This is a genomic window from Microcystis sp. T1-4 (assembly GCF_000297435.1).
GTDB lineage: Bacteria > Cyanobacteriota > Cyanobacteriia > Cyanobacteriales > Microcystaceae > Microcystis.
The window spans coordinates 1-54,760 of the sequence record NZ_CAIP01000146.1 but is presented as its reverse complement, the minus strand read 5'-3'; the positions used below and the strand labels follow the sequence as shown (position 1 = coordinate 54,760).

Here is a 54,760-nt window from a genome sequence, read left to right as displayed (position 1 = left end):
GTCAAGCGCTCATCAATCTTATCGATCTTTCCCTCAATCCTTGTGAGGACAGCTTCTAGGGAATAAGTAACAGTTTCGTTAGACATTGGGTAAACTCCTATACTGCATCCAGTTGGATATAATTTTATCTTAAAGTCTAGGCTGTAAAAACATTTTCCTTCAAGTCTCACTGGCAAGCTGACAAAACCGTTTAGTTTCTCTCCAGTTGCGAAAGCGAGGAAGAGAGGCTATCCAGTCTCTACCCTATAGTTAACTTCACTTTTGTCCAAGGGAGACAGTGTTAGGTGAAAACTTTGCTACTTTCTTGTCACTGATTACCCGTTACTGTTCATTCTCTACGAAAAAACCCTAACCCCTAACACCGATAACCCTAACTGCCAATTTTTTCGGGAACTTCCTAACATCCCATTCATCTTAAAACCCAGATTCCGCCTGGAAAAAGGAGGAAATCCAGAGGAGTTTCCGGCTTTTTTCCTAGCCCTCTCGGTTTTCTTTTGGTTTGACACTCCCATCGCACTCATGCGAGGGATTCTTCGTTCACGGGGAGATGCCTTGCAAAAGCAGTGCCTTTACTTGGTCTTACTCTCCCTCCAGAAGCAGTAGCGGTATGCCCTACCGCCAAAATTCGTAAACCTTCATCCCGAATATTCTTAGCGGCATTGATATCTCTATCGTGGGTTTCTCCACACTTAGGACATTGCCAACTACGAATATCTAAACTCAAACTATCAACAGGATTTAAACAGTTACTACAAGTCTTAGAGCTAGGAAAGAATCTATCTACTTCTATATAGATTTTTCCTTCCCATTCAGCCTTGTATTTTAACATAGTACAGAATTGACCCCAACTAGCATCACTAATTGATTTTGCTAGTTTAGGGTTTTTGACCATGTTTCTGACTGCCAGATTTTCTACCACTATGACTTGGTTTTCGTCAACTAATTTACGACTTAGTTTGTGGAGGAAGTCTTCACGACAACGAACGATTTTAGAGTGAACTTTAGCCACTTTAACTCTAGCTTTATTTCGGTTGTTAGAGCCTTTTTGCTTGCGGCTTAGTTTCTTTTGTCTCCTCGCTAATCTTTGTTCGTACTTACGATAGTATTGAGGATTCCCATGTTGAGTCCCATCTGATGTAATAGCAAAATGGGTTAGTCCAACATCTATCCCGATAGCTTTTCCTTCTGATGATTTTTGGGGTAAATCCTGACCATCATCATAAAGACAAGATGCGAAATATTCTCCTGATGGATTAACTGAAACCGTAACAGACTTTAAGTCTCCCTCTGGTTGCCGTGAAACTTGGCAATAGACTTCACCAATTTTAGGCAATACCAGAACATCATTTTTTAACTTACAGTGTTGAGGAAATCTAATCGACTGCCTATTTTGCTTTTTCTTGAAGTTAGGATATTTAGCTCTACCTTCAAAGAAATTAAGGAAAGCACTAGAAAGATTTAAAGCGGCTTGCTGTAATACCTGCGATGGTACTTCGCTTAACCACTCATGCTCTTTTTTTAGGGAAGGCAGCAGCTTAATTATTTCGTCTCTGCTTAATCCTTTTCCAGTTTGCTTGTAAGTTTCAGATGTCAAGTTTAGGGCGTAATTGTAAAACCATCTAGCACAGCCAAACGACTTGGCAAGCAAAACTGATTGCTCGCTTGTCGGTTGCCCTAAGCCAGATATGTCACCATTCTGGCTCGGCTTCAAAACGGTGCGTGAGACTTTCACCTCACACCGCTCCTCTCTCCAATGGCTCTTTGTCATGAGTACCAGTTTTATCTAATGCAGTTTTAGAATCGTGGCAATGTCGATGGAGTAACTGTTTATTATCTCGATTGTTTTTACCCCCTTTTGATTTAGGGATAATGTGGTCGGTTTCGAGTATGTCTCCATCTTGGAAATATAGTCCACAATATGCACAACGTCCTTGCTGTCTTTTGAGTAGAACAGCTTTTTCTGGTGGCATTTCTGGGTGTTTACCCATTCGACTACTCCAGTATATTAAATCCCCATCATAGGGACTTTTATCCCCTTTCACCTTGACGTATCTTACGATTTTTGTATCTAGGTGTCTTGCCAGTTTGAAGGGGTTTTTACCTCCTCTTGTGCTGAATACCCAATTATCTTTTCCCTCAGTATGCCAATATTTACGCATTATCCAAGTTTTGTTTTTCATTGGGTGTCGTCTGTATGCCCATCTCTTGAGTTTTTCAAAGAAGTAGTAATCACAATCTGTGAATGTTTTTGAGCTTACTACTGATGAATAGTAATTGCTCCATCCTCTAATGATTGGATTGAGTCGTTTGATTAAGGCATCCTGTGGGGATGACTTCTGACTATTTACTACTTCTCCCAATTTCTTTAGATGGGACTTGACTTTTTCAGCACTAGGCTTGATTAGGGTTTTAAAACCTAGTTTGACTCCTTTACTACTTTTTGCCCCGTGATGTTTTCCGACTTGGTATTGCCTGATGTTGAATCCGAGAAAATCAAATCCAACGTAATCATCATAAGTTTCAAGAGTATGGGATATTCTTGTTTTACTAGGCTTCAGTTCTAGCCCCATTTCTGCTAACCATTGTTTAATGATTTCTTGACATTCCTTTATTACCTTTAAATCTTCGTGCAGGATAACAAAATCATCTGCATATCTGATTAGGGTTAAGGCTTGTTCATTTTTGGATTTATTGCCTTTCAGAGTTCTTGCATATTGCTTAACTCTTTCTTCCATGCCGTGTAAGGCTATGTTAGCTAGTAAAGGGGAGATTACACCTCCCTGTGGTGTGCCTTCATTGGTAGGGAATAGGTTTTTTCCATCCATGACTCCACTCTTTAGCCATGCTTTGATTTGTTGTCTTAGCTTGGGGTAAGTTTGAAGTTTTGTCAGTAGTTTCTGGTGGTTTATTTTATCAAAGCATTTACTTATGTCCGCATCTAGCACATATTTGGGCTTTTTGTTGATGCTTATGTAGATTGCTCCGATTGCGTCATGGGCTGAACGTGCTGGTCTAAATCCATAACTGTTAGGTTCAAATTTTGCTTCCCATTCGGGTTCTAATGCCAGTTTTACTAAGGCTTGTAATGCCCGTTCGTACATGGTGGGAATCCCTAGAGGTCGCTTTTCATCCGTATTGGGTTTTGGTATCCATACTCTACGAGTTGGTTTTGATTTATTGCCAGGTTTTAGATTATTGACAAGTGCCATTCTTTGTTTGGGTGTTAAGGATTTTATCCTATCTACCCCTGCGGTTTTCTTGCCTTGATTATCTTGGCTAACCCGTCTGACGGCTATCAGTTTGGCGTACCAGCTTTTTAGGAGTAGCCTTTGTAATTTGTGGACTAATTTGACATCACCCCGTTGACTGGCTTTGAATATTCTTTTTGATAACTTAAAAACACATCTTTCAGCTTTTCGCCAGTTGATGTCCTTCCATTCATACATCGGTTTTGTTGCCGTGTTCATAACTTTTTCATTACTACTTAAGACCATTCATTCCATTGAACAGTGTGTACGTCAGCATATCCTTATCTATTACAGATAGGCGTTGGCTTCTTACACAATCCTTTCCTATATGAGTCTTACGCTGGTTACTACTTAGATTTCGACCTATCTAAGAGATTCATAAGGATTACTTCGTTCCCAACAACCGTATTCCTAACTTTAGTGTCTTCCTCTATACCGAAGCTGTGTAGATGATTCTGGTTGAACTCTATCTTTTCCCAGTACGTTAGCTTGTTAACATTTTGTTGCCAGCCAATAATCTGTGTAGGCTAGGTTTCAGTGACGATACTTCTGACGGAAGTTCTTATTCATACACATAGTTAGATGCTAGACAGGTTTTGATGTCAGACTCATCTTTACTGCCATTTAACCCCGCTTTTCCCATTTTGATGACCGTTCTCCACAGGAAGGGGTTATGCTGTCACTCCATCATCTGGAGGAAAGGACTTTCACCTTCACGGTTATTGAGTTATCAAGGTTCTCAACCTTGTCCTACCCACGTCTGTTAGACTTTTGGTAGGAACGAGTCGCACGATAGATTCTGTACTTAAACGCTTTTAATATCTTGTTTACCAAACTAAATTTACTATGGTAAGCTATGCAAGGCTAAATTGTCAAGGATTTAATCGTGCTTCGCTGTTTTATATTGGTCGGGGTTTCATCCTGTCAGTACGAGGGTCTTCACCCCGACATCTGTGATAAATTGGGTTATGTGTGCAAAGGAGTGAGCGAGTGGTGTTTAGCATCGAACCAAAAATTATCAATCCGCCCAAAAACCGTCATGATTATCAATTGTCGGAAGCAATTCGCTATCGTGCTTGGGTAGAGATTGATCGCTCGGCATTACAACAAAACGTGCGAAAAGTCAAGGCCTTATTAGCCCCAAAAACGGAATTAATGGCGGTAATTAAAGCCGATGCTTACGGACACGGGGCAGTTAAGGTGGCTAACAGCGTTTTAGAAGCTGGAGCGCAATCTTTAGCCATCGCGACTATCGGGGAAGGTATCGAACTACGGGAAGCGGGAATCGTTGCCCCAATTATGATTTTAGGGGCAGTCAATACCCCAGAAGAAGTGGCAGCCTTAGCCCATTGGCAATTGCAACCCACCCTGGTGCAAATCGAACAGGTACAAATTTTTGCCAGCGTGATGAGACGCTTAGAGCAGCGGCTGCCGGTTCATATCAAACTAGATACGGGAATGTCTCGCTTAGGCACACCATGGCACAACGGCACCAAATTCGTCGAACAGGTTTTAGAGGCTCCTAACCTGAAAATTGCCAGTATATACTCGCATTTTGCCACGGCTGACGATCCCAATCCCGAGATCATGCAGTTACAACGGCAAAGATTCCAACAAGCGATCGCCGAGTTAAGATCAAAAGGTTATCATCCTCCCTGTCTGCATTTAGCCAACTCTGCCGCTACCCTAAGCGATCGATCTCTGCACTACGATCGAGTTAGAGTCGGATTAGCTCTCTACGGTCTTTATCCCGCCGATCATCTCACCGATAAAGTCCCTTTGCAACCCGTCCTACAAGTAAAAGCGCGCATTGCTCAAGTCAAAACCATTGCCGCCGGCTCCGGAGTGAGTTATGGTCATCAGTACATAGCGGCAAAAGACACCCGTATTGCTGTGGTCGGTATCGGTTACGCCGATGGAATTCCCCGCAATCTCTCCAATCGTTTAAAAGTATCCCTGAGAGGACGTTTAGTACCCCAAATCGGCGCGATAACCATGGATCAGTTAATGATTGACGTGAGCGAGATTCCAGAGGTAAAAACAGGGGAAATCGTCACACTTATCGGTAAAGACGGACCACAGTGCATTACCGCCGACGATTGGGCGCGGGATTTAGGTACAATATCCTGGGAAATTCTCTGCGGGTTTAAGCATCGTTTGCCGCGAATTATTATTAGCAACGGCTAATTATGGCGGCGATCTTAAAAAATGTCAATTGGCGGCAATTCTTACTGTTGACTGGTAAGATGTGTAATTAATTTTGCTTAGGTGCTTACCGTTGCTGAGTGCGATCGCTAATTGCTAGGCTAGATTAGGGGATGAATTCTCCGGTGCTTTAGGTTAAAATAAACAGGGTTAATCGACGGCAAATGATTAGTTTTACCCTAGAGGCAGCGATGACTATAAGCAACGATTTACCCCTACCCCCCGGCAGTTTCGGATTACCCCTATTAGGAGAAACAATCGCTTTTTTGACCGATGGGGATTTTGCCAGTAAACGTCATAATAAATATGGTCAACTTTTCCGCACTCATATTTTTGGCAGTCCCACGATTATTTTATCCGGTGCCGAAGCTAACCGGTTTCTCCTCAGCAACGAGAATAAATACTTTGCGGCAACTTGGCCTAAAAGTACCAAAACTCTCCTAGGTAGCGCATCTTTAGCGGTGCATACGGGAGATGTTCACGCTTCCCGTCGTCGCTTAATCTATCAAGCTTTTCAACCCCGGTCCCTAGCAAGTTATATCCCTACGGTAGAAACAATTACCGCTCGCTATTTAGAGCGTTGGCAAACCGCAAAAACCCTGTCATGGTATCATGAATTAAGAAACTATACCCTCGATATTGCCTGTAAATTATTTGTCGGTCTTGACCAGGGTTCTGCTACCAAATTAGGAGAAGCTTTTGATACTTGGTGCGCGGGACTATTTACCCTTCCTCTTCCCCTTCCCTGGACAGCTTTCGGCAAAGCATTACGCTGTCGAGAAGAATTACTAGAAGCCATAGAAACTATCATTTTAGAAAGACAAAAAAATGATGACCCTGGCCAGGATGCTCTTGCTATCCTTTTACAAGCTAAAGACGAAAACGGTGAAAGTTTATCCTTAGCGGAATTAAAGGATCAAGTGCTATTATTACTCTTTGCTGGTCATGAAACTTTAACCTCTGCTATCGCCACTTTCTGCCTACAAATGGCACTGCATCCCGATATTTTTCAGCTTGTCCTTGAGGAAATAACTAATTTTGATCTATCCACTCCTTTAAGCGTCGATACCCTCAAACAGATGACCTATTTAGATCGCGTTTTAAAGGAAGCTTTACGTTTTACTCCACCCGTGGGAGGAGGATTCCGTCGGGTAATAGAAGACTGTCAATTTAACGGTTATCATTTGCCGAAAGGATGGGTAGTGCAGTATCAAATCACCAATACCCATAAAGATAATAATATTTATTCCCATCCTGAAACCTTCGATCCCGATCGCTTTTTAGCCGAGGAAAAACCCTACGGATATATCCCCTTTGGTGCGGGATTGCGCGAATGTATCGGCAAGGAATTCGCTCGTTTAGAGATGAAAATTTTAGCCGTCCGTTTAGTAGAAAAATACGATTGGCAATTACTCCCCAATCAAGATCTGACCCTCACCTCTATCCCCACTCCCCACCCCCGGGACGGTTTACAAGTCACCTTTAAACCCCGTTAACCGGCTAGGATAAAAAAACTTTAAAAACAGTTTAGCGTTTTTCTCGTAGCCGTGAAATTTATTTCACGGCATTTATTGACCGAACAGAGGTTAATCGGCAGCGGGTAAAGCTTTCGGTAATTCTCCATTTTGCTGATGATTTGGTGTATCGAATTCGAGAACTAGGTAACGAATCAAACGCGCTAGGGATTTTTGCAGTAAACCTTCAGCAATTTTTTGTCCCATCTGTTGGGTTTCCGGTTTAGCGATTAGTTTAGTCATCACTGGCACCATAGCCATGGCATCGAATCCTTTTGTTTCCTGTAAAATACTAAAGATGTTGCGAAGATGCTCAAAAGTCTTGGCATCACCTAATAATTCTGGGGGAGTTTCTTGCACCGCTAAACCCACCTGTTCCCGGAAATTAACCGTGAGATTAAACCAAGTTCGACGACCGAAGTTATCGAGCGCATTGACTAACTCATTAACTAATTTTTCGCGGATAAATATACCCCTGTCTGAAAGGAGAAAATCTAACGCTTGATCGGTGACTTTCTCGAAGTTAAAATCATTAGAATCTTTAGCATTACGCAAGAGATTTTCTAAACGATTCCAGCGAAAAGTACCATCTTTAAATAATAAATCCCGCAGGGAATCTCGCAACTCCGTGGAAGGATCGGTGAGCAGACGTTTAGCAATGTAAGGATAGGCTTTACTCAGTACCTTAAAATTAGGATCGATGCCAATCGCTATTCCCTCTAAAGTCACCATTGAGCGAATAATCAGGGCATAATAGGCAGGAACTCGAAAGGGAAACTCATACATCATCGCCGACATTTTATCGGTGATACTTTTAAAGTTTAATTCTGCCACACTCGCCCCTAAAGCATTACCGAAAACTTCCGAAAAAGCGGGAACAATTGGCTCTAAATTGGTAGTTGGTGACAGGAAGTCTAACTTAACGTAATCCTTGGCCAAAGACTCAAAATCCCGGTTGACTAAATGCACCACCGCTTCGATTAAACCGTAGCGTTGATAGGGTTCAATATTGCTCATCATGCCGAAATCAAGATAAGCTAATTTACCGTCGGGAGTCGCTAATAAATTACCCGGATGGGGATCTGCATGGAAAAATCCGTGTTCAAGTAATTGACGCAAAGAACACTGCACCCCCACATTAACTAAGTGGGTGGCATCAATACCCTGAGCTTGAATTTCTTTGATATTAGTTAATTTTGTGCCGTCCACCCACTCCATGGTTAAAACCCGTCTCCCGGTATATTTCCAGTAGATTTTGGGGATGTAAATTTCGGCAATGTGACCATAAAGTTGAGCGAATTTTTCGGCGTTTTGTCCTTCGTGAAGATAATTAATTTCTTCAAAAATACGAGCGGCTAATTCGTCGGTAATTGCCACTAAATCGGAGCGAAGTCTTTTAATATTACCTTTCACCCAAGTCGCCAAACTACGCATGATATACACATCTAAAGTTATACAGCGAATCAAATCGGGACGCTGTACTTTAACGGCGACTTTCTCTCCGGTTTTTAATTTACCTTTATAAACTTGTCCTAGGGAAGCGGCCGCTATGGGATTGGGGGATAATTCTGCATAAATTTCTTCGGGAGAATAACCTAATTCTTCTTCGATAAAACGATAGGCAATTTCGTTAGGAAAAGAGGGGATTTGATCCTGGAGAGTGGTTAATTCTTCTAAATATAAAGGCGGTACTAAATCAGGCCGGGTAGAGAGAGCTTGACCGATCTTAATATAGGTGGGTCCCAATTTGGTCAACATTTCCCGCAATTGTACGGCCCGTCTAATTTCATTTTTTGGCGATTTTCCCCGCAGTTTATCCCACCAGATACCGATGACAAAAGATAAAACCGGCAGGGCAATTTCGATTAATCTCCCCACAACTTCTAGAGGTCGCCGACGGTAATAGTCGTTAATAACTTGGGGATTGTAGCGCCAACTCTCGGCTACGTTGTCATCCATGGGGCCGGTATCTTCCCGATGTTCTTCGGGAATATGGACCGGCTGCACTTCAACAGTAATCGCTTCTGGGGTTTGCGTCTCCGGGGAGATCATCTGTTCGGACATAGTTCGGTGACAAGGCAGGGTGATTTGTAAACTATTGTAACAAGTATCGGCTTTCTGCCCGATCTTGTTTCTGTCTCCCTAGTTCTCTGCTCCGGTTCGCCGTCAACTTTCCTGGGGGGTTATCGGTGTTTTTGACGATTTTGAGGCTGATACTGCCCTGATTATCCCGAATGTGATTGTCAAAAAATAGCGCGGTAATTTGGCTGATTTCTAGGACTTTGTTCAATAAACTAGGGCCGACTGACCGATAACTAAATTCACCGCTAATCATCCAAGGTTAAATTGGCTAAGTTAATCATTTTTATCGCCCCTCAAAGTATTCTACGATAGCTCTCGCTATCGATTCTGCACCATCTTTAGGCAGTTTAACCTTTAATCTTGGCGGTTGGGGAGCTTGGCGTAAAAAGTCCCAATTACCTTGAAAAAATTCTTCACTGCTAATAATTTGATGATAACTATAATCTTGGATTCCAGCCAATAAAATCGCTGATTCGGCGAAACCTTCTCGCGTCAGAGAAACAATCGGAACCTCTAATTTTAAAGCTTCGGCAAAGGTACTATATCCCGGTTTGGAAATAATTTGATCGCACAGGGGCATAAAATCCACAGGACGATAGCTCCGATCTGGTTTATCCTGTAAGCGGACTAAATTGGGCAATTCGGGGGCGTTTTTTTCAAAAGTGATAAATTGCCAATCGGGAAAACTGGCGAGGTTATCATAGGGAATTGCTTCTAATCCTAACCCCCCAAAACTCAATAAAATAGTTTTTTCTTTAGGGGCATTTAGCTTAAATTCCTGTCGTAATTGTTCTTCACTGTAGCGGGGTGTACCCCCGGTTAAACCTGCCTCGGTAACACGGGGAAATGCTGTCATTGCTTCTGCTAAAGGCAGTTTAAATAAGCGATCGCATTGATTATAACAACGACTGATCCAATCACTAATACTGGCAAATTCTTCACCCCAATCACGATAGATAAAATCCCAACCAAAGTTACCAATCATCCAACAAGGAAGCCCCGCGCTTTTGGCAATTGGTGCCGCTAAAGGTGGTAAATCAGCCACAACTAAACCCACACGATTAGTTTTAATAAAATTAACTTCACTGGCAATAACTGCCCTAGATTGAGCAATTATTTGTTCTAATTTTTCCTTAGTAGCTAATTTATCCATCGTTAAACTATCCGATTGGATTACTCCCACATCAAACCCCCGATGTCTTTGAATATATTCTCCGGATATATAGGAATCTAATAACCAGCGCGGAGCAGTGGTGACTAATATCGGCAAAATTTCGGGATTAAGTTCAATAATATTAGCTACTACCGAAGCACTGCGGACGGCATGGCCAAAACCATGATTAGTAACGGCAAAATAAACAACAGGACGAGACATAAATATCAAGTAGGGTGAGAATAATAAGCAAGAAATTTTGTTTTTCAGACTGTAGATAATAATTACCCCTGATTTTAGGGAGGCAAATGAGGCAGTATATAAATACTAGCAAAAGCATAATATTCCGCTCCCGATTGACAAGCTTCTTGCAGTAAAGATAAAGCCTCCGAGTCTCCTTGTTTTGCGAAACGTAATAATGCTAACAACCTTTTAATATATTGACTACGATAGTTAATTAATTCTTTTCGTCCACGCATACCATTGAGATCGAACAAATCTTCAACAATTTGACCACGTCGATCCCGACCATAAACACTGGCCAATTTTGCCATTTCATCCCAAACAAATTCAAGATGTGTATTCGGATCGGTTACTCCATCCGTGGGGTCTATTAACAGAGGATTTCCTGTGATATCATCGAGAGGAAAATTTGTGCCTTTGTGATTGGCATCATTACATTTATCACAAGAAAGCAGTAAATTCTCCCAAGTAAAAGTCAGATCAGGATACTGGCTTTTTGGATAAAAATGTTCGATCGCTCCGTAAGTTACCACTATAATCTTACTTTCACAGTAAGCGCATTTCCCATTAAACATTTTAACTAATGCGTCTTTAACTTGCGGATGACTGTATTTATTTTGTGCTTGGTTAATTTGAGCTTTAGTTGCCTTGTTGTTTGATTTTATTGATTCTAAAGCCTCTAGCCAACGAGCGACATTTTTAGCTAATACGGGTGGCTCTGATATTCTGGTGACAGCAATCAAGATAAACGCTCCTCTAGTAAGGCATCAATTCGGGATTCTAAACTATTAGGTTGACTGATTTCGCCAAAGGGTTTAACTTCTCCAACAAATAATGACAGTTGTTCATATTCTTGCTTTTCTGCTGCCGCCAGATTTTTCTTTTTACGATTTAGTTGGTGGTAACGCTTAATTTTATTTTCTGTATCAGTGGGATAGGTTGATTTCAGACCAAAAGCAGAACTTGTTAAAGTACGATCAACATTAGCCGCTAATTCTTTATAATGAATTTCTACAATCTCTAATTCACACGCTACCAGATCGATTCGTAGGGTTAAAGAATTTGGCCCCGCACCGGCAGCGATTAAAGGACTATGAGTAGCGACAAAGAATTGAAGCTTGGGAAAAACTTCCTGTAACCATCCAGCAATTTCCCTTTGCCAAGAAGGATGTAAATGAATATCTAACTCATCGATTAAGACGACTCCAGAAGCCTCTGTGGGGTTATCTAGATCGGGGAAGGATTGTAATAATCGCCAAATTAAATCCCCAGCTAAAGCAATCATACTCCGAAAACCATCGGATAAACTAATGGTTGGAACTTTTTGGCCGTTAACTAGAAACTGAATCAAGCCATCGGCAGTTACTTCAGCAATTTCTACATTACCAGGTAACAGTTTAGTAATTGCTTCTTCACCGATTTTTTTCATTTGTTTGGCTTGAATATCTGTGGGATTTTTGGCTATTCGATAATCTAAATACACCATCCATCTCTCAAAAGAACTTAAAGATGTATCCTCATTAAATTGGCTGAAAAAGTTGCTAGAGCGTTTCGGAGGTTCAAGACTAGGAATAATCACTTGACTCACTCGTGTCAAACGACGGAAAGCTCCATAACCGACGGCAAACCAACCATGATTATCGGAGGCAAAAGCATTGGCTCGCAACCAACTCAAAATTTTAGTATTTTCTTCGATTAATGCTGGTTCTGTATAGGTTTGTTTGTCCTTACTGCCTCCTAACTCTAACCTTTCCTTGCCTGTAACAAAATAGGAATAAGCAAAAGTTTTTCGAGTTTTATCCGTACCAAATTTTCCCGCATCCCCATCTTCTTGATGAAGCACTGCGGTTAATTTACCCGGTGTCTTGGGATTACATATCCAACCAGTCGGACGTGGTAATAATTCTTTCGCTGCTTCTGGTCCGGCGAGCAGCAAAGCTAAAGCCTGTAAAATCGTGCTTTTTCCTACTCCATTTTCTCCCAATAAAGTGATCCAACGACAAGGTTTAGCATCCTGACGACGTTTATTATCGGGATTACTAATAAATTTAATCTCTTGATTCTGGAAGCATTTAATGTTTTCGAGTTTTATACTTTCAACCCACATGGACATTCCCCCAGAGAATAACAGCGATCGATAAAATTCTAGCTTATTTGGCCACATCTAGCCCTTTTTGGCCTTCATCTCTAAATCCAGTCAAAAACCCTCTCTTCGCAGAGAGGGTGAATTAGATTTAGGAATTTTCTTCTAATCCAAAGACGCGATTAAAAGCTTTCAAGACTTTATAACCAGAATCGATCGATTCTAGCGGATCTTTCCGCAAACGGTGACGTAAACAGAGAACAATTACCCGACGGATATCATCTACCGTCACAGTTGTCCGTCCTTCCAAAGCGGCCAGAGCTTTAGCGGCGCGATTGGTAACGATATCGCCGCGCAATCCGTCCACGTCTAACTCGGAACAAACCTCGGAAATTTTCACCCGCAGATCATAATCAAGCTCCACAGAAGGCAAAAGATTCTGGGCCTCCACTAGCTTTCTTTGCAGTTCTTCCTGTTCTAAGTTGTATTTCTCTAAAAACGAGAGGGGATTGCCATCAAATTCCGCACGCTGTTCCACGATTTTGACCCGTAGAGGTGGTTCTTTGACGGTGTGAATCTCGGCGTGCATTCCGAAGCGATCGAGCAGTTGTGGGCGCAATTCTCCCTCTTCTGGGTTGCCCGATCCCACCAAAACAAACCGGGCCGGGTGACGGATGGAAATTCCTTCCCGTTCCACCGTATTCCAACCACTAGCGGCCGAATCCAATAGCACATCGACGAGGTGATCGTCAAGTAAATTGACTTCATCCACATAGAGAATGCCGCGGTTAGCTTTGGCCAGCAATCCTGGTTCAAAAGCTTTTACCCCTTCTGACAGGGCTTTTTCGATGTCAATCGTGCCACAGACCCGATCCTCCGTCGCACCGAGGGGCAGATCTACCATAGTGACTTTTTTCTTGGCAATGGTCAAGGGGATGGCCTCGTCCACCCTTTGCCGCACCTCATCGCTCATTAAATCGGGATCATTGGGGTCAGAATTAAAGGGATCGTTAGCAACTACGTCAATTTCTGGTAAAAGGTCGGCTAAAGCCCTAATCGTGGTCGATTTTCCCGTACCTCGATCCCCCATAATCATCACCCCGCCAATTTTGGGGTCGATGACGTTGAGCATTAGGGCCAATTTCATTTCTTCCTGGCCGACAATAGCGGTGAAGGGAAAAACCACGCGGCGAGTTTTCGGAGGAGCTTGGGGAGTCACGGTCATAGGTGGATTCAAAAGTCAATAGTTTTTGCGTTAAGAATTATATCTAGTGGGGATTCTAGTCGTCAGCTTTCAGCAAAGCTTTATTGTAAGTCTTTTTTTCTGCTTTTTAAGATCCAGCACCAGAGGGGATGACCTGGCCCTTTGTCCCGGATTTTCTGCACCCGTTGTTCTAAGCGCAGTTTTTCTCTGGGGGAAAGTCCTAAAATAATGTTGCGACTTTGCCAGACTAGCACTGCTCCTGTCATGGCAACACAAAAGGCTAGACCGATAGAGGGCCAGTAATTGAAAGCTAAAGCGTATCTTAGGGCTGTCCAAGTAAAATACTGCCGTATTAAGGCTATATCATCGCGTAAAACCCATAAACTAGCCGAACCAATCCCTAACCAACAACCCAACACGAACAACCAACGACCCCATACCGTCAGTCGATGTAATCTTTTGACCTGTTGCTGTAGTTCAAAATCGGCCATTTTAGTTATCAGTGAGCAGTAATCAGTGGAGGTGTGGGGTGTGGGGTGTGGGGTGTGGGGTGTAGGGTGTAGGGTGTGGGGTGTAGGGTGTGGGGTGATGGGGTGATGGGGAGAATCAATAAAGGTAGTCTATTGACAACTGCTCACTGATTACCACTGTCCACTGAAAACTCAAATCTGATAACTGATAACTGATAACTGATAACTGATAACTGAATTATCCCTTGACAATTGCCCCAAAATCTGCTAGGACTCGGGCGTGATTTCGCAGTAAACCCAACAGATTTAAACGATTGCGACGGACAGATTCTTTTTCTGCCATGACTAACACACTATTTTCGCCATCAAAAAAGTCAGCCACCACGGGAGAAATTGCCGTTAAAGCGGTGACAAGACGCTGATAATCTCTTTGCTCTCTGGCACTGATAGTTTCGGGAATTAGGGCAATTAAAGCGTCATAAAATGCCTGTTCCGAGGATTGTTCAAATAACTCCGTATTGATGATTGCCTTGGCTTCTAGGGTAGTTGTATCTAAATCTCCTTTTTGTGCTAAACGGGTGGAGCGATTGACGGTTTCATAGATGTTGGCTAACTGACCATCCTGACGAATTTGGCATAAAAAGCGGGCGCGTTCACGGGTATCTAATAAATTTTCTAAAGCGCGAGACTTATACTCCAGATCGTTTTCCCCCAAAACTGCATTAACGAGATCGTAATCTATCCTCAAATCATCAATTAGGAGAGTTTGCAGACGTTGTAAAAAGAAATCTTTAATCAGATTGGCTGGGTTGGGTTTATCGGGATGACTGGTGACAAAATCCTCAGCTATTTGCTCAATTAATGCCAAAAGATTGATATTAAAATCGGCCGACCAGATAATACTAATTATTGCATTGGCAGCCCGACGGAGAGCGAAGGGATCTGAGGAACCAGTGGGCAGCATTCCCAGTCCAAAAATACCGACCAAAGTATCCAATCTGTCGGCAAGTCCCACCACTTGACCGGTGATTGTTTCCGGGAGTAAATCCCCAGCATTGCGAGGCAGATAATGTTCAAAAATGCCCCGGGCAACTACGGCCGATTCACCACTAATTAAAGCATATTTTTCGGCCATTACTCCCTGTAATTCTGGAAATTCATAGACCATTTGGGTAACTAAATCCGCTTTACAAAGCATGGCAGTGGATTCTATATCACTGCGACTTTGTTCATCGAGATTTAACTGTTCGACGATCATCTGGGCAATTTCCATAATCCGATCGACTTTATCGCGCATGGTTCCCAATTCTTCTTGAAAAGTGACGGTTTCCAGTTGGGGAAGGAAACTATCTAAGGGTTCATCACAATCGGCAGTATAGAAAAATCTGGCATCAGCTAACCGTGCGCGGATAACCCTTTCATTTCCTGCGGAGATAATCTCAGATTTTTGGGGATCGCCATTGGAAATAGTGATAAAATAGGGTGACAAACCCTGGGGAGTTTTCACTGGGAAATAACGCTGATGTGTCACCATCACGGTAATAATTACTTCTGGGGGTAATTCCAGAAATTCATCGTCAAATTTACCGACAATGGCCGTGGGATATTCGACTAAGTTAGTCACTTCTGCTAATAAATCTGCGGGAATTTCTGCCACTCCCTGGAGTTTTTTGGCCAGGGTGGTAATCTGATCAGTAATTATCTGTTGACGCACTTGCGGATCCGCTTCCACAAAAATTGATCGCAAACTGGTTAAATATGCTTGGGGGTGACTAATGGCTAAGGATTGCGGGTGTAGAATGCGATGACCAAAAGTTAAGCGATCGCTGGTTAAAGTGGTGGAGCCATTAATTAATTCTAGGGGTAAAACTTCCCCATCCACTAAAGTTAATAACCAACGAATTGGCCGGGGAAATCTTAAATCGCCATCTCCCCAACGCATAAAACGTCTTCCTTCTAAACGGGTAATCCATTGGGGAATTAATTCAGTTAAAATCTCGGCTGTTGGACGACCCGGAATCGTTTTTTCAACATAGACAAATTGTCCTTTGTCCGTGGCACGAATGGAGAAAGCAGCGGTGCTAACTCCCTGTTTTCGAGCAAAACCCTCACCTGCGGCGGTAATTTGGCCATTTTTGTAGGCGGCACTAACTGGCGGTCCTTTGATCTCCTCGCTGCGCGCTTCTTGCTCCCTCGGTAATCCTGTGATTAACACGGCCAAACGGCGCGGGGTTGCGTAAACTTGAATAGCAGTCGCGTCCAGAGATTCCGTCTCTAAACTCTTGCTAACTCTTTCCTGCAATTGTGCGATCGCGCTATCGACAAAATCTGCGGGTAGTTCTTCTGTACCGACTTCCAGTAAAAAATCCATCTGATTGATTGGCCGTGTTTATGCTTCACCAATCATCTAGGCTATCACAGAAGCCGTGTCCTTAGTTTTTGACTGGTGTTGTTCGACTTTTTGGGTTAGGGTGAAAGAGGCAGCAAATTGGAATCAGCGACGATGGGAAAGATTAATTTATTAGTCAGTGCCACCTCTGAGGATTGGATAGAACAGGCAATTAATAATTTAGAGATTATTCTGCTCGATCATTCCCATTGTGAGCGAAAAGCGGCAGGAGTGGCCTTAAATCTCATGTTTCGTTATCCTTCCTACGCTTCCCTCGTGCGGAAATTAACAGCGATCGCACAAGAGGAATTAGAACATTTTGAACAGGTCAATCAATGGTTAGATAAATGGGGAATTCCCCTCGCTCCCTTAAATTCTCCCCCCTATGGTGCTAAATTAAAGGCCCAGATTCGTCACCAAGAACCCGATCGCCTTTTGGATTCTCTGTTAATATCAGCTTTAATTGAGGCGCGTTCCCACGAAAGATTGGGTTTATTGGCAGAATATTGTCCCGATCCTCAATTAGGTCAATTTTATCGCGGTTTAATGGCTTCCGAAGCCCGTCATTATGGTATTTATTGGCTATTAGCAGCGGATTATTTTGAACGGACAGTGATCGAGGAACGCTTAGAAACCCTAGCGGCGATCGAAAGTGAGATTTTAGCCAATCTGCACCCGGAACCTCGTATTCATAGTTGATTGCACTAATAGAGACAATGGCTGCAGCTCACATTTGCAGAAATACGGACAATTAGCAATTATCAGTGACTCTTAAATTATTACAAATATATCAGCAGCTGCCTGTAAGCATCCCACCAAAAAACTAATGCGCGAGGGGTTTGGGGACGGCGCTTGCGTCCCCAACGGGGGGTTTGGGGGGTAGAACCCCCCAAAAGCTTGGATTGAGTGATCAAATCGGAAGTAATGACCAATTTTAGAAGATAGTTTCCCCGTAAAAATCCCAACTTAGTAGATTTACAAAAATCAGATGCACCCAGGGACAAACCCTATCTATAGCGTTTCTGATTCACAAGAGGTACATTCCTGATCCTGAACAGCTTAATCAGCAAAGGTTTAAGTGTGCCGCACAGATGCGAGAACCGCTATAAATTACTCATTGAACTCAATTTCTCTCTTAGAAAAGGGTAAATCTTGATTGATTGCCTCAATTTCTTCCTGTTCCATTTGATTAATTTCCTGGATATAATTGCGGAGAATTTGAGTCATTTTCCCATGATAAAAACGGTGTAAACTGTGATTAGCAGTAGCGGGAAAACCCCGTCTTTTTTTATGTTGTCCTCCCGCACCGGGGTCAAACATGGTAATACCTTGACTAATTGCCCAATCGATCGGTTGATAGTAACAAGCTTCAAAATGTAAACAGTCGTACTCTTGAAAACTGCCCCAGTAACGACCATAAAGATTAGTATCTTTGCGAATACAAAAAGATAAACCCACCGGTTTAGTATCCTTTTCATTTTGGTAGGCAGTAATCAAAACCACTCGCTGACGATAATTCGGATATAATTGTTCAAAAAATTTCTGTGTCAGATATTTACTTCCCCAGTAAAATTTATCACAGGTACTGCTATAAAACCGATAAATTAACGGGAATAAATGATGGGGAATTTCTTCGGCGGCCAGAGTTTTAATAATTAACCCCGCATTAGTCACCGCTTTCCGTTCCCGTTTAATATTGCGCCGTTGATTAGCATTAAAAACCGTCAGATAATCTTCAAAACTTTGAAAACCCTTGTTATTCCAAATATAACTATGATGTAACCAGGGAGTAAAGCCAAAATTTTCCATTAAAATTCGCCATTGGGGATCGACAAAAAGAAAATGACAACCCGACAGATTATTTTGATCACAAAAATGATCAATCGCCCCTATCATTAAAGCAGTAATCTCTGGTTCATTTTCCCCCGGAGCAATTAAAAAACGATAACCCACTGCTGGAGTAAAAGGGGTCATTCCTAACAGTTTTGGATAGTATCTAATCCCCAAACGATGGGAAAGATCGGCCCATTGGTGGTCAAAGACAAATTCACCGTAACTATGACTTTTAATATACAAAGGAGCGGCGGCAATTAACTCAGTACCGCGCCAAACTGTGAGATGAGCAGGTTGCCACCCCGTGCGTCCTGTGGCGCTGCCGGAAGTTTCGATATTATGTAACCATTCCCACTCTAGAAAGGGAGTAGTTAGGGGTTGAGCGAGAGCATCCCATTTTTGTTGGGGAATCTCACTCATTTTATCAATCCAAGCCACAGAGTATTGGGGTTTAAGCTGTTCTACCATGGGACAAGATAAGTCAACCTTTTTATTTAAGGTAATCTAGTTTTGAGATTTATGGGACTGCCGTTCCAGGGAATAATGTAGGAAAATTTCTGCTTCCACGGTTTCCACGCTCAAAAGTTGTAATTTTCTGGCAGAATCAGCCAGAAATCCAGTTCCTCCCAGGGGAGTTGCCGCTTTATTGCCTCCTAACAGCAACGGACAAATAGTTAGATAGATTTCATCGATTAAATCTTCAGCTAAAAGAGAGGCAATTAATTCACCTCCTCCCAGAATCGCCAGCTTTTTGATACCTAGGGCGGTAAATTGTCTAAAAATAGCCTTCCAATCGCCGCAGACTAAGACAATCTCAAATAAACCCCGATTTTCCCATGCCGCCACTTTTTCCGCTGCCGTGATTAACCAGCGCGGGAAAGGCTGCTGAAAAAATTTCATCCGGGGATCAAGCTGGCCTGAATAAGAACAAACGATCTGTATCGGTTGCGGGGATAATCCCCGTTGTTGACGGTATGCGAGAAAATCGGGATGACGGATAGGAAGACTGGTGTGATAAGCGCGTAGGGTGTTAGCACCGAATAAAGCGGCATCCATGCGCGATAAATGTTGTTCTAGACGCATTTTATCGGTAGCAGAGGCAAATCTGGCCGCTGACTGGTAGGCGTCGGCAATTTTACCATCGGCACTCATGGCTAAAATAACGGTGGTGTGAGGACGATTCATGGCAAATGCTCGGGGATATCACCCGGTCCGATTGGTGAATAGGCTAGTATAGTCTGGAGTTTGATAGCAAGAATCAAACCAATTTCTGCCTATGTCTATCGGTCAATCCTCTTTTCGTCGTATTCTGCTCTCTCGCTTACTCCTAATCAGTGTACCTGTACTACTGATGGGAGTTTATATCACCTATCGTAAAGCGAGATCGGCTTTTTTGGAAACGGCCCGTCAAAATCTCACCGAAAGTGCTATCAGAAAAGCAGATAATATTAATCAATCAATTCAATTTTTGCAGGCTAATCTGATCACTGCGGGGGAAAGTCTGGTTTTAAAACAGGGAACCTTAGCCGAAAAAGAAGCTTTTTTACAACAATTCACGGCGCAGCTTCCCCATGAGATTAACTGTGTGGAATTAATTGATATTAAAACCAAGAAACCTTTATTAAATCGAGCCTGTAAACCAGAAATTATCAAGGTTTTGCCTCTGGAAAGATGTCCAGAAAAACGGACTAGCTTTGCCAGAAATATCGAAAATATCTTAGTTAGAAGTTTACCCCGAGAACTTTTGACCAAATCTCCCGATAATAATCGTCAATTAGAGTTAGTTTTTGCCGTTCCCATCTACGATAATCAAGGACAATTACAATCTAGTCTAATTCTGCAAGCTTCTCTACTTTACAGTGAGAAGGTTTTACCCGGTTCTTTGTCAGGTTATCCCGTGGTTATTTCTGAAAATGGCATTATTCTCGCTCATCCCTATTTTGATCGCATTGGTAGCCATATCAGTCAAGAAGCTGATGCTGAACGCCTCAAGATAATCATCAGTAATGCTGTTAAAGGTCGGCAGAGATTTCTCCATTTATTTTCTTTCGAGAAAGATGGCCAAGAATTAGTCGCTGGTTATAGTTCTCTCCCCAGTCCAGTTACGGGAGAATCATCCCAAAAATGGGTAGTTCTAGCCATTAGTTCCCTCTCCCAAGCTCTAGTTCCTCTACAACAAATTTGGGAGGCAATTTTTTATCTGATTTCTGGTTTACTATTAGCTTATTTAGTAGCTATTGCACTGATCGCTAGGGATTTGGCCATACCTTTAGAAAAACTGCGAGATTATGCCTTAAATATTCAGCAAATTCCTTCCCAAAAGATTAGACCAGAAAACTTTAATATTCGAGAAATTAATCAGTTAGCCTCGGCCTTAGAGGAAATGCTCGAACGCTTACGCCTTTGGGGAGAAGAAATAGTTAAGAGTCGGCAAGAAGCGGAAAATGCTAATCAATTAAAAAACCAATTTTTGGCCAATACTTCCCACGAATTACGCACCCCTCTCAATGGTATTATTGGCTCAATTCGTTGTGTTATGGATGGATTTTGTAATAGTGAGGAGGAGGAAAAAGAATATCTGCAACAAGCGGATAATGCCGCCATACATCTTTTGGAAATTATTGATGATATTCTCAGTATTGCTAAAATAGAATCGGGCAAAGTTTCCGTTAATCCTGAACCAGTAGATTTACACCAAATTATCAATGAAGTTATTAATTTACAAACAGCATCGCTACAACGTAAGTGCTTAAAATTAAATTTGCTTTTCTGTCCAGAAAATCCGATAGTCTATGCTGATCCCACTAAATTAAAACAGGTAATTTTGAATGTTATTTCTAACTCAATTAAATTTACCGAGACGGGAACTATTTCTCTGATAACTCACCTAGAACATCCACAGGCTATTATTACTATAATCGATACAGGAATCGGTATAGACCCCCAGCAACAATCAAAATTATTCCGTCCTTTTGTGATGATTGATGGTTCCACAACTAGAAAATTTAGCGGTACGGGTTTGGGATTAGCTATTTCTAAGAATTTGATGAAAATGATGGGGGGAGATATTACTATCTCTAGTCAAGGTCAAGGTTTAGGAACAACTGTGGAAATTATTCTTCCCCTAGGGGGGGAAAAAAAGCTTGATTCTACCCCAGAGGAAAACTCATCTTTGCCGATTCTTCCCTTGTCTTAAAACCCAAAAATATCTCTATTTAACTTCTGTAATTTCCAGTGAATTTAGTTTATAATTCCTCTAAACTTTCTACAGGTAAATTAACCACCTGATAAGCACCAAAAACCTCGATCGCATCGGTATAATTGGTTAATTCTTCTAAAGTTTCTGCGATTAAATGCTGTTGCTCTGGATTAATTTCTAGATCAATAAAAAATATGTATTCCCCTAAAGATCGTTTCGTTGGTCGCGATTCGATCCGAGATAAATTAAGCTGACGTTTGGCAAAAACTTCTAAGGGTTTGACTAAAGCACCGGGTTGATCTAAAACTTGAAAAGCGAGGGACATTCGCTCCCCTTGGGGATGGGAAGTTAAAGCCATTACCCAAAAACGGGTACAATTATCGGGATAATCATTAATTGGTTGTATTAATATTGGCACATGATAGAGTTTGGCCGCCCGGGGAGAAGCAATCGCAGCCGAATTAGTCTCTCGATCGAGAATTTGAATCGCTTCTGTGGTAGAATTAGTAGGAATAATCGGCACGGTAGGCAAATTATTTTCTAGCCATTTTTGACATTGGGCTAAAGCTTGGGGATGGGAATAAACGGTTTTAATTTCTGTTAGCGATTGACTGGGAGATAGCAGTGCATGGGAAATCGGTAAAACTAATTCTTGTTGAATCTGTAACCCGGGTAATTGCCATAAAGCATCAAGCGTCATTACCACACTTCCCTCGGTGGAATTTTCCACCGGGACTACTGCTAAATCGGCCTGATTTTGGACAACCGATCGCAGGGCCAGGGCAATGCTAGGATAGGGTATTAATTGACGAGGCTGGGGTGGTAAACTGTTAGCAAATGCTAAAGCGGCTGTTTCTGAATAGGTTCCCACCGGCCCCAGATAAGCGATCTTTACAGTCATTGAAATTATCCCCGCAAGCAATTTTTTCTAGCTATTACAGCCTTTTTCATAAATATCAAGTATAACCTAATTTGGTATTGACTCCTATTCTGCTATAATCATCTCAAGTCAGCTTCACTTTCTTTGATGGTCAATTGACTGATTTTTTGGCGAGTTTCCTCGATGGTTAACCCTTGGGCTAAATCCCCCAATCCCTTGAGCAGATCATTAGTTAAGGAAAGAGATATTTGGCTATCCTGGCCCGATAAATAGACAACCTTGGCTAATTCGGCCAGTTTAACTTTTTTGCTGGTGCGATTTTGGTAACTGACCGAAAACCCGTTAATCTCTGCAGCTTCTTGCTCAATCATTGCCGACTTTAAACGTTCCTTGAGATGTTCCATCTCTGTGTCTAAAATCTTCCATTGCTGGTAAATTTCCCAATAACGATTAGTTAATCTTTCCAGATTCTCACCAGCGGGATCGGGAGTAATTAAATGGGAAAGCTGCAAAAGACGATGATGGATTTGGGCCGTATATACAGGGTCTTTTTGTGCATATTCTAGCTGGGCCGCAGTTAAAGGTCTTTTGCCCCAATTCCCCCCCTGTTCAGTCTTATCAATAGGGGGAAAATGACAAAGACATTCAGCCAGGGTTTTCAGTTGATAATTGGGTAAGGGAGCAATATAGTAGGGAACCTTTTTAGCTAACTCTAGGGTACAGGTAATTTTTTTAACTTGTCCCTTACCGCCCAAAAATTTACAATCATAACTAGCATTGTGAAAAACCTTTTCTATCCGGTCAACCAGCATGATTTTAGTGATAAAATAGTTAGTAAGATCGGGTCGATCGAGAACATCCAAAATTGTCACCCGCTCACCCGTTAAGTCCGTGGAATCGGCAAGAATTTGAATCAGAGACAAACGGGGGGTCTTGCTATCGTAATCGGCTACTTCCGTATCTAACCAAAGAATGGGAAAATGGCAAAAGTGATCGATCGCATTCCTAATAGCGTCGGATTCCGTTAAATAAGGCATGGTTGCAGAGGTGGAAAAATGTATCAAAAAATCTTGATAGCAATAGATTTATCAGAGATGGGGGAGAGTGTCTTTAAGGAGGCTGTATCCTTAGCCAGTAAGTACGAAGCTAACCTCCTACTACTGCACGTCCTTTCCCCTGAAGAAGATTATAGCCCTTTACCGATTCCGCCCAATTTAGCCGATATTTACCCCGCCCAGGGTAATGATCTCACTCTCGATTTTTGGCGGCAACAATGGGAAGAATTCGAGCAGAAAGGGGTAGAAATGTTGCAAAAAAGAGCTAATCAGGCGGGAGAAATGGGTGTAAAGGGAGAATACCAGCAAATTTACGGTCATGCCGCCAAAACTATCTGTAAAGTGGCGCGAGAGGAAAATATTGATTTAATTGTCATCGGTCGGCGTGGGCGATCGGGTCTAGGAGAGTTATTCTTAGGTAGTGTGAGTAATTATGTTCTCCATCATGCCCCCTGTTCCGTCTTAATTGTTCAACATCCTCAGGACTAAAAATTGCTGATTAGCTATTCCCCCCTAAAATCCCCAAACGATTAAAAGGAAAAAAGCGAAAAACCGCCCTACCAATCACGTTATTTTCCGGTAAAAACCCCCAGATATGGGAGTCATTGCTATTATTGCGATTATCTCCCATGACAAATAAGTTATTTTCCGGCACGAGCAAAGGCATGAAATTATATTGGGGGGGTTCGAGAATATAATCCTCTGCCAAGGGTTGATTATTCAGGTAAATTTTGCCCTCCTTAACAGCAATCACATCCCCTGCGGTGGCAATCACCCTTTTAATAAAAGCTTGGTTCTTTTGATATCCCTGTAATTGTAATTGTGCTGGCGGTTCAAAGACGACGATATCCCCCCGTCGAGGAGGATGGAAATCGTAGGAAAGTTTTTCCACCACTAAGCGATCGCCCTGTTCTAAAGTGGGTAACATAGAATCAGAGGGGATAAAACGAGGTTCCGCCACAAAAGTGCGGATTAGTAGGGCTAAAACTAAAGCTATAGCGATAATTTGCAGATTTTCTCGAATAGAAGCCCAAAAACTTTTAGATTTGTCTTTATTAATTTCTTGCTCTTGCATTATTGCCCAGATGATGGTTGGTGTAACTTAGCTTTCGCTTGCTGCCAAAAAACGGTTAATTCCTCTAGTGTATAGTCATGAAGAGGCTTTTCCGCCACGGATTCCACCAGGGAAAAACGTTGAATAAAACGCAGATTAGTCTCTTGTAAAGCGATGCTGGGGTCTAAATTATACCAGCGAGCAAGATTGACAATAGTAAAGAGTAAATCGCCTAATTCGGCCTGTTGATGCTCTTTATCGACCGATTCTAGGGACTCTTGCCATTCTGCCAACTCTTCGCCGAATTTTTCCCACACTCCTGCGATATTTTCCCAGTCAAAACCGACCCGCGCCGCTTGCCGAGAAATTTTCATCGCTCCCATCAAGGGTGGCAAAGTTTGGGCATAACGGGTTAATTTGCCGCTAACAGTCGGGTCATTTTTTTCCTCAGCCTTGATTTTCTCCCAATTTTGACGCACCTGTTCGGGATTTTCTAGGGATAGCTCCCCGAAAACGTGGGGATGACGACGAATTAATTTATCGGTGATGCCTCTAGCCACTTCTTCTAGGCTAAAATTACCCTCATCGCTGGCAATTTGGGCTTGTAAAACCACCTGTAGCAGTAAATCGCCTAATTCCTCGGCAATGGCAGTTTTATCACCGCTTTTAATCGCCGCTACCACCTCATAAGCTTCTTCGATAACGTAGGGAATTAGGGTTTCCGGGGTTTGGGCTAAATCCCAAGGACAGCCGCTTTCTGGGTCTCGTAAACGGGCAACAACGCTGATTAAATGGTTTAATGCCGCTAAGATGGCCTTGTAGCTGGGATTGTCGGTTTCTGGAGGGCTAGACATCGATTTTTTCTGGTTTTCTCGCCCATTATACCGGTTAGTTATCAGTGATCAGTTATCAGTGATCAGTTATCAGTTATCAGTGATCAGTGATCAGTTATCAGTTATCAGTTATCAAAAGCTCTCATCTCCCTGTCTTCTAATATTCAGTTACAGCCTTTCTGATAATAGATGAAGTTTAACCTAATTTGAGCGAAGACCGACTCCCCATTATTCAGATAACTGCTTGGCTCTCTTATTCTTTGTGTGATCTCGCGTAGCGAGCGCGTTGCGACCAGTTTAACTTATATAGTAGTGATCGATCTCTGTGTCCTTTGTGTCTCTGTGGTTCCCCTTCCACTCACTTGCCCGCAAAAATGTATCTTAGAATACATTTTACCCACAAAATCGGGGAGAGCCACTGCTTTAGCTCAATAATGATGAAAAAACCCGGTAAAACCGGGTTGCACTAGCTTGGATTGTGTATAGTCAACCAATCAAGCAGTTGAAAACTTAAATAAATCTAAATAGAAAAAAGGTAAGCAATTCCACTGTAAGAAAATCAGATTTAATGAACCACCCCGCAAGTTAGGGGACAAGAAGCATAAACAGCTTGGTGAGAGGTTTTTACCTCACCGTGTAACCAGTGCAACCAGCTAACTTCATGGGGATGAACACCTTTTGCTGCTAATAAAGCGGCACTAATTAGGATAGCCAAAATATTGATACCAATAATCATTCCCGCCACTAAAAGCACGGAACTAATCGGTAAAACCGACTCTAAGATAATCGCAGACAATGCTCCCACTGTCATCATTAATACTACCAAAGGAAATCCCACTACTAATAAACAGACAGTGAGGACGAAACTCCAGAGAAGAAAGCTTTTTAGCATAGCTAAAGAAACGTGGCCCCAGTTATTTCTTGCGGTTAATTGCATCTTCCTGACCTCTTACAAACTTGGTGGTCTAACTTTTCTGCACGTCGGCTCAAAGTCGATAAAAACCAGTATAGGAAAAACACCGAAGAAAATGAGCTATTCGCAATATAAATTTACAATCATCGCCGATCATCTATGTTATATGTATCGAACTATTACAAGAATCGGCCAGAGGTATCGAAAACTTTACAATCAGTTTCCCTTGATCCCCAATCCAGTTTCCTACTGAAATCCTTGATCCCCGTCGATAATCCTTTCTTGTCTCCCTGTCCTCAGATTTTTCAGCGTCTCCTTGTAACAAATATTTACAATTACTTCTAGAATTCTCAGAAAATAGGTGGACGGGAGTGGAAATTATGAATTATGAATTATGAATTATAAATTAGGCTCTTCGTTACTTGGTATGGTTCGATAGGGGAGCATAAATCGACTAAATCCTTATCTGGCAAGAGACTTAATTGATTAGTTCGCTCTAGATCAAAAACAATTGACAAAAATCGCCAAATGTCTTTCTCTATAAGAGTTTCATTCCTTATAATCCTGTACGTTGCATAAGACAAACCGAAGAACCATAAATTACGAATTGGCAGGTGGGGAGAGGGGAGAGCGGAGAACAAATAAAAATAATCTCCTGAATAAGCTAAGACGCATTTTAACGGCCTATCCTGAGATTAGCTGAATCTCCCCCAATCCCTTTCCTGTTGCAAGAGTGCAAGAGTGCCTCATCTCAACCAGCAATTTAGATGCGGGGGCAGCTTATGAGCGGCTTTTCTTTGTCATAGAATTGACATCTGGCTGTTATAGTCCTGACAAATCAGAGTTATATGCTAGAGTTAATCCAGCAAAGGAATAAATTATTTCCCCTAGCCCAGCTTTCCTCAAGCTTCCCACACAGGGTCTAGGGGGAGTTTATTTTTCTGCCATGGAGGAAAACCGCTACCCGGCCGGAAAAGAAAATTTTTCTATAACTTGAGTAGCCTTGACAACAGGGAAGACAGTCAGGCAGACTGACCTAAACAGGTTTTTGGGGCGAAAATATAGTTTCTTGCCCTTCTGTCCCCCTAAACACTGTCTTAGCTCTGATGGCGAGCATAATCATCCTGAAAACGGACTATATCATCCTCTCCTAAATATTCCCCATTTTGCACTTCAATTAACACCAATTTGATCACCCCGGGGTTTTCCAGACGGTGAGCGGTACACTGCGGCACATAGGTGGACTGATTAGCACCGAGAATTTCCTCGTTATCTCCACAGGTGACTTTTGCCGTCCCCGAAACCACAATCCAGTGTTCACTGCGATGGTAGTGCATCTGTAAACTGAGACGATGACCCGGATTTACTTCAATCCGCTTGATTTTATAACCGGGACCTTCTTCTAGGGTGGTGAAAGAACCCCAAGGCCTAAATTCTGTTGCTGCCGATTCTACGGTCGAAATAAGCTGAAATGGTGCCACATCTTGGGATGCGATCATTATATTATGTCTCCATTGCTAGGTCTGATCTTAGTCCAAGATAGCAGCAAAAACCCTAGATGGCATCTAAATCAGTGATCAGTAAACAGTAAATAGTGGTCACTGATTTACTCTTCGTCGGTGTTGAGAATACGGGGAACGCGGAAATAATCCCCTTCTGGGGCCGGCGATTCTTGCACTAAGACCTCGTGATCGGGATAAAGTCTATTACTATCGGCGCGAGTGATATTTTGAATTTCGATCGCTCGCGTGGTGGGTGGCACATTTTCCGTGTCTAATTCGCTTAACTGCTCGAAATAATCCAGTATTCCGCTTAATTGCGCCGCAAATTGTTCTTCTTCGCCGCTATCAATCTCTAAACGGGCTAAATGGGCGATTTTTTCAACTGTTGCTCGATCGATCATGGGGGAAATGGGGTAATGATGAATTATGAATGATCAATTGGGGGGTGAGGGAGTGGAAATTATGAATTATCAATTATGAATTATCAATTGGGGAGAATAAATAAAAGCAATTTCCTGACTCCTGACTCCTGAATCCTGTCTCCTCAATTTAGAAGAACACATCAATTTCCGATCGCCCGGTGATCTTCAGCCAGTTTTGGGCTTCAATGTAGTTATTGGGGGCTAATCGGATGGCTTGTTTCCAGTATTCTGCCGCTTTGTCGTAGAGTGCTTCTGCTTCCGCTTGTCGGCCGTCTTCTCTGGCTTTTTCCCCTTGAAAATGGTAAATAACAGCGATATTATTCAAGGCGGAGGGCATTCTAGGATTAAGTTGGATAGCTTCTTCGTAGTATTCCAGAGCCTTTTCATGCTCGCCGTTACTAGCGTGGATAATGCCGATGTTGTAGAGGATATAACTGCGATCGTTAGGATCCTCTTCTAAGGTTAACGCTTCATAGTAGTTATCTAGAGCTTCGGCGTATTCGCCGTCAGCTTGGGCAGACATCCCATCACGGTAATAAACAAAGGCTTCCTTGGCTTTTTTATTGGCGGGCAGTATCTTTAAAATGATATCCGCCATGACGGTAAAAGATTTATCAATAAAGTTATCGTTACGTTGGGTGCGCGGCATAGTTAGGACAAGTAGGCGATCAAAATGACTATTTACCTTTATAGCACTCGCCAGAAACTCTAGGGCTGTTTTTCTAATTTTTCTCGACCATGGGTGCCATGTAGAGGTCCTCGGCTGGGCTGGGGGCGAACGTTATTTTCCAGCAAAAAAATTCCCCTAGCAAGGGGCAACTATGGGGCTTACTAATTTTTATCCTTTGCGTCCCGATTGGAAAAATGTCAAATCTGCTAGGGACGAGCGACAGTTCCTAGAACTTTCCTGACACCCTTGTTGCTCCAACCACCATTGACGCAACTTTACCTAAGATTTAGACTTCTCCCTGTTGGTTGCCCTAAGTGAGTAGATTGGTTACCCGATGTTATCCCATAACCCCACCTACCATCCAAAAATTAAATTCTTTTCCTCAGACCAACAGCCGCTAAACCGAAGGCTAACAGAGCCAGGGTGGTGGAAGGTTCGGGGATTGATGTAAATTGAATCTCATTGAAGCCGAGACGATAGTTAGTAGGAGCAGTCGCGCCATGGTTAGTCATGTTGATAAATCTAACATTAGTCGCATAGACTGGGCTAAAACTGACCTGTTGCGCGGACACAACACCTGTAGCCGGGCCTTTGCTAAAGGAAGCTGGAACGCCAGGGTCAGTCAGAGTAGTCCAATTTCCTCCATTGTTGCTGGAGTATTGAATAGTCACGGCATTAATTCCCTGATTGGCTGCTGTCATATCACCGCCAAGGTTCCAGAAACTAAACCCAGCAAGATTATAGATACGACCGAAAGCAAAATTGATAGTAACGTTTCCGACGGTACTGCCGGTCAGTAGACTTGACCGCCAAGCATTGGGATCAGTCATACCAGTATTTGTCGCTGCGTGAGTTCCCGTCAGACTTGGCCTGTTAAGCGGCGGACCCTGCAGCCCAAATCCGTTGGTAGTAGCGGCTAGACTCCCCTGGGAGTTAATAGTAAAACCTGGTGCTGTGGCAGTGACACTGCGAATCAGGCCTGCGGCTTGGGCGTTCTGCGGCACAGCCAACATTAGGCCGAAAGTGGCGGTGGATAAAACAAGATGTGTAATAGCGAGTTTCACAGGGAAATCTCCTTAAAATAAGATTTAGCTAGAGTCAAGTGGGCGCATAGCACCCTTTTCTATCCTATTTGTTTTTTTTGCCAGCTTCTGTTACTTTTGATACAATTTTTTTATTTTTTTATGTTAGAGGAATAGGTGGACAGGGGGACATCGCCCACATATTGAGAAAGTCAGAAGCCAGAAATCGGGTGGAGAAGAAATTCTGTCTTCTGCCTTCATAGCGGGCAATCGGCCTACTGATGAGATTCTAGCGTCGTGGTTTTGCTATTGTCCCCATCGGAGAATAAATCATCGCTAAATAGATCATCAAGGGACAGTTCTTCCTCAAGGGATTCTAGATTGCCAATTTCTTCATTATCCAACATACTGAAGAAATCTAGTTCTTCTTGGTCACTCGCAACAGAAGCAACATTTCGTCCCTTAGATGCAACTGTAGGGGTTTCTTCGGCAAAAGAATCGAAGAATTCGAGTCCATTGCCGTCAGCAGTATCGGCAAATAAGTCATCTAGAAAATTTTGGTTATCGGCGAATTTGTCTGGGTCGGTGGCTAATAAATCGGAGTAACTGGTGTTACTGCTAACGGTTTCTTGACTGAAGCTCTGATCGTAATTACCCGATAATTCTTCTAGACTAGCGATCGTTCTAGTTTCTTCCTCTAATGTTAGACTGTTGAAAAATTCTATCTCAGCAGCGGACATTTCCCAGCTAGAGATTGCTGGTTCTTCCATGACGGGAAAATCTTCGCTCTCGGTCATTTCTGGAGAAACTAAGGTTTCTTCCCTGCTGTTTAAACCCTCAAATGTCTCCATTACTGGGGCGAATTCTGAGGGGGAAACGGGCGTTTCTAGGGGTGTTTCGGGGGCAAATTCCGGTTCTAATCCCAGGGTTTCTTCCGTGATAAAACCATCAAAGGGATTCATTTCCCCAGTGAATTCTGAGGGGGAAACGGGCGTTTCTAGGGGTGTTTCGGGGGCAAATTCTGGTTCTAATCCTAGGGTTTCTTCCGTGATAAAACCCTCAAAAGGATTGATTTCTTCGGCACTGGGGTTATCGGGGAAATCATCCCAGGGTTCGACAATTTCAGGGGTTCGCTCATCCAATACGGTTTGGCGGGCGTTTTCTAGTTCTAACAGTTGACTTTGATAACCCTGTTCTAGTTGTTGAATTTGCCACTGATAGCCATTTTCTAATTCTAGAATCTGCTCCTGTTGACTTTGACGCAGGGCTTCTATTTCCGCTTGCTTGCCTTCTATAATCCCTTCTATTTGACTTTGATAGCTTTGGCGCAATTCCTCGATTCTAGCTTCGTATTGCCGTTGAAGTTCCTGAATTTCGGTTGTATGGGCAGTTTCCACGGCTGGAGCGGCAGTTGCGCTGGCTGCCTCTGCTAAACGTCCTTGGCTATCTTCTAACTCTTTTTGCAATTTAGCCAATTCTTCTCTATAGGTGGCTTCGATATTGCCAAACTGTCCTTTGCTGTCTTTTAACTCTGCTTCGGTTTCACCTAAAGCCGCCCGAATTTTCTCATATTTTTGCAGTGCTTCCCTGATTTTTCCCTCTTGCAGGGCATATAAAGCCCCACCCCCGATCGCACCGCCACCGACAAAACCGATTAAAATATCGAAGATATTCATGATGGGATTCCTCCTCTAGGAAAATTTACTTCTAATATGCCCAATCTCAGAGGATAATTCACAAGGGGCAAATGTGGTCGGTATTTTCCGCCGCTCTCTATGGCGATTGCTTTTGATTGTGGCAGCAATTATCGGAAAAAGAAAGCCAATATTAACTTTTTTATCAGCCAATGTTCACCTTTACGGCAGTTATCTTGATGGTGAGGTACAAAGTCTCTAGTTTTAGGGGGTCGGTTGTCAATGCTAAATGCTGTCACACCGCATCGGTGTTTGGCAAGACATTTCACTGAGGCTGCATTTCCCGATAAGCTTGATAAACGCCGCGCACGTTGTACCAATTGAGAAAAATGCGGGCAATTTCTAGGGCTAATTGCGGTTTACCTCGATCGATTAACCATTGTAACAGCGGGGAGAGGCTGCGTTCATTCAGGGTTCCGCCTAGGGAAAGTAAACCCCACAAAAGTCGGTGAATCCAAGTCATTTGAATCATCATCCGCACTTCCCAGGTGGGATGTTTTTGATAAAAAAGCACTCCCATCCGTCCCCGTTGAATTTCCTTATCGATGAGATTGGGAATTTGGGCGAGATTAAAGGGGGGATGCCAATGATAACCGACCGCTTCCGGACATTTGATTAATTTTAGTCCTAATTGCTTCAATCTCACCCCTAATTCCAAGTCTTCCCAACCGTAGAGTTGAAACTGCGTATCGAATAATCCCGCCGCTAATAACCATTTTTTGGCGATCGCCACGTTGCCCGTGGCAAAATAGGCGGCGGAGAAGTCGGTGATTTTATAGGGTTCACTGGTGGGATGCTCGAAGTTACAGGTGTTAATGACGCTGCCGTAGGTAAATAAGCGATCGCTGCCGAGACTGGCTGCCCCGGCGGTTAAAGCGTCGGCGTGGGCTTGCAAAAAATTTTCTGTCACTACCAGATCGCTATCGATAAAAATAATCGTATCACCGCGAGCTTTTTCTACCCCCAGATTCCTAGCGATCGCTGGTCCGCCGTGATCCTGTGGCCACAGTTGCAGATGGGGTAAATTGGCTTTCTGACTTTCTAGCCAAGCGAGCGTCCCATCGCTAGAACCATCATCGACAAGGACTATTTCGTAGTTTTCCACCTTATTATCGGTTAAACGCTGATTTTCTAGGGCGAGTAAACATTTTTTTAAGATTGCTTGGCGATTGTAGGTAGGGATGACAACACTGATCAGCACGGGCATTCGGGGGTCAAGATTACCGTTTTAGCTTACCAAATAACCTCGGTTCCTTGCTTAGACCTCCGGCAAAAATCCACAATCTTGATTCAGGATTCAGGAGACAGGAGATAGGAAATAGGGTTTTGGGGTGATAGGGTTTTGGGGTGATAGGGTTTTGGGGTGATAGGGGTTTTGGGGTGATAGGGGTTTTGGGGTGATAGGGTTTTGGGGTGATAGGGTTTTGGGGTGATAGGGTTTTGGGGTGATAGGGTGATGAGACAGCTTCCCCACTTCCCCACACCCCAATTCATAATTCATAATTCAGGTTCTTCCGAACTTACACTGTAGAAAATTCCTCAAGCACCCTCTCTGCCCAGCAATGCTCTAAAGTTGATAAATATCAATCTAACAAAAACTCAAAGCCCTGCTATACAAGCTTTACAAGCATGAGTTGTTGATAGTTTTGCATGACAGGTTCGGTAGAGCCATAATTCATAATTCATAATTCATAATTTATAATTCCCACACCCCACACCCTACAGTGTCAGGAACTCCGGGAGGAGGATTAAGGTCAACTGGGAACATTAATTTTAAAAAATCGGTGATCATGTTATCCTCTGATTGTGTTGTGTGAGGAAAAGAATCGGCCATGGTAGCGTCTCTATCGTATCAAAATGGACAAAAAACTCGATCGCATCCTCTGTTATCCTTAGGGGGTTTGATCGAATTGCCGCCATCCCCCCTGTTTGGCACGGACGGAATTCGCGGCCAGGTGGGAGAATTATTAACTGCCCCCCTAGCGCTACAAATCGGATTTTGGGCGGGACAGGTATTAAAAAATCAGGCTGGTGTCACCAAACCGGTAATTATCGGTCAAGATTCGCGTAATTCCAGTGATATGTTAGCCAATGCTATCACTGCGGGTTTAACTTGGGCGGGAATAGAAGTCTGGCAACTGGGATTATGTCCCACTCCCTGCGTCGCCTATTTAACCAGAGAAAGCGAAGCGATGGGGGGGATAATGATTTCTGCCAGTCATAATCCTCCCGAAGATAACGGCATTAAATTTTTTGACAGTAGCGGTTTAAAATTATCCGGCACTTTAGCGGCACAGATAGAAGCGGGTTTAAGGGGCAATTTAGAATTAGCGGATAAACCGGAAAATTGGGGAAAAGCGACTTTTTGTCCCGAATTAATCCAAAAGTATTATCAAGCTGTCATTGATTCCGTCGGGACGGATATTAACCTATCGGGATTAAAAATAGTTTTAGATCTAGCTTGGGGGGCAGCTGTTAACCTAGCACCTTTAGTATTCCAAGCTTTGGGGGCGGAAGTTATCTGCCTACACGAGCGAGCCGATGGCGATCGCATTAACGTTAATTGTGGTTCTACCCATTTAGAAAGCCTACAGGCGGCGGTAATCAATCAGCAAGCGGATTTGGGGTTTGCCTTCGATGGCGATGCCGATCGGGTCCTGGCCGTGGATAGTCAAGGTAGAGTAGTAGATGGCGATTATATCCTCTATTTTTGGGGTCGTTCCCTCTTAGAAGCCGGACGGCTACCGGATGGGTTATTAGTGGCAACGGTGATGGCTAATTTAGGCTTTGAACGCGCTTGGCAAAAACTGGGGGGGCAATTCTTGCGTACTGCCGTGGGCGATCAGCACGTTCAGGCGCAGATGTGGGAAACTGGAGCCATGCTAGGGGGTGAACAATCTGGTCATATCCTCTGCCATCATTACGGGGTTTCTGGGGATGGAATGCAAACCGCCCTACATTTAGCGGCTTTAGTGCAGAAATCGGCGGTTTCCTTGGCTAACTTAGTCGATCATAGCTTTGTCACCTATCCGCAGATTTTACGCAATGTGCGGGTGGAGGATAGAGAAGTGCGACGTAATTGGCAGCAATGTGAACCTTTGCACCGAGAGATCCGCCAAGCGGAGACAGCTATGGCAGAAAAAGGCAGGATTTTGGTACGAGCTTCCGGGACAGAACCGTTAATTCGGGTGATGGTGGAAGCAGAAACCCTAGAATTAGCCAATTTTTGGACAGAAAGGCTAGTAGCAGCGGTGCGAAGCTATCTTTTGTAGTCGATCGAGCGAGATAGGGATTATAATGCTCTTAGTCTGGCGTAGCAAGGGATAATTGTCACTAACCCCGCCCTAAAAGCGACGGGGCTTGCCTAAACCAATTTAGGCGACGCAAGTAGAGACTACCGCATCGAGACGCAATCTGGCCCAGACTTCCGAATACTTCCCTAGTTCGGATTACCTCTCAGCTTTATTGGTAAAGCGTTGTTAGACAAGACATCTGGATTGTGTTGCGGAAAGGGACTTTAACTTTACTCTTAAGGATTATCTCCATGGCAAGAGTTCCTGTTATCTCAAAAGACGGAAAACCGTTGATGCCCAATAAACCCAGTCGGGCCAGGCGGTGGATTAAGGAAGGAAAAGCTATCGGTAAATTCAACGACTTAGATATTTTCTATGTCCAGCTAACCGATGAACCTTCCGATAACAAAACCCAACCGATTGCTATTGGTATTGACCCAGGTAAATTATTCTCTGGAATTGGCGTTCAATCCTCTCTTTTTACTCTTTGGAAGACTCACTTAGAACTTCCTTTTAATCTAAGAGCGCATCGACAAAAACGATTCTCAAATAGAAAACAAGGAAAATTAGCTCCCTCAATCAAAGCTAATCGTCAACTTGAACTTCGAGTCGTTTCCGAACTAACCAAAATCTATCCAATTACCGATATTTACTTTGAGTACATCAAAGCCGATGTTGATTTAACTTCTGGTAGAAAAGGGGCTAAGTCTGGAAAAGGTTTCTCGTCGGTCATGGTTGGACAAAAATGGACTATTGAGCAACTGTCTAAATTGGCAACAGTCCATACTCGCTTTGGTTGGCAAACCTCTAATCTCAGAAAACATTTGCGACTAGAAAAGTCCAAAAATAAAGCAGAACAATCACCAGAAAGCCATGCTAACGATGGAATTGCTCTTGCCTGTTTTCAGTTTTTAGACTATTTGCCATTCCACAATTCTAATAGTCATGGATATGATTGGAAGGGTTATGTTAAAGTAACAAACGCTCCCTTTGCTGTCATCAAACGTCCTCCTATTAGTCGTCGTCAACTTCACCTGATGGTTTTTTCTAAGGGTGGTAAACGACGTAAATATGGTGGCTCGACCACAAGACATGGGTTCCGTAAAGGAGATTTAGTTTCTTCTCCCAAAGGAATTGGTTATGTCAGTGGAGATACCGAAAAACAGCTATCTGTAAGCGATACCAATGGTCAACGATTGGGACAGATAGCTGTTAGCAAGATTCAGTTAATTCGTCGTTCTAACGGTTTAATTGTTTCTCGCTAACTTATATAAAGCCGCCCTCCGCTATCGCTAAAGGGCGGGGTTTCAGACCCAGTTTTTCGATGACCGGACTAAGTATTGATCGCCAGAAAAAAAAGCATAAACAAGGCCAAACAAAAGCTGATAGTCCCCCGCTTAACATCAAAGAGAAACTTGCCCTCAAAAAAGAAGAAAGGCAAAAGAAACAAAAGTTAACGGGGTTGATTATTTTTGCCATTTGTGTAGCAATTTTGCTCGGATTACCCCTCAGCTTATTATTTGATCCCAACATAGGAGCTGCAGTAAGTTTATCCTTAATTTTAGGAGTTTTCTCCTTTAGCTATCCTCGCGCGGCTCTTTGGGCATTTATTATCTATGTCCCCTTCACTGGCACTATTATCTATTGGTTGGGAGGTAATCAAATCCTCCAGCTTAGTAAAGATATCTTTTATCTACCCGCTTTAATCGCCTTAGTTTTAGAATGTCGAAAAAAGCGATTACCGATCATTGTCCCGAAACAATTAGGTACAACCCTATTATTAATCTTTGTTTTCTGTGTGGTCTGTCTATTAGCCATCAATTTGCAGAGACAATTTCTGCCTACTTGTGATTCCGTGGCCGGGATGACTATGTTTAGGGATGGCCGTTTGCGCGGAATTCCCTGTCGGGAAAGTGAGACTTTTCTGCAAGGACTATTAGGATTTAAAGTTTTGCTAGGTTATGTCCCCTTGATCTTCTGCACTTATTACTTAATAAAAGACAAACCCACCCTATTATTTTTTGGTCGTCTTTTAGTGACTTTAGTAATTATTTGTTGTGTTCTAGGGTTAATGCAATACTGGATGCTGAAAACAGGCCGTTGTGTGGGAACTAGAGGCTACGTGGCTGATGCACTTTTCCAAGCCACCTTAGAGGCAAGGTGTTTTGTCGGCGGGGCATTGGCCTATAGTCCAGAAGTAAATATGATCCGCCTACCTGGTACCTTTGTTTCTCCCTGGCACTGGGCTTGGTTTTTAGTCTCTGGTGCCGTAATTTGTTATGCCAGCGCCTTTAGTGAAACTTCCCAAAAATGGCGACTAGCAGCCCTAGTGGGTTTAACCCTAGTTTTTATTAATGCAGTGATCTCCGGGCAAAGATTAGCTTTCTTTGCTGTACCGATGATTGTTGGTCTGATGACGGTTATTACGGGACAAATCGCTAACTTAAAACGATTTTTGCCGATCATTTTTGCCGCCACTTTACTTATAGCTATCGGTTTTTCTTTGCTTAACCCCGATTTTGTCCAACAACGCTACGATAGTGCTGTCAGTCGTTGGCAAAGCAGTCCCCCCACCGCTTTTATTCAAGAACAGTTGGATTTTGCTATCCGTAATCAGGGCGGTATTTTAGGTCGTGGACTTGGTGTGGCCACAGCTTCTGCTAGGGTTTTCGGTGATATTTCCTTTGTGGAAACCTATCACAGTAAAGTTTTATTCGAGTTGGGATACATCGGTTTTGCCTTGTACATGATATTTATGACCCATCTGGTTTATCTGAGCTTTCGCATCTATCGTTCCCTCAAAGACCCGACTCTGCGAGGTTTTGCCGGTAGTTATTGGGTTTTCCTGCTCTTTGTTGCCTATATTCCCTATTGGTATGCCCTCGATACGGATCCTGTGGGCGTTTATTACTGGATATTCGCGGGGGTAATTTTTAAATTACCAGTGATCGAAAAACAGGAAAAAGAAGCCAAAATTCTGGCGGGGGAAACCGCCACAAAATCCTCCAAAAAGGGCTTAAAATTTAAACGCAAAGGTGTTTCTCTCGCTTGAAATATGGAATCGGGCTATAGGGATTGGGTTTTAGGGTTTTAGTGGAAATTCCCCCATTCCCTGCTATGAATTTTCCCTCGATTTCCGTCATCATACCCACCTATCGGCTCTTCTCAACTTTGTGTGATAATTTTTGCTTATGGAACCCTGAAGTGCTTATTGGGCAAAACTTTTAGGACTATTTTGCGGATATTCTATCAGTATAGACCTCGTTTCCACACAGAAACCTGAAGAGCCACCTATCGAGGCAAAGAACCCCTTAAAGATACCCTCGATGACCTGCTCAAACAAGATTACCCCGAAATTGCGACTCTATGCTAAATTATTTGATTGTCAGGTTCTTGGTAATCCTCCCTGTAATAAAGGTGGTTTCCCGATTAAAATCCTTTCTAGGGGAGTTTTTTATAGTTTAGGTTTTCTGGATGCTCTGAAAACTCAAGTTAATTCCCTCTGGAATGATGGCCAAATTTATACAAAACTAGATAATCTATGAGAATTTTAGTCGCTAGTCATACATATATAGTTGATCTCAACTGTGAGAAACTGCGCGCCCTGACAAGATTACATCCCAATCTGGAAGTTACTATTGTTGTTCCCCAACGTTGGCAACCGGGAGGAGTCCAAAATAAAATCATTGAAAGTCAACCGAAAATAGCCGACAATTTCCGAGTCATTCCTATCTCTAATTTTAGCCAGAATAACCAAGCTTTATTAACTTTTGGCACTGATATAATTCCTTTGCTGCAAAAATTTAGACCCGATATTATTCAAGTAGAACAGGGTTCTAAATCTCTCGCTTATGCACAATTTATTACTCTGAATCGCCTCTTAAATCTCCGGGCTAAAAATGTATTTTTTACTTGGTGGAATCTTCCCTATAATCTTAAATTTCCCATCTCTTGGTTAGAAGCTTATAACCTGAAAAATACCGATGGTTTAATCGCTGGTAATCAGGACGGGGTAGATGTTTTAAAAGAACGGGGTTACAGGGGTAAGTACACCGTTTTACCACAATTAGGCGTGGATGAAGTTCTTTTTTCCCCCAGCAAGCAACCCGATTTAGCCCGCTCTTTAGGCATTGAAACCGATGAATTTGTGATTGGTTTTGTCGGTCGTTTTGTGGAAGAGAAAGGCATTTTGACGCTGATTAAAGCTGTAGCTAAGTTAACAGGTAACTGGAGATTATTACTGTTAGGTCGGGGCATCCTGAAAGATAAAATAGTCAGCGAAGCTGCCGCCGCAGGAATAAGAGATCGCTTGATTATTGCAGAAAGTGTTCCCCACGATCAAGTAGTTAATTATATTAACCTGATGAACACTTTAGTTTTGCCTTCAGAAATCACCTATCGGGTCAAAACTTTAACGGCCGTCGGTTGGAAAGAACAATTCGGTCATGTTTTAATTGAAGCCATGGCCTGTCAGATTCCTGTTATTGGTTCCGATTCGGGAGAAATTCCCTTTGTTATTGCCGATACGGGGTTAATTTTTCCCGAAAAAGATGGGGAGGCACTGGCTAAATCTATACAAACTCTCTTGGATAATCCCAGCTTCGCTCAAGAATTAGGCCAGAGGGGTTATCAGAGAGTAATGAACAATTATACTAATAAAGCGCTCGCTCAAAAACAATTGGATTTCTATCAACAATTACTCCCTCGGTGATGGAAGTGGCAATTATGAATTATGAATTATGAATTATGAATTATAGTTCTTCGGTTTGTGTTATGCAATGGACGGGAGTTATAAGGGGTGAAACCCTTATATAGAAAGACATGGCTGCGATTTTTGCCAATTGTTTTCAATCTAGAACGAGCTAATCAATTAAGTCCCTTGCCAGATAAGGATTTAGCCGATTTATGCCCCCTGATCGAACCATACCAAGTAACGAAGAACCTGAATTATGAATTATGGCTCTACCGAACCTGTCATGCAAAACTATCAACAACTCATGCTTGTAAAGCTTGTATAGCAGGGCTTTGAGTTTTTGTTAGATTGATATTTATCAACTTTAGAGCATTGCTGGGCAGAGGGCTCTCCCAGCTTTGGTGGGTAAAATGTATTCTAAGATACATTTCTCAAGAGCGAGGGGGTGGAACGAACCACAAAGACACAAAGGACACAAAGATCGATCGATCCTATGTCAATTAAACTTATCACACAGAACCTAGAAGAGCCGGCAGAGAGGGAGCTTGAGGAATTTTCTACAGTGTAAGTTCGGAAGAACCTGAATTATGAATTATGAATTATATATAGTGCGCCTAATTGATTTGTGAACGGGTAGGCTCTAGAAGTCAAGTGTAGCACGACGGCAAACGGAGGGTTTTTACATTTCATTTAGGTGCGCTATAACGGTTTTCAGTCTAATGAGGTATAGTAAATCCCTTGATAGATATGCGTTTCAGCGTTTCAATCGGGACTCACCTCTGTGAAAACCGCTATAATTGAATCACTGATAACTGCTCACTGATAACTGATAACTGGTTATGAACCATTGTTGACACCCCCTAGTCTAAACGAACAAGTAGCTAGGGGTAAGGGGAATGATCGAGGTGATAACCGATAAGCAAACAAGTGTGAGCGATCGAGAGTTAATCTTAAAATGTCAAAGGGGTGATCGGGGTGCTTTTCGTCACCTTTACCGTCTTTATCAACCAAAAATCCGCTCTACTCTCTATCAACTCTGTGGACAGGAATTCCTAGAGGATTTTGTCCAAGAGGTATTTTTAAGAGTGTGGCGCGGGTTGCCGAAATTGCGTTCCCCTGAATACTTTTCCACTTGGGTTTATCGGATCACCTGGAATGTGGCGATCGATGGTCGGCGACAATTAGCCAAAAGACAAATGAGGATCACCAAAAGCACTGATCAGGAAAACTCCCTTGATCACGAATCCCGTCCCCAAGATAGTCCTGATTTGATGCAACTGCATTATGAGGAGGTGGTCCGACAAGGGTTGGAAATTCTCAGTTTAGAACATCGCGGTGTCCTTGTCCTTCACGATCTAGAGGACTTACCCCAAAAGGAAATCGCCCAAATCTTAGAAATTCCCCTCGGTACGGTGAAATCACGTCTTCATTATGCGCGTAAAACCATGGGTCAATTTTTGCAAAAACAAGGAGTTCTCTAATGTCCCCAGAAGATGACAAAGTGGTTAATTTTCTGCGTCGCTATCGTCCATCGCTGCCACCTCGACCGATAGATGAAGAAGAGCAGTTAATGCAAATGATTAGGGGAGAAAGGCCGGTAACTTGCCCAAAATTGCTGCCTTTATTGGGGTGGATAACTGGTATTACTGCCTTATCGGCCCTGATTTTTGCTTCCTCTCGTTGGTCTCATCCTCATCCACAACTGGGCCAAATTTCCGACGAGGAGTTAGAAGCTTTTTTAGTGGAGAGTTGGAACCATAGCATCGCTCCACCGATTGCTGCTCCTAGCGTTTATAGTTCCCCTTGGATGACCTTAAACGAGCCTCAACTCACCTATTCTACCTATAATCCTTAATTTCTTTGTCGAGGTCAATTATGTCCCTTTCTACTGTCTCGATTCTTGGCACGACCATGGTTTTAACTCTGGCCGCTAACTTAGCCCCAAGTGCCACTGTGCTATCCTATCCCCAAGATGGTCTATTTATTGCTCAAACTAGCTATCCCCAGCGGCCTGAAAATCGTCCCCGTGGGATGGATAATTCTAGAGAAAGACTAATCGAACAATTGAACCTTAGCGATGACCAAAAGTCAAAAGTTGCCGCTATTCGTCAGAAATATCAGGAAAAAACCAAAAAGTTGCGAGAAACCCTGAGAAGCAACGAACAAGAATTGAATAGTTTATTATCGAATAATGCCTCCGATCGAGATATCCGTGCTAAACATCAGCAAATCTCCCGGAATCGCCAAGAAATCAGTAACCTGCAATTTGAAAGTTTTTTGGAAATTCGCCAAGTCCTAACTCCTGCTCAAAGAACCGAATTTTCCCAGTTAATGCAGGAACGTTGCCCTAATTCCCGCAATTGCAGACGATAATAATTCCCATCAGTGCGGATTAAGAGCGAGTTTGATGCCGATACATTAGAAAAACGCAAAGGATGGGTTAATACCCCATCCTCAACTGATCATTTACTAATAAATTATCGTTTCCAAGTGACTTTTGGTAGGATATGATTCATATCTACCCGATTTTTATACTTGGTGGCGAAGTTTAGGAGGGAATCGAGGAGAGAATCGGAGAGATAGTGAGGTTGTAGGCCTAGATCGAGTAATTTCGTGTTTTTAGCCTTAAAATAATGTTCCTCTAACTCGATGCGCGGGTTGTCAAGATGGTTAATCTCCACATTTAACCCTAATGCGGAACCAGCTTTTTTAACCATCAGTGCCAAGTCACCGACGCTGAATAGTTCTGTAAATTGGTTAAAAACGCGGAATTCCCCCGATTGAGCGGGATTGGCGATCGCTAATTCCAAACAACGCACGGTATCGCGGATATCTAAAAATCCTCGCGTTTGACCACCTTTACCGTACACTGTCAGGGGATGACCGATCGCCGCTTGAATACAAAAACGGTTTAAAGCAGTACCAAAAACCCCATCGTAATCGAGACGGTTAATCAACATCTCATCCATTCCCGTTTCTTCGGTGAGGACTCCATAAACCACCCCTTGATTAAGATCCGTGGCTTTTAAACCCCACATCCGACAGGCAAAATGGATATTATGGCTATCGTGGACTTTGCTGAGATGGTACATACTACCTGGCTGTTTGGGATAGGGTAAAGTATCCTTACGACCGTTATGTTCGATCGTGATGTAGCCTTCTTCAATATCTATATTAGGTGTGCCATACTCACCCATGGTTCCCAGTTTCACTAGGTGCGCTTCGGGAAATTCCTCTTTCATCGCGTAGAGGATGTTTAAATTGCCAACAACGTTGTTAACTTGGGTTAAAACCGCGTGTTCGCGATCGATCATGGAGAAGGGTGCAGATCTCTGTTCTCCGAAGTGAACAATCGCATCCGGTTGAAACTGTCGCAGGGATTGAATCAAAAAGTCGTAGTTATTGATATCCCCGACAAAAAGATCGATCGATTTTCCCGTCAGATCTTGCCAGCGTTGAATCCGATGAGATATGGGTGCGATCGGTGTTAAGGTATCGCAGCCTAATTGTAAGTCCCAATAGCGACGAACTAAACTATCAAGTATGCCTACTTCGTAACCTCTATTTGATAGATGGAGTGCCGTTGCCCAACCACAATAGCCGTCTCCGCCAATAACCAAAACTCTCATACAATATCTGTAAAGTTTATATACTCGTCTTTGGTAACTCTAGCAGTTTTGTGTCACGCTTTACCAGTTTAATCCCCGTGAATATAGCGGGGTGTGGGGTGTGGGGTGTGGGGTGTGGGGTTTTTCAGTGTTGCCAAAGGCACGGCGTAGCCGTCCAGTAAACAGTAACCAGTTATCAGTGGGGGGAATGGGAAATTATAAATTATGAATTATAAATTATGAATTGGGGAGAGGGGAGTGGGGAGAAGGGAGATGGGAGAATCAATAAAGGTAGTCTATTGACAACTGCTCACTGATTACCACTGTCCACTGCTCACTGCTCACTGATAACTGATAACTGATAACTGATAACTGATAACTGATGAGGGTGTTCTAGAAAACTTGACAAGGGAACGAATTATGGAGAAACTCAGCTTGTAATCAGTGGGCTTTGCTGACGAGAAAACAAAAGCCAAAAATCTAGATAAAAGGCAGTTTTTTCGGTAACTCAAGGACTATCTGCTTTTTTACTTTTTACTTTTTACTTTATTACTTGATCTTATGCGTTGGCAAGCTCGGCAAAAATCTTCCTTTTCTTTCCTTCCCCTATACGGATTTTTGGCATTTATCGTCGTTTGTCTGATTATTTGGGCAAGTTCTCTCTATCCTCGTTCTAATGCTCTGGTGGGGGGTGATTCTCTCCCCGCACCTTTTAGGGAGTTTCAACCGGAATGCGCGGATTATGTTCTAGAAAATAGTTCTTTTAAGGATATATCGAGAGTTTTTGACTGTAAAACCTATAAAAACCTCTCCGATCGCGTGATTGTTTCCCTATCTCTCCAAAAAAACGATATTAGTCTCGATAATTGGCAAAATAACTCGGCAACGGCGATCGATTTGGCCCCCTGGCCGGCAATTCATCCCCGCGCGCAAGAGACAAAAGTACCTATTTTAATGTATCACGACATTTTACCAGAAAAAGAGGTATTCTTTGACGTTACTCCAGGCGAATTAGAGGCACATTTTCAATTTTTGCAGGAAATCGGGGCAACTCCTATCAGTATCGATTGGTTAATTTCCCATCTGCGGACAGGTATCCCCCTTCCCGCTAAACCGGTTTTATTAACTTTTGATGATGGTTATGGGGGACATTACCAGTATGTCTATCCTTTATTGAGAAAATATAACTATCCCGCCGTTTTCTCGATTTATATCAATAAAATGACTCAAAAAACCGGCCGAACCAGTGTCACTTGGCAACAACTCCAGGAAATGGCCGCCGATCCTCTAGTACAAATTGTCTCCCATAGTGTCAGTCATCCCCGGGATTTAAGGTTATTATCCGATGCAGATTTAGAGCAAGAAGTCAAGCAATCGAAACAAATCTTAGAAAAAGAATTGGGTATTCCGATTAATTATTTCACCTATCCGGAAGGGAAGGCGGACGATCGAGTGAAGGAATTCGTCAAAAAAGCGGGTTATCGGGCGGCTTTATCGATGAATGACCTCGATGAGCATTTTGCTGGACAATCCCCCGATTTACTCACTATTGGACGCTTTGGGCAATCGCGCACGCGAGAAGTTGTCCCGCAAGCTTGGGGAGGTGATCCCTTACCCCGTGCCGATGGCGGTTTTAACTTTGCCACCACCATCCAAAAACGGGAAGTGGAATTCCCAACTAATACACTTGTATTAATTAGTGGCGGGATTCCCAAAACCATCCACGCTGATAGTCGCTATCAAGTGGAGGAAATTATCGCCGGTACAGAAGCGATCGCGGCTGTAGATGGCGGTTTTTTCTCTCTCAAGGAATTGGACTCAAATCAGATGATCGGGCCGGTTTTAAGCCAAAATGGCGGCTTTATCCCGGGATATGAAGGGGAAATCGGCAAGTTAGAGGGTCGTCCTTTAGTAATCATTACTGAGCGATGGGTACGTTATCTTCCTTTTGATCCTGCCCGTCATAATACCCTAGAAGGAATCGCAGCGGAGGCCGGAGATGATCTCAAGGTGACGGATGCTTTTGTCGCGGCCGCTTGGTTAGTCAAAGATGGACAACCACAATCGCGAGAGTCCTTTGGTACACTTTACGGTTTTGATGCCCTGCGTCACCGGGCTTTTTGGGGGATTAATCAGGCAGGACAGCCAGTAATCGGGGTTTCCAGAGAGCCGATCGATTCGATGGCTTTGGGAGAATTATTAGTACAGGCAGGCTTTCGGGAGGCGGTGATGTTGGATTCAGGAGCAAGCACCTCCCTCGCTTATCAGGGTCAATCGCAAGTGCATTATACTCCCCGTCCCGTTCCCCACGTTGTCGCTTTATTTCCCCCCACAGAACCCGATATTGTTCCCGTTAGTCATGTGGGGATTCCCTGCGTAATTTTCGCCGATTCCTGTCCTGCGGGGAGTTAGGGGACAAAAACTTGTTAACCAGAAAACGGCTGAAGCTATGTATCTAAGAAAGCTCTCAGGGCAATTTTGTACTTGTTTTTCAGCCGTCGAGAAACTAGACCACCTTGCTGAATCTGTGCGAGAATTGTGGCTGAACAGGAGCCTTTTGGAATCGGACTACCCGCAGTGATTAAACTGGCTAATTCCGTGGCATCCATCTCCCGGGCAAATTGATAGGCAATCACGGATTCACAGACGATAAAATTCGGGACACCAAGGCCGGGCAAAAGCACACAAGTAGCTTCCGAACTGCTTCTTCGAGTTGTAACATTGACAAATAAATATCTATTTTCAGAAGTCTTTGCGATCGCAATATAGAGATGTTGCTTATTAGGGGGTGTATCGATTAAAAAGGCATCCCCCAGCTTGACTACCAGACTAGCCATGTAAAGCTCCATCTAAATAGGCTTCTCGCTGGGCTTCTTGGCTAATATCTTCGATTTCCTCCTCCGTTTTACCCATAGATCGCAAAACATCCTCCACTAAAATTGGAATAGCCGAACCATGGGGATCCTTCCATTCTGGTAAATCGTGAGTCCATTCGGCTACAAGAAAGGGATTGAGATGGCCAAAAGTCTTGTAAACCTGTTTAAGAATCATTTCTTCTTCTTCACAGAGTTCTTCATTGCCGGGATATTGCAGCAGGTCAACATAATTAGAATCCCGGGGAGAAATATATTTCGACCACAGGGGTAAAGCAGAGTCCACGGGCTGTCCTTTAATCAAATCATAAACACCACTGAGAACCGGTCCATAATCCATTGATACATATCTATCCCCAGTAATTGGTTGATCCATGGTTTTTAAAGCAAGACGGTCAGCTATATAGAGCATTTTCAGCAACCCTAAATACTTCATCGGTTTGCCGTGCAGCTTTAAGAGTATAGCAGCGGCTTCAACTGCTTTCTCTGGATGAAACCGAAATTTGATCGTCATAACTACTATAAATTCACTGCTTTTTTATGACACTTTTATTATAGTTATTATTCTACATCGGCCATATTTAAGATTTTGTCCCAGTGGTTGAGGTTTCTAGCCTGATTTCTCAAAGATGCTGCTATAGGTATGATCGAGTTAAACCTTAGCCCAAGATTCTACCATGGAGATCGAACGTCTTAACGCCCTTTCCGATAATTATATTTTCCTCCTCTACGATCCGGCACAAAAAATCGCGGCCGTGGTGGATCCGGCGGAACCTGAACCCGTTTTCAGGCGATTAGAGGCTTTACAGGTGGATTTAGTCGCTATTTTCAATACCCATCACCACGGCGACCATGTGGGGGCTAATCAGGCTTTAATTAATCGTTATCCCCATCTTTGTGTTTATGGGGGAAAGGAGGATCGCGGTCGCATTCCGGGCCAGCAGCTGTTTTTAGAGGAGGGAGACCGGGTGGAATTTGCCGGTCGCTGGGCCGAGGTTTTCTTTGTCCCCGGCCACACTCGCGCTCATATTGCCTATTATTTTCCCCCGGTTAACCCCGGAGATTACGGTGAGTTATTCTGTGGTGATACCCTGTTTTCGGGGGGGTGTGGTCGTTTATTTGAGGGAACACCGGGCCAAATGGTGGCTTCTTTAACCAAATTGCGATCGCTGCCCGACCAGACTAGGGTTTGGTGCGCTCACGAATATACGTTAAATAATTTAAAGTTTGCCTTGACAGTTGACCCTAATAATGCTGCTTTGCAGCAGCGTTATCGGGAAGTGGAAAAACATCGCGCTGAAGATATTCCCACGATTCCGGCAATTTTGGGGACGGAAAAGCTGACTAATCCTTTTTTGCGTTGGGATAGTCCCGCTTTGGCCATGACCATGGATAGCAATGAACCAGTACAAGTGTTTGCGCGGCTGCGGGGGAAAAAAGATAATTTTTAAGTAGTCGTGCAAAATAAATTTCCCAGTGAAGAAAGGCAAAAGGCAATAGGCAAAAGGCAAGAAGTAGGGTTGATTCATGAATCAACCCTACAGGGGGTAGGGGGAATCAAAGGCAAAATCTATCCCTACAAGCTCAACGGTTGCGGCTCTAACTTCAAATCGGCAAGACTGACATCACCGTGACCATTTACCGCCACCTCTAGGGGCAAATTGCCGTGATAAGCTTGGATTAACAGGGTTTTTAAGTCCTCAATCAGGGGATAACGGGGATTGGCTCCGGTACACTGATCATCGAAAGCTTGTTCGGCTAAATGGTCTAATTTGGCCATAAATTCGGCTTCAGTTTCGGGAATTACCTCTTTAATACTGGCCGGAATACCGATTTCCCGTTTTAAACATTCGATCGCTAATACCAATCTTTCCACACTTTCGGTCTCGCTTTCTCCTCCCAATCCCAAGGAATGAGCGATCCTGGCATAGCGCCACTTCACGTTAGGATATTTGTACTGAGAGAAAGTGGCCTGTTTAAAGGGGGCATCGGTGGCATTATAGAGGATGACGTGGGAAATCATCAAGGCATTGGCTAGACCGTGGGGAATGTGGAAAATTGCCCCCAATTGGTGGGCCATGGAGTGACAGATGCCTAAAAAGCCATTAGCGAAGGCCATTCCTGCCATTGTCGCCGCGTAATGGACTTTTTCCCGCGCTTTCGGGTCTTTAGCTCCGTTATGATAGGAACTGGGCAGATATTTAAACAGCAGTCGGATGGCATCTTGAGCAAGAGCATTAGTATATTCTGAGGCTAAAACCGAGACGTAGGCCTCAAGAGCGTGAGTTAAAGCGTCAATTCCGCCGTAGGCTGTTAATTTTTTCGGCATATTCAGCACTAATTCCGGATCGACGATGGCCATGCTGGGAGTTAGAGCATAATCTGCCAAAGGATACTTAATATTATTACGGCGATCGGTCACGACGGCGAAGGGAGTCACTTCTGATCCTGTTCCCGAAGTGGTGGGAATACAAACCATCAGAGCTTTTTCGCCTAAAGGAGGCAATTCATAGACTCGTTTGCGGATATCCATAAAACGCATGGCCAAGCTCTCGAATTCTATCTCTGGATGCTCGTAGAGTAGCCACATGATTTTAGCGGCATCCATGGGGGAACCACCACCGATAGCGATAATTACATCGGGATTGAAGGTATTAATTACATTTAACCCCCGTTCGACGGTTTCTAGGGAAGGATCGGGTTCCACATCATAAAAGATATTAATCGTGATGCCGATTTCTTCTAAAACCTCCTCTAAAGCTGCGGTAACTCCTAGGTCAAAAAGAGGTTTATCGGTGACAATAAAGGCCCGTTTTTTGCCGGCTAATTCCCGAATAGCGACGGGTAATGCTCCGTATTTAAAATATACTTTTGGTGGTACTCGGAACCAAAGCATATTTTCCCGGCGCTCGGCTACGGTTTTAATATTTAATAGGTGGGTAGGTTCGACGTTTTCGCTGATGGAATTACCGCCCCAAGTGCCACAACCGAGGGTTAAACTAGGATCGAGACGGAAGTTATAGATATCACCAATTGCACCCTGGGAGGAAGGGGTATTAATTAATACCCGGGCCGTTTGTACGTTGTCTTGAAAGTGCTTAATATGTTCCCGATTGGAGGGTGCGGTATAAAGCACGGCCGTATGACCTCGACCGGCAAATAAGACCAGTTTTTCGGCTTTTTTGACCCCATCTTCAAAGTCTTTGGCCCGGTACATGGCTAAAATTGGCGAGAGTTTTTCGTAGGAAAATGGTTCCTCTAAGCCAATATTTTCTACTTCTCCGATTAGTAACCTGGTATCTTCGGGAACGGAAATTCCGGCCATGGTGGCTAATTTTTCTACCGGTTGTCCGACGATATCGGGGTTGATATGACCATCTTTTAGGAGAATCCCGACGACTTTTTTCCTTTCTTCGGGGGAAAGAAGATAGGCCCCGCGAGCAATAAATTCCTGTCGAACTTCTTCATAGATGCTATCGACAACGATTACCGATTGTTCGGAAGCGCAAATCATGCCGTTATCAAAGGTTTTACTGAGAATAATCGAGGAAACGGCCATTTTTATGTGAGCAGTTTCGTCCACTAAAGCGGGGGTATTGCCGGCACCGACTCCTAGGGAAGGTCTTCCGGAAGAATAGGCCGCTTTTACCATACCGGGACCGCCGGTAGCAAGGATTAAATTAATGCTGGGATGTTGCATTAATGCTTGGGAAAGTTCCACCGATGGCTGATCTATCCAACCAATAATACTGGCCGGTGCGCCCGCTTTCACGGCCGCTTCTAAGACTATTTTGGCCGCCGCGATGGTGCAGTCTTTGGCTCGCGGATGGGGGGAAAAAATGATGCCGTTGCGGGTTTTCAGGGCAATTAGGGCTTTAAAAATGGCTGTGGAGGTGGGATTTGTGGTGGGTACGATCCCCGCTAAAATGCCCACGGGTTCGGCGATTTTTTGCAATCCAAAGGATTTATCTTCTTCGATAATGCCGCAGGTTTTGCTGTGTTTATATTTGTTGTAGATGATTTCTGAGGCAAAATGGTTTTTAATCACTTTATCTTCTATTACTCCCATCCCTGTCTCTTGTACTGCCATTTTAGCTAGGGGAATGCGCGCGTTGTTGGCTGCTAATGCGGCTTTTTTGAAGATAAGATCTACTTGTTCTTGGTTATAGTTGGCAAATTGTTGTTGAGCTTTTTTTACCTGTTGTATCAGTTCTTCTAGCTCTTGTCTATTGGTAACTATCATAACAATTTTGTCGAAAAAATTAGGCATTTTATTCTACTATAGCGTTTTTTGGCAAGGGATTCGCCTAATCTTGGGATTTTCTTTATAGTTTCCTAAGCATTGGTATTATAGAATACTAATAATCCTAGGTAATACTAAATCTGGTTATTAAAGACTGATTATTTATTCCCATTTTTGCATGAGTGCATGAGTAGAAAACGGGTTTCTCGGAGAAACCCGTTTTCTGTGCGTTACTCAGTGGGGAGATGGGAGAAGGGTTTTAAAGTTCGATTGGGAGTTCATCATACTATTAAAAACAGAATTTATCATCAGAACTAATGTATCAAATTTAAGTCCCCCTTTTTAAGGGGGATTTAGGGGGAGCAAATTTTTTAAGGGGGATTTAGGGGGAGCAAATTTTTTTTAGTCCTTTGGGATGCTTTTGGGTGCGTTACGCTTCGCTAACACACCCTACATTTATATTTATTTTATTTCCCCCTCTATTATCCTGATTTCTTCCTCGCTTAATCCATACAATTCATACACTATTTTGTCAATCTCTTTTTCTAACTCCTTGACTTCTTTTCCCTTAGCTTCTAAACATTGTTTAACTAGATATTTGATCGCTTGTTTTTGGGTTTCTGTTGCACTAGCGATAGGAAAATATTTGATAAAAATAGAACTCGGTTCATAAAAGTTACCCTGTAATTTTGCTAGTATTTTTTCAAACAAAAACATCAGAACATTAGAATTAAGAATAGCTAGTAAAGTTAGATCATTACAGGAAATAATAAAGGCTTTTTGATTAGTGTAATAACCAGAATTTTCAAAGGTAAATTCGTTACGTTTACATATATTTGGATAAATAATTTTAGGTTGTTCAAATTCTTGCCAATACTTACAAGAACGCAATTCCCAAAAAAAGCGACCTTGATCATCTCTTTTAATTAATTTATCCCGAAATTGTTGAAATCTTGCATAAATTGCGGGATAGGTTTGAGCAAAGATTGCTTCTGCTTCTATTTTACTTTTATCTGACCAAGGATGACTTTTATTTTCCGATGACTCAATTTTAATTAAATACTGTTCAGCGAAATCTATTCGCCATCTTTTTACATCTCGTCCCCGGAGAAAAGGTTTAATAATTTCCTCGGAGGAGGGATGTTCACTAATTAATCTATCGCGGGTGATTTTATCAATCACAAAAGCTTCATTTAAACCTGTTTTAATGCCATAATATAATTTACCTTTTACATATTCTCCCAAAGGAGTACCGACTTTTTGCAATTTAGCCAATAAATCTAAAGTTTGTGAAGATTCTAATTTCCAACCATCAGCAGATAAATTAGCTTGAGTGATTGTCAGATAATCTTGTTCTAGAATTGTGGCAAACTGGGTGATATTTTGCTCTTTGTGTTTATCCCAAGCTAAAGCTTTAAACTGATTGCCATCCCATTTATCTTTACTTAAAGCGATAATACTGGGATAAGCGGTAGCTTCTTCAAAGACAGGAAAATCACCAAAGTCAATTAAATTAAAAATTTTCGTCGAATTGCTGAGAAGTTGTCTTAATTTTTCTCCGTATCCCGAACGAAAATATTTATTTGAGGAGATATAAGTTAAATAACCTTTATTTTTGAGTATTTGTAAACCCCTCTCATAGAAATAGACAAATAAATCAGCAATCCCGGTATAGGATTGATAAATTTTCTGCAAGATAGGTTTAATATTTTTGAGTTCCTCCTGTCGGATATAAGGAGGATTGCCAATTACCACATCAAAACCGATAAAATTCCCCTTATCATCTAGAACTTCGGGGAACTCGAAGCGCCATTCAAAAGCATTATGATAAATCTTACCGCTTTCAATCTCCTCCAGTTGCGGACGTAACTTATCAATCTCATTCCTTAACTGAATAATCTTCCTTTCCCGCGCTTTCTTTTCCTTGGGTGACTCCTCAAATAACAAAATTTGATTCTCTAGACTATATAAATCCGTTTCCAAACCCCGCAAGCGCTTTTTCAGAGGATTATCTCCCTGTAAAGTCTGACGAAAACTACTCTTAATCTCACTTATCAATCTCTCCATCTCGCGCTTTTGCGATTTATCCTCCGCGTTGCGATAGACTCTCACCGCATCCTTATAACTCTCGATACTTAAACGATTTTTGCGGGAAAAGACTTGTAAATCATTGGATAACCCAAAGCGACTAATCAGAGAATTGCCAACCTTGATATTAATATCGATATTCGGTAACGTCTCTAACTCATTATCTGCTTTGTAGTAAGCATTCTTGAGTAACTCAATCCATAAACGCAGACGACAGATTTTCACCGAGTTGGGATTGATATCAACTCCAAAGAGACACCCCTCAATCAGACGCTGTTTTTCCTGAAATAAAGTCTCCTGTACTCGCTGACTTTCTCGGTTGCGGGGATTATATTCAAACAGATTACCGTCATCATCGGTGACGATTAACTCATCGTTCACCACCTCAACCCGATAATCCCTGAGAGTTTTACCCTCTTTATCCAATAAAATCTGTAACTCACTCTTAATCGCGATTATCTCGTTCAAAGCAGAAACAAGAAAATGTCCCGAACCCACCGCAGGATCACAAATTTTGAGACTATTGATAATAGCATTGGCTGCCGTTTTATCTTTGATGCGGTTATACACATCCTCGATTGTCTGACAATCCCATCCCTGACTCTGGTTAAATTTCTCTATCACTGCGCGTCGAATCGTTTCCCGACACATATACATAGTGATGAAACCGGGGGTGAAAAAGGAACCATCCTTATATCCGTTGATTTTCTCGAAGATTAATCCCAACACTGACGCATTGATAAGAGTCTTATTATCCTCCTGTATCGCTTCCCCACCTTCGCTGCTAAAATCGTAGGCATTGAGAAACTCAAATAGGTATGCTAAAGCGTTGATTTCTCCTGTTCGCTTTTTCCCCTGACTATCCTTTAAGACTGTTCCTGCAAAAATCTCTATATTCTCCGAACGCAGGTTACTGATGACTATGGTTGACTGTTCTAAGTCTGTCGGTTCAAATAGGGAACTGTTGAGATAGGGAACCTGAGTATGGGTATTCTGGATGTCTTTGCTTCTTTCTGTCTGTTTTTTGGCCAAAACGCTGAAAAATAAGCGATTTAAGTCGTCATAGTCGGCAATTTTGCTTAAATTGAGAAACCCTAGGGATTTATCCCCCCGATGATACCTAATTATCTGCGCTTCTAATAGTTTGAGGAAGAGGATTCTATTTATCCAGGTTATCCCCAACTCTAAACCGATATTCAATAGTCTCTCCTCTTCCGTCTCCCCAAATTCTTCGGGATTGGGTAAACGAGAGATTTTATCTAAACTCTCCACTTGACTGATAGCGTTCTCTAGCAGCGAACCGGGTTGTCGCGCTGCCGGTTGCAGACGTTGGATGAGTTTTTTTCCTCCCTCTTTTATCTCTGTCAATCCGATGATATGCAGCAGTTCACTATAAAAGTTTTTGTCGAGACTGTTGCTATCGTTCGCAAAGGGGAGTTTTAAGAGGTGTTCGGGAGAAAAGATTTTATAGAGACTGATAAGGTTATGTTCGTCCTCCCGGATGGTTTGGGAGTATTCCCGCAAGTCAAAATGGGTGTATGTCAGGGAATCGAGTATGGAGTTCAGGAAGGGTTCTCCTATCTGTTTGTAGAAGAAGTCGGTGGTTTTTCCCGTTAGTCTCCCCGTCTCAAAGTCATTAAACTGTCTGACAAGTTCCTGATTTTGTGCGAATAGTCTCTCGAAGATATTCCCGTCAAAGATAAACCACTCATATATATTGGTAGCAATCAGGTGTTTTATCTCTAGGTTTTTCTCGGTTATTCTTTCCCGTAGGAAGTAGAGGAGTAATTCTTGTAATGCTTTACAGTTGAGTTTGTCTCTCCGCAGCATCTCGCTTTTATTGCTGGGTTTCTTGACTTCCAATATCACCCCCACGGAATCCCGCGATTCTTTCCCATTATGGATGACTAAATCATTCCTTCCCTTGGTGTTGATGAAATGTTGGGGACTGTAGTAGCTGTGTTTGAGAAAGTCTGCAAGCAGGTTTTTATGGAACTCCTCCGATTCTGTCTCGTTTATACTCCCCAAGAGTTGTTCTAGGTGGGTTTGAAACTTCTCTACCTGACTACGACTCGGTTTGACTCTCAGAAATGCTTTGTTTAATGCTTGTCGGGGAGAGAAATTTTCTGTCTTCATACCTTTATCCTCTTCCTACTCAACCCGGTTTTGGAGTCTATTTTTTTCTTTCTTATCTTTGCTCAAAAACCCTATATATATTTGCGCACGGATTCCCATTATATAAAAAGTCTAAAGCAAGTCTCGCCATTTGTCAAGGGTTTTTAGAAAAAAAATCA

At 42.8% G+C, this 54,760-nt stretch carries 42 protein-coding genes and 2 pseudogenes; 16 read left to right on the top strand and 28 right to left on the bottom strand.

Annotated features, from left to right (window positions below):
* The 3 genes and pseudogenes from MICAI_RS23550 to ltrA form a co-directional block, all read right to left on the bottom strand.
* Nucleotides 1-86: pseudogene (locus tag MICAI_RS23550) on the bottom strand (polyhydroxyalkanoate biosynthesis repressor PhaR); the annotation flags it as partial.
* 431 nt (nt 87-517) lie between these two features.
* A complete protein-coding gene (locus MICAI_RS08885) occupies nt 518-1,687 on the bottom strand; it encodes an RNA-guided endonuclease InsQ/TnpB family protein (RefSeq protein WP_039899900.1) in 1,170 nt (389 codons plus the stop codon).
* A gap of 46 nt (nt 1,688-1,733) precedes the next feature.
* Nucleotides 1,734-3,494, bottom strand: coding sequence for a group II intron reverse transcriptase/maturase (ltrA, locus tag MICAI_RS08880; protein ID WP_008200609.1), 1,761 nt, complete (start codon nt 3,492-3,494; stop codon nt 1,734-1,736).
* Between the two features lie 744 nt (nt 3,495-4,238).
* On the opposite strand from ltrA, the gene alr reads away from it, so the two are divergent.
* Nucleotides 4,239-5,435 carry an alanine racemase gene (alr, locus tag MICAI_RS08875; protein WP_008200607.1) on the top strand — a complete coding sequence of 399 codons (1,197 nt, stop codon included), beginning with the start codon at nt 4,239-4,241 and terminating at the stop codon, nt 5,433-5,435.
* Nucleotides 5,436-5,644: 209 nt separating this feature from the next.
* Nucleotides 5,645-6,949: a cytochrome P450 gene (locus MICAI_RS08870; RefSeq protein ID WP_039899898.1), complete on the top strand. Its 1,305-nt coding sequence runs from the start codon at nt 5,645-5,647 to the stop codon at nt 6,947-6,949.
* 90 nt (nt 6,950-7,039) lie between these two features.
* Here the strand turns inward: MICAI_RS08870 and MICAI_RS08865 are convergent, their stop codons facing one another.
* The 7 genes from MICAI_RS08865 to glyS form a co-directional block, all read right to left on the bottom strand.
* Nucleotides 7,040-9,031: an ABC1 kinase family protein gene (locus MICAI_RS08865; protein WP_008200603.1), complete on the bottom strand. Its 1,992-nt coding sequence runs from the start codon at nt 9,029-9,031 to the stop codon at nt 7,040-7,042.
* A 301-nt stretch (nt 9,032-9,332) separates the two neighbouring features.
* Nucleotides 9,333-10,424, bottom strand: coding sequence for a hypothetical protein (locus MICAI_RS08855; RefSeq protein WP_008200600.1), 1,092 nt, complete (start codon nt 10,422-10,424; stop codon nt 9,333-9,335).
* Nucleotides 10,425-10,498: 74 nt separating this feature from the next.
* Entirely contained in the window at nt 10,499-11,188 is a 690-nt protein-coding gene (locus MICAI_RS08850; RefSeq protein ID WP_008200599.1) for an HNH endonuclease, read from the bottom strand.
* On the bottom strand, nt 11,185-12,609 hold the full coding sequence (locus MICAI_RS08845; RefSeq protein ID WP_232306169.1) for an AAA family ATPase: 1,425 nt from the start codon (nt 12,607-12,609) through the stop codon (nt 11,185-11,187). Before MICAI_RS08845 ends, MICAI_RS08850 begins: the two co-directional genes overlap by 4 nt.
* A gap of 70 nt (nt 12,610-12,679) precedes the next feature.
* Nucleotides 12,680-13,753 carry a magnesium chelatase ATPase subunit I gene (gene bchI, locus MICAI_RS08840; RefSeq protein WP_008200597.1) on the bottom strand — a complete coding sequence of 358 codons (1,074 nt, stop codon included), beginning with the start codon at nt 13,751-13,753 and terminating at the stop codon, nt 12,680-12,682.
* Nucleotides 13,754-13,833: 80 nt separating this feature from the next.
* Nucleotides 13,834-14,223 (bottom strand): hypothetical protein, encoded by a 390-nt coding sequence (locus tag MICAI_RS08835; RefSeq protein WP_008200595.1) that lies wholly within the window; start codon nt 14,221-14,223, stop codon nt 13,834-13,836.
* Between the two features lie 217 nt (nt 14,224-14,440).
* Nucleotides 14,441-16,573 (bottom strand): glycine--tRNA ligase subunit beta, encoded by a 2,133-nt coding sequence (gene glyS / locus MICAI_RS08830; RefSeq protein WP_008200592.1) that lies wholly within the window; start codon nt 16,571-16,573, stop codon nt 14,441-14,443.
* Between the two features lie 132 nt (nt 16,574-16,705).
* On the opposite strand from glyS, the gene MICAI_RS08825 reads away from it, so the two are divergent.
* Nucleotides 16,706-17,290, top strand: coding sequence for a tRNA-(ms[2]io[6]A)-hydroxylase (locus MICAI_RS08825; RefSeq protein ID WP_008200590.1), 585 nt, complete (start codon nt 16,706-16,708; stop codon nt 17,288-17,290).
* 411 nt (nt 17,291-17,701) lie between these two features.
* Here the strand turns inward: MICAI_RS08825 and MICAI_RS08815 are convergent, their stop codons facing one another.
* Together MICAI_RS08815 and MICAI_RS08810 are read right to left on the bottom strand one after the other, a co-directional pair.
* Complete coding sequence (locus MICAI_RS08815; RefSeq protein ID WP_008200588.1) at nt 17,702-18,892, bottom strand: GNAT family N-acetyltransferase; 1,191 nt, start codon at nt 18,890-18,892, stop codon at nt 17,702-17,704.
* Nucleotides 18,893-18,928: 36 nt separating this feature from the next.
* Nucleotides 18,929-19,609, bottom strand: a complete 681-nt coding sequence (locus MICAI_RS08810) for a RibD family protein (protein WP_008200585.1) — start codon at nt 19,607-19,609, stop codon at nt 18,929-18,931.
* A 91-nt stretch (nt 19,610-19,700) separates the two neighbouring features.
* On the opposite strand from MICAI_RS08810, the gene MICAI_RS08805 reads away from it, so the two are divergent.
* Complete coding sequence (locus MICAI_RS08805; protein WP_008200583.1) at nt 19,701-21,620, top strand: sensor histidine kinase; 1,920 nt, start codon at nt 19,701-19,703, stop codon at nt 21,618-21,620.
* A 49-nt stretch (nt 21,621-21,669) separates the two neighbouring features.
* Here MICAI_RS08805 and pheA read toward each other — a convergent pair whose 3' ends face one another.
* A complete protein-coding gene (gene pheA, locus MICAI_RS08800; protein WP_008200581.1) occupies nt 21,670-22,524 on the bottom strand; it encodes a prephenate dehydratase in 855 nt (284 codons plus the stop codon).
* A 98-nt stretch (nt 22,525-22,622) separates the two neighbouring features.
* The gene (locus MICAI_RS08795) at nt 22,623-23,540 is read right to left on the bottom strand and encodes a 3'-5' exonuclease (RefSeq protein WP_008200579.1); all 918 of its coding nucleotides are present in this window, start codon (nt 23,538-23,540) and stop codon (nt 22,623-22,625) included.
* 18 nt (nt 23,541-23,558) lie between these two features.
* Between MICAI_RS08795 and MICAI_RS08790 the strand changes: the two genes are divergently transcribed.
* Nucleotides 23,559-24,047, top strand: coding sequence for a universal stress protein (locus tag MICAI_RS08790; protein WP_008200576.1), 489 nt, complete (start codon nt 23,559-23,561; stop codon nt 24,045-24,047).
* Nucleotides 24,048-24,057: 10 nt separating this feature from the next.
* On the opposite strand, the gene lepB is transcribed toward MICAI_RS08790, so the two are convergent.
* The 8 genes from lepB to MICAI_RS08750 form a co-directional block, all read right to left on the bottom strand.
* Nucleotides 24,058-24,633: a signal peptidase I gene (gene lepB, locus MICAI_RS08785; protein ID WP_008200573.1), complete on the bottom strand. Its 576-nt coding sequence runs from the start codon at nt 24,631-24,633 to the stop codon at nt 24,058-24,060.
* Entirely contained in the window at nt 24,633-25,466 is an 834-nt protein-coding gene (gene mazG, locus MICAI_RS08780; protein WP_008200571.1) for a nucleoside triphosphate pyrophosphohydrolase, read from the bottom strand. The genes lepB and mazG overlap by 1 nt, the downstream gene beginning before the upstream one ends.
* Nucleotides 25,467-26,010: 544 nt before the next feature.
* The gene (locus MICAI_RS08775; protein WP_008200568.1) at nt 26,011-26,382 is read right to left on the bottom strand and encodes a hypothetical protein; all 372 of its coding nucleotides are present in this window, start codon (nt 26,380-26,382) and stop codon (nt 26,011-26,013) included.
* A 1,073-nt stretch (nt 26,383-27,455) separates the two neighbouring features.
* Nucleotides 27,456-27,857 (bottom strand): phosphomannose isomerase type II C-terminal cupin domain, encoded by a 402-nt coding sequence (locus MICAI_RS08770; RefSeq protein WP_002803359.1) that lies wholly within the window; start codon nt 27,855-27,857, stop codon nt 27,456-27,458.
* A gap of 107 nt (nt 27,858-27,964) precedes the next feature.
* Nucleotides 27,965-28,261, bottom strand: coding sequence for an Asp-tRNA(Asn)/Glu-tRNA(Gln) amidotransferase subunit GatC (gene gatC / locus MICAI_RS08765; protein WP_002803357.1), 297 nt, complete (start codon nt 28,259-28,261; stop codon nt 27,965-27,967).
* A gap of 148 nt (nt 28,262-28,409) precedes the next feature.
* Nucleotides 28,410-28,931, bottom strand: coding sequence for a photosystem I assembly protein Ycf3 (locus MICAI_RS08760; RefSeq protein WP_002803355.1), 522 nt, complete (start codon nt 28,929-28,931; stop codon nt 28,410-28,412).
* A gap of 389 nt (nt 28,932-29,320) precedes the next feature.
* Nucleotides 29,321-30,016, bottom strand: coding sequence for a PEP-CTERM sorting domain-containing protein (locus MICAI_RS08755; protein ID WP_008200560.1), 696 nt, complete (start codon nt 30,014-30,016; stop codon nt 29,321-29,323).
* A gap of 233 nt (nt 30,017-30,249) precedes the next feature.
* A complete protein-coding gene (locus MICAI_RS08750) occupies nt 30,250-31,650 on the bottom strand; it encodes a hypothetical protein (RefSeq protein WP_008200558.1) in 1,401 nt (466 codons plus the stop codon).
* 73 nt (nt 31,651-31,723) lie between these two features.
* Between MICAI_RS08750 and MICAI_RS25825 the strand changes: the two genes are divergently transcribed.
* A complete protein-coding gene (locus tag MICAI_RS25825) occupies nt 31,724-31,870 on the top strand; it encodes a hypothetical protein (protein ID WP_157221738.1) in 147 nt (48 codons plus the stop codon).
* A gap of 63 nt (nt 31,871-31,933) precedes the next feature.
* Here MICAI_RS25825 and MICAI_RS08745 read toward each other — a convergent pair whose 3' ends face one another.
* Nucleotides 31,934-32,875, bottom strand: coding sequence for a glycosyltransferase family 2 protein (locus MICAI_RS08745; RefSeq protein ID WP_008200556.1), 942 nt, complete (start codon nt 32,873-32,875; stop codon nt 31,934-31,936).
* A 625-nt stretch (nt 32,876-33,500) separates the two neighbouring features.
* On the opposite strand from MICAI_RS08745, the gene glmM reads away from it, so the two are divergent.
* From glmM to MICAI_RS08700, 8 genes and pseudogenes are all read left to right on the top strand, one after another.
* The gene (gene glmM, locus MICAI_RS08735; RefSeq protein ID WP_008200554.1) at nt 33,501-34,940 is read left to right on the top strand and encodes a phosphoglucosamine mutase; all 1,440 of its coding nucleotides are present in this window, start codon (nt 33,501-33,503) and stop codon (nt 34,938-34,940) included.
* A gap of 272 nt (nt 34,941-35,212) precedes the next feature.
* Nucleotides 35,213-36,226 (top strand): RRXRR domain-containing protein, encoded by a 1,014-nt coding sequence (locus MICAI_RS08730; RefSeq protein WP_008200552.1) that lies wholly within the window; start codon nt 35,213-35,215, stop codon nt 36,224-36,226.
* A 59-nt stretch (nt 36,227-36,285) separates the two neighbouring features.
* Nucleotides 36,286-38,013 (top strand): hormogonium polysaccharide biosynthesis protein HpsL, encoded by a 1,728-nt coding sequence (hpsL, locus tag MICAI_RS08725; RefSeq protein ID WP_008200550.1) that lies wholly within the window; start codon nt 36,286-36,288, stop codon nt 38,011-38,013.
* Nucleotides 38,014-38,305: 292 nt separating this feature from the next.
* A pseudogene (locus tag MICAI_RS08720) lies at nt 38,306-38,506 on the top strand (glycosyltransferase family 2 protein); the annotation flags it as partial.
* Nucleotides 38,503-39,672 (top strand): hormogonium polysaccharide biosynthesis glycosyltransferase HpsO, encoded by a 1,170-nt coding sequence (hpsO, locus tag MICAI_RS08715; RefSeq protein ID WP_008200546.1) that lies wholly within the window; start codon nt 38,503-38,505, stop codon nt 39,670-39,672. The pseudogene MICAI_RS08720 and the gene hpsO, both read left to right, overlap by 4 nt.
* 878 nt (nt 39,673-40,550) lie before the next feature.
* Nucleotides 40,551-41,135, top strand: a complete 585-nt coding sequence (locus MICAI_RS08710; RefSeq protein WP_008200543.1) for a sigma-70 family RNA polymerase sigma factor — start codon at nt 40,551-40,553, stop codon at nt 41,133-41,135.
* Nucleotides 41,135-41,509, top strand: coding sequence for a hypothetical protein (locus MICAI_RS08705; protein ID WP_008200540.1), 375 nt, complete (start codon nt 41,135-41,137; stop codon nt 41,507-41,509). Before MICAI_RS08710 ends, MICAI_RS08705 begins: the two co-directional genes overlap by 1 nt.
* Before the next feature lie 20 nt (nt 41,510-41,529).
* Nucleotides 41,530-42,027: a Spy/CpxP family protein refolding chaperone gene (locus tag MICAI_RS08700; RefSeq protein WP_008200538.1), complete on the top strand. Its 498-nt coding sequence runs from the start codon at nt 41,530-41,532 to the stop codon at nt 42,025-42,027.
* 104 nt (nt 42,028-42,131) lie between these two features.
* Here MICAI_RS08700 and MICAI_RS08695 read toward each other — a convergent pair whose 3' ends face one another.
* Entirely contained in the window at nt 42,132-43,283 is a 1,152-nt protein-coding gene (locus tag MICAI_RS08695) for an NAD-dependent epimerase/dehydratase family protein (protein WP_008200536.1), read from the bottom strand.
* Nucleotides 43,284-43,823: 540 nt separating this feature from the next.
* On the opposite strand from MICAI_RS08695, the gene MICAI_RS08690 reads away from it, so the two are divergent.
* The gene (locus MICAI_RS08690) at nt 43,824-45,674 is read left to right on the top strand and encodes a polysaccharide deacetylase family protein (protein WP_008200534.1); all 1,851 of its coding nucleotides are present in this window, start codon (nt 43,824-43,826) and stop codon (nt 45,672-45,674) included.
* A gap of 35 nt (nt 45,675-45,709) precedes the next feature.
* Here MICAI_RS08690 and MICAI_RS08685 read toward each other — a convergent pair whose 3' ends face one another.
* Both MICAI_RS08685 and MICAI_RS08680 read right to left on the bottom strand, forming a co-directional pair.
* The gene (locus MICAI_RS08685) at nt 45,710-46,099 is read right to left on the bottom strand and encodes a hypothetical protein (protein WP_008200532.1); all 390 of its coding nucleotides are present in this window, start codon (nt 46,097-46,099) and stop codon (nt 45,710-45,712) included.
* Nucleotides 46,092-46,649, bottom strand: a complete 558-nt coding sequence (locus MICAI_RS08680) for a Panacea domain-containing protein (protein ID WP_008200530.1) — start codon at nt 46,647-46,649, stop codon at nt 46,092-46,094. The genes MICAI_RS08685 and MICAI_RS08680 overlap by 8 nt, the downstream gene beginning before the upstream one ends.
* Before the next feature lie 163 nt (nt 46,650-46,812).
* On the opposite strand from MICAI_RS08680, the gene gloB reads away from it, so the two are divergent.
* Nucleotides 46,813-47,586: a hydroxyacylglutathione hydrolase gene (gloB, locus tag MICAI_RS08675; RefSeq protein WP_008200528.1), complete on the top strand. Its 774-nt coding sequence runs from the start codon at nt 46,813-46,815 to the stop codon at nt 47,584-47,586.
* Nucleotides 47,587-47,711: 125 nt separating this feature from the next.
* Here the strand turns inward: gloB and adhE are convergent, their stop codons facing one another.
* Nucleotides 47,712-50,378: a bifunctional acetaldehyde-CoA/alcohol dehydrogenase gene (gene adhE, locus MICAI_RS08670; RefSeq protein ID WP_039899895.1), complete on the bottom strand. Its 2,667-nt coding sequence runs from the start codon at nt 50,376-50,378 to the stop codon at nt 47,712-47,714.
* 462 nt (nt 50,379-50,840) lie between these two features.
* Nucleotides 50,841-54,602, bottom strand: a complete 3,762-nt coding sequence (locus MICAI_RS08665) for a class I SAM-dependent DNA methyltransferase (protein WP_008200525.1) — start codon at nt 54,600-54,602, stop codon at nt 50,841-50,843.
* Nucleotides 54,603-54,760 lie beyond the last annotated feature (158 nt).

Coding starts and splice junctions, on each gene's coding strand:
- ltrA (WP_008200609.1), bottom strand. CDS start 3,494: ATGGTCTTAAGTAGTAATGAAAAAGTTATGAACACGGCAACAAAACCG.
- MICAI_RS08870 (WP_039899898.1), top strand. CDS start 5,645: ATGACTATAAGCAACGATTTACCCCTACCCCCCGGCAGTTTCGGATTA.
- MICAI_RS08865 (WP_008200603.1), bottom strand. CDS start 9,031: ATGTCCGAACAGATGATCTCCCCGGAGACGCAAACCCCAGAAGCGATT.
- MICAI_RS08855 (WP_008200600.1), bottom strand. CDS start 10,424: ATGTCTCGTCCTGTTGTTTATTTTGCCGTTACTAATCATGGTTTTGGC.
- MICAI_RS08845 (WP_232306169.1), bottom strand. CDS start 12,609: ATGTGGCCAAATAAGCTAGAATTTTATCGATCGCTGTTATTCTCTGGG.
- bchI (WP_008200597.1), bottom strand. CDS start 13,753: ATGACCGTGACTCCCCAAGCTCCTCCGAAAACTCGCCGCGTGGTTTTT.
- MICAI_RS08835 (WP_008200595.1), bottom strand. CDS start 14,223: ATGGCCGATTTTGAACTACAGCAACAGGTCAAAAGATTACATCGACTG.
- glyS (WP_008200592.1), bottom strand. CDS start 16,573: ATGGATTTTTTACTGGAAGTCGGTACAGAAGAACTACCCGCAGATTTT.
- MICAI_RS08825 (WP_008200590.1), top strand. CDS start 16,706: ATGGGAAAGATTAATTTATTAGTCAGTGCCACCTCTGAGGATTGGATA.
- MICAI_RS08815 (WP_008200588.1), bottom strand. CDS start 18,892: ATGGTAGAACAGCTTAAACCCCAATACTCTGTGGCTTGGATTGATAAA.
- MICAI_RS08810 (WP_008200585.1), bottom strand. CDS start 19,609: ATGAATCGTCCTCACACCACCGTTATTTTAGCCATGAGTGCCGATGGT.
- MICAI_RS08805 (WP_008200583.1), top strand. CDS start 19,701: ATGTCTATCGGTCAATCCTCTTTTCGTCGTATTCTGCTCTCTCGCTTA.
- pheA (WP_008200581.1), bottom strand. CDS start 22,524: ATGACTGTAAAGATCGCTTATCTGGGGCCGGTGGGAACCTATTCAGAA.
- MICAI_RS08795 (WP_008200579.1), bottom strand. CDS start 23,540: ATGCCTTATTTAACGGAATCCGACGCTATTAGGAATGCGATCGATCAC.
- MICAI_RS08790 (WP_008200576.1), top strand. CDS start 23,559: ATGTATCAAAAAATCTTGATAGCAATAGATTTATCAGAGATGGGGGAG.
- lepB (WP_008200573.1), bottom strand. CDS start 24,633: ATGCAAGAGCAAGAAATTAATAAAGACAAATCTAAAAGTTTTTGGGCT.
- mazG (WP_008200571.1), bottom strand. CDS start 25,466: ATGTCTAGCCCTCCAGAAACCGACAATCCCAGCTACAAGGCCATCTTA.
- MICAI_RS08775 (WP_008200568.1), bottom strand. CDS start 26,382: ATGCAATTAACCGCAAGAAATAACTGGGGCCACGTTTCTTTAGCTATG.
- MICAI_RS08770 (WP_002803359.1), bottom strand. CDS start 27,857: ATGATCGCATCCCAAGATGTGGCACCATTTCAGCTTATTTCGACCGTA.
- gatC (WP_002803357.1), bottom strand. CDS start 28,261: ATGATCGATCGAGCAACAGTTGAAAAAATCGCCCATTTAGCCCGTTTA.
- MICAI_RS08760 (WP_002803355.1), bottom strand. CDS start 28,931: ATGCCGCGCACCCAACGTAACGATAACTTTATTGATAAATCTTTTACC.
- MICAI_RS08750 (WP_008200558.1), bottom strand. CDS start 31,650: ATGAATATCTTCGATATTTTAATCGGTTTTGTCGGTGGCGGTGCGATC.
- MICAI_RS08745 (WP_008200556.1), bottom strand. CDS start 32,875: ATGCCCGTGCTGATCAGTGTTGTCATCCCTACCTACAATCGCCAAGCA.
- glmM (WP_008200554.1), top strand. CDS start 33,501: ATGGTAGCGTCTCTATCGTATCAAAATGGACAAAAAACTCGATCGCAT.
- MICAI_RS08730 (WP_008200552.1), top strand. CDS start 35,213: ATGGCAAGAGTTCCTGTTATCTCAAAAGACGGAAAACCGTTGATGCCC.
- hpsL (WP_008200550.1), top strand. CDS start 36,286: ATGACCGGACTAAGTATTGATCGCCAGAAAAAAAAGCATAAACAAGGC.
- hpsO (WP_008200546.1), top strand. CDS start 38,503: ATGAGAATTTTAGTCGCTAGTCATACATATATAGTTGATCTCAACTGT.
- MICAI_RS08710 (WP_008200543.1), top strand. CDS start 40,551: ATGATCGAGGTGATAACCGATAAGCAAACAAGTGTGAGCGATCGAGAG.
- MICAI_RS08705 (WP_008200540.1), top strand. CDS start 41,135: ATGTCCCCAGAAGATGACAAAGTGGTTAATTTTCTGCGTCGCTATCGT.
- MICAI_RS08700 (WP_008200538.1), top strand. CDS start 41,530: ATGTCCCTTTCTACTGTCTCGATTCTTGGCACGACCATGGTTTTAACT.
- MICAI_RS08695 (WP_008200536.1), bottom strand. CDS start 43,283: ATGAGAGTTTTGGTTATTGGCGGAGACGGCTATTGTGGTTGGGCAACG.
- MICAI_RS08690 (WP_008200534.1), top strand. CDS start 43,824: ATGCGTTGGCAAGCTCGGCAAAAATCTTCCTTTTCTTTCCTTCCCCTA.
- MICAI_RS08685 (WP_008200532.1), bottom strand. CDS start 46,099: ATGGCTAGTCTGGTAGTCAAGCTGGGGGATGCCTTTTTAATCGATACA.
- MICAI_RS08680 (WP_008200530.1), bottom strand. CDS start 46,649: ATGACGATCAAATTTCGGTTTCATCCAGAGAAAGCAGTTGAAGCCGCT.
- gloB (WP_008200528.1), top strand. CDS start 46,813: ATGGAGATCGAACGTCTTAACGCCCTTTCCGATAATTATATTTTCCTC.
- adhE (WP_039899895.1), bottom strand. CDS start 50,378: ATGATAGTTACCAATAGACAAGAGCTAGAAGAACTGATACAACAGGTA.
- MICAI_RS08665 (WP_008200525.1), bottom strand. CDS start 54,602: ATGAAGACAGAAAATTTCTCTCCCCGACAAGCATTAAACAAAGCATTT.